The organism is Microtetraspora niveoalba, assembly GCF_001570405.1.
GTDB classification, from domain to species: Bacteria; Actinomycetota; Actinomycetes; order Streptosporangiales; family Streptosporangiaceae; genus Microtetraspora; species Microtetraspora niveoalba.
On the sequence record NZ_BBYM01000022.1, the window covers coordinates 1 to 57,671 of the forward strand.

Consider the following 57,671-nt stretch of genomic DNA (forward strand, 5'->3'; position numbering starts at 1 on the left):
GGCCGCAGCGTTCGTTCGGTGATCGGGACCGTGGTTTCCGTGATCGTGATGATCGTGGTCCGCGGCGTGAGGGCGGTGGTTTCGGTGGCCGGTACGGCTCCCGTGACCGCGATGCTGAATCGCGTCCGTCAGGGGAGCGTTTCCAGCGCGGCGACGACCGCGGTGGGCGCCCCTTCCGGGACCGCGACGGTGAAGGAGGCTTCCGCGACCGTCCGGGCCGCCCGGCGGGTGAGCGTGAGGACCGGGGCGGGGCCAGGCCGTTCAGCCGCGAGGGGTTCTCGGGCGGCAGCCGTACCCGGTATGAGCAGGAGAACGAGCCGAAGGAACGTGAGAAGCTGCCCGAGCTCGCGCCCGACATCACGCCGGACGAGCTGGACAGCGAGGCGCGCGACGAGCTGAGGTCGCTGCCGAACGACCTCGCCAACCTGGTGGCGAGCCACCTCGTGGCGGCCGCTCGCGCGTTGAGCGAGGAGGAGCCCGAGCGGGCGTACGAACACGCGAAGGTCGCCCGCCGGTTCGCCGGCAGGATCGGCGTCGTGCGGGAGGCCGCCGGGATCGCGGCGTACCACGCTGGCCAGTACGCGGAGGCGCTCGGCGATCTCCGTGCGGCGCGGCGGCTGACAGGCTCGGATGAGTACCTGCCGGTGATGGCCGACTGCGAGCGTGGGCTCGGTCGTCCCGAGCGGGCTCTGGACCTGGTCCGTTCCCGCGAGGCGGAACGGCTGGACCGGGGCGGGAAGATCGAGCTGGCGATCGTCGAGTCCGGCGCGCGCCGCGATCTCGGTCAGCACGACGCTGCGGTCATCACTCTTCAGCGGGTGCCAGAGCTGCGCGATCCGCAGCCGAAGCCGTGGTCGGCCCGGCTGGCGTTCGCGTACGCGGACGCGCTGGCGGACGCGGGCCACCAGGCCGCGGCGACCGACTGGTTCGCCAAGGCGATGGCCTTCGACGAGGAGGGCGAGACCGACGCCGCCGAGCGCTATGCCGAGCTGACCGGCGGCGTGATCGAGGACGCCGAGGAGGACTTCGACGAACTCGACGAGGCGGGGCAGGCCGCAGAGGAGGCCCTGGCCGGCGAGGGCGACGAGGTCGTCGCGGACCTGGCGACCGAGGGCGAGGGCGACTCGGCCGACGCCGACGCCGACGCCGAGCCGGCATCCGCCGCACCGGAGCCCTCCGCCGAACCGACCGTGGAGAAGGACGACGCCCCCTCGGACGCCGTCACTTCCGATGCCGTCACTTCCGATGCCGCCGATGACCAGGCGGGCAAGGGGGACGCGGGCGCTCTGGGGCCGGCCTTCATAGAGCCCGACTTCGGCGACGTCCTGGACGGGCCGGACGACCGGGACAAGCCGGCTTCCTGATCGATAGCCGCGAAGGGCGGCGCCACCAGATCTGGTGGCGCCGCCCTTTTCGTTCGTTCAGCGGGGCCCTGTGCGCTGCCGCCTCACCGGGGTGCCCCGGTCGGCTCCTTCAGTACGGCAGAGCGACCTCCGTACGGCGGGGCCTGCTAGCGGCGGCGGGGCGGGCCGAGGACGTCAGCCGGGGGTGCGGTCCAGCCAGTGCATGATGCCCGCGACATTGGACGGAGCGCCGCTGAGCAGTTCGAACTGCTCGGCGGTCGTCTCGTCTCCCTGAAGCGCGGCGTATCGCTCGCGTGTCCGGTCGCGGACCATCGCGACCGCGTGGTCCAGATCGAGTCCCTCCGAGCGGGCCTGCCGGGTGAGGTCCACCCAGATGCGCAGCTCTTCCGCCGACCTTTCCAGGGTCTCCGCCACGTTCGTGACCGGGCCGTAGTGGCTGAAGAGGAGCCGCTGTGGCCCGAGCGCGTCGAACAGGGCGATCGAGTCGAGAGCCACACCGAGGTCGAAGTCGGGCGGCGGCGTCGCGGGGCGGAGGTCGCCTGTCTCCGGAAGGTAGACGCCGGCGGCGTCACCCACGTACAGATCTCCACTGAGCGAGTCGAGCAGACCGACGTGATGCTTGGCATGGCCGGGTGAGTAGTGGCTCGACAGTGTTCGACCATTGCCCAGGTCGATGTTGCCGGTGTCGCCGAGCGCGCGGATCCTCGCGGCGTCCGTGGGGGCCAGGGCGCCGAACAGGACGTCGAGCTTGTCGCCCCACACCATCTTCGCGCTGGCCATGAGCCGGGAGGGATCGGCGAGGTGCCGGGCGCCCTTCTCGTGTACGACGATCTCGGCCGAGGGGTAGAAGCGCGCGATGTCCCCGACGCCGCCGGCGTGATCGAGATGGATGTGCGTCACGACGACGGTCGCCAGATCGTCGGGTCCGACGCCCAGCGATGTCAGCGCGTCCCTGACGATGGGCGCGGACGTGGAGGTTCCGGTCTCCACCAGGCAGGGCCGGTCACCCAGGATCAGATAGCCGGCTGTGATGCCGGAATAGCCCGCCATCCTCGTGTCGATCTCGTAGACGTCCGCGCCTAGCGCTGTCACGTTGTCCACAGCCACCCCACTATCCCCAGAATCCGGTTCGGGCAAAGCTCCTTCAGCCTAATGAAAGGACAGTGGTCTCCCGAGGAGAGGGGAGAGACACATGCATGTGAACTCGGTACTGCTGCGCGGGCGGCTGTCGATGGAGGCCGAGCACCGGGAGCTGCCCAGTGGGGTTGTCCTCACGCGGTGGCGGCTCGCGGTCCGGAGGCCCGATGACCACCCCGGTCATCAACGTGCGGACGCCATCGAGTGTGCCACGTTCGAGGACGACGTCCGCGAGACAGTGTCCGGTTGGATGCTCGACGACGTCGTCGAGGTCGAGGGGGCGGTGCGTCGCCGCTGGTGGCGCGGTGGCAGCCGATACGAGGTCGAGGTCCGTACGGCGCGGCTGGTCGAACGCGGCGGGTCTGTCCGGCGACCACGTCGGGCTGCGGATCAGCGAGGCCGCCCGGAGGTGAGCCAGGGTACGGGCGACGCGGTTGCGGCAGCACCGGGATCGCCTCCGGCGTTTGCCGCGTCGACGGCCGCGCCGGCGTCGCCCGCAGCGCGGGTTGTGCCGTCCCCCGGATCACCTCCTGAGGAGCCGCCAAGAGTGTCGCTCGCGATCCCGGAAACGCCGGGCGCCGCCGATTCTCCGCTCGCGCGCTCCGTGCCGTCCCCCACAGGCGAGGACGGGCGCATCGACATCGGTCCTGGCGAGTCAACCCCTGCGCACGTCAGTCGTGCGGAGGGCGCCCGTATGGGACCCGGGCGTGCGGATTCTGGGCGTGCGGAATCCGGGCGTGCGGAATCCGGGCATGGGGAGGACAAGCGTGCGAGGCCCAGGCGCGGGGTGTCCCTGTCGCTCGTGGAGGGAGGTCAGTCCGTTGCGAAGACGCGCATCACCAATCCCGTGCGGGGCTTGGGGCTGAACGAGGTGGACTTCCTGGGGACGCGCTCCCCCAGGGCGGCCACGGCCAGCGCGTCCTCGGTCGCGAGCGGGTTGAGCAGGACGGCGGTCCCCGACAGTTGCCGCGCGAGCCGTACGGCGGCATAGGGGTCGTGATGGACCACCAGGACCTGTCGCTCGTCGTCGGAGATGCCCCAGACCTTGGGCAGGAGGAACTCGCTGAGGATCGACGTGTCCATGGCGCGCCAGCGGGCGGAGCGATCGGCAGGCATGGCGTGTTCGACCTGCATCGGGTCGGGGTTGGTCAGCAGGTGCGACGGGCCGTCTCCGGCGAGCACGAACGCGGGCCCCGTCGCCGTGGCGAGCCCGGAAAGCGCGTCATCGAGGGAGACGAACTCGTGGACCTGCCACGCCCCCTTGGCCCGTGCCGCCGCCTCCGGCAGGGGCAGGCCGGGGATCACCCGGTGGATCGCCTTCAGGTCCGGAGGATAGGCACTGGAGTCCACCAGAAGCGCGAGCCCGTAGTCCCATGGGCCGGACTCCTCGTGATCCTCGCGCAGCTTCTGGTACGTGGCATAGCGGTGATGGCCGTCCGCGATCAACGCCTGCCGGTCCCGCAGGTCCTCGCCGATCGCCGCGATCTCCACCGGGTCGGTCACCGCCCACAGTCGGTGGCGGAATCCGTCGCCCGTCTGGATGTCGAGGATCGGGACACGCAGCGCGGCGACCTCGTCCACCAGGCGCGACGCGGTCCCCCCGCCCTCGTACAGCAGGAAGATCGGTTCGAGGTTGGCCTCCGTGGTCCGCATCAACGCCAGGCGGTCGGCGATCGGGCCGGGCATGACGTCCTCGTGCGGCAGCACTGAGGGGGAGCCGACACCCACTGCGCCGATCAGCCCGCGCTGCAGGATGCCGGGGCCGCTCTGCTCGTACACATAGAGCGCCGCCAAGGGGTCCACGGAGAGCGTCCCGGACGACAGCCACTCGTCCAGCTCCGCGCGGGCGTCCGTGTAATGGCTCACGCCGGGAAGGATCAGGCGCACCACGTTGTTGGGGTGGGAGTCCAGCAGATCCTGGACGTCGTCGGGGGAGACGAGGTCGTACGGCGGCGAGGTCACCGCAGCGAGATCGTCCACTGTGAAGCGCACGCCGCGGAACGGACGCAGCGTCAGGGCCGGCCGTTCAGAAGTCTCCATACCGGGCATGTTGCCATAAATGCCCGGTCTTCCCGAGGCTGCGGTGGCGGGTTGGTCAGGAAATCGCATTGCAGGAGGCCCCACAGAATGATCCAGGGACGACATGGACCATCGGATTACCAGCAGGACGGCCCGGCCGGGGGTGTTTACGAATGGTTCCAGCGCGGCGTCAAGCTCCTGGAAGAGGGTAGCCCCGCCGCCGCAGCGGCGCTCCTGGAACGCGCGGCCCACGCGGAACCCGAGTCCCGCAGCATTCGTGAGGCGCTGGCACGGGCACAGTTCAACTCCCGCAGGTACGCCGACGCGGTCGGAAGCTTCCGCTGGATCGTGGACGCCAACCCCACCGAGGACTACGCCTACTACGGTCTCGGCATGGCGTTGTGGCGCACCGGTGACATCGAGGGAGCCCAGGAGCCCCTGGCCGTCGCCGTGGCGATGCGCCCCGACCTGCGGCATTACGTCTCGGCGCTGACCCAGGTGCGTGCCACGCTGCGGGCGAGGAAGGCATGAGCCCCGACATGTCGCGCACGTCCCTGATCGACGCCTACGACACTCTCCTGCTCGACCTGGACGGCGTCGTCTACCTCGGCCGGCATGCCGTACGGAACGCTCCCGAGTCGCTGGCGGCGGCGCGGGAGCGTGGGGTCCGGCTTGCCTTCGTCACGAACAACGCCTCCCGCACCCCCGGCGCGATCGCGGCTCATCTCAGCGACATCGGCGTTCCGGCGGTCTCCGACGACGTGGTGACCTCCGCCCAGGCGGCCGCCCGGCTCGTGGCCGAGCGGTTCCCCGCGGGTTCCCCCGTCCTGGTCGTCGGTGGCATGGGCTTGCGCGGCGCCTTGCGGGCGTGCGGGCTGCGTCCTGTGACGACCGCCCTGGACGGGCCCGTCGCGGTCGTCCAGGGGATATGGGAAGGCATCTCGTACGGCCTGCTCTGTGAGGGAGCCTTGGCCGTGCGTGCGGGGGCCTGGTTCGTCGCGGCGAACGCGGACACGACGATGCCGACCAATCGGGGCGAGCTGCCGGGCAACGGTTCGATGACCAGGGTCATCGCCACCGCGACCGGTGTCGAGCCGGTCGTCGCGGGCAAACCGGAGCCGCCGTTGCACCGCGAGTCGATGATCCGTACGGGGGCGGAGCGGCCGCTGATCGTCGGTGACCGGCTGGACACCGACATCGAGGGCGCGACCAGGGCGGGAGTGGACAGCCTGCTGGTCCTGACCGGGGTCAGCGGTCCGCTGGACCTGCTCACCGCGTCCCCGTGGCACCGTCCCGCGCACGTGGCGATGGACCTGTCCGGGCTCCACGAGCCTCCTGCCCGAGTACTGCGCGGCCGCGACGGCTGGGAGTGCGCGGGCTGGACGGCTCGATGGGAGGGGGGTCGGCTGGGCCTGTCCGGCGACGGCGACCTGATCGACGGGCTCCGGGCGGCGTGCGCGGCGGCATGGGACGAGGCCGGCGACGGCCGGGTGGACGAGGACGCGGTGAAACCGGTTCTCCTGACCCTCGAGTCCCTGTCACGGTGACCGTGCCGTGGGGCCCCGCCACGCTGATCGTGAGTCCCCGGCCCGGGCTGCCGATGTCACCGTGATTGGTGGCCCCTTGGCCTGGGGTGATGATGTCACCGCGATTGTCGGCCCTTGGCCTGGGGTGGTGATGTCACGGCGACTGTGGGCCCTCGGCCCCGAGCAGAAGGTGCCGTAGGACCGGAGGGGCTGGGCTGGTGATGTCACGGTCGACTGCGGGGCCGCGGCCCGGGGGACGTTGTCGTCGTCGTGAGGCTGTGAGGCTGTGAGGCCCTCGGCCGGGGCCGACGATGTCAGGACGACCGTGGCCCTCGGACCCGGGCAGACAGCGTTCGTAGGGCCGTGGTCCTCGGCCCGGGCGGGCGGCCGCCGTCATGACGGTCGAAAGGAGTTCACATGCCCAGGCGAAGGGGATAGGGGGTGCCGTCTGAGAGGGCGTCAGAGGAGCTTGCGGAGCCGCAAGAGGTCACCGAGGCTGGCGTCGATCTTGACCCGGCCGCCGAAGAGCGCACGCGCCATGTCGAGCTCACCGTTGACCATGGAGATCAGGTCGGTGCTGGCGATCGTGATCTTGACCTCCGTGGGCCGGCCGTCCTGCGGAGGGGCGTCGGTGAACGGGTCGAGCCCCGATCGGTGGATCCGGCCGTAGAAGGTCATGCCGAGGTCGGAGATGTGGCAGGCCAGCCTGCGCTCGACGACGTGCCTGGCGCGGTCCTCCTCGCTGATCTCGTCGAACTGCTCGACGAGCTTCTCGAGCGCCGCCCGGCATTCCTCGACGGTCGCCATGCGTATGCCTCTCTTCCCACGGCCGGTCAGATGCCTCTGTACCTACGGACGGTAGCGTTCCTCATGAGCACTGCGCGAAATATGACACGTACCGCCGGATCAGCGACAAGGGGGGGCCGCATGATGGTCGAGGCCTTGCCAGGCTACGTCCGGCGGGCCCATGCCTTCACCACTACCGCCCAGATCGCACCGCCGGGCCGTGCCGCGCGCCGAGCACGTCGCCCCCTCCGGCTCGCGCTCGCCGCACCTACGGACCGTACCCGGCCGCCGGGGGCGTGGCGCACGGACAGCGTTTCGACATCGGCGTCGGCATCGCCGTGCCTGCCGAACCCGTGGAAAGGGACCGATTCCGCTACCGTCGGACCGGAGAGCATCACACGTCCGCCGCGGCACGGGGCCGTACGGCCGCGATGACGGACGGGGAACCAGCCAGGACGACCAGGATCCGCGCGACGGGCTCCGCGATGAGGACCCGCGACAGGATCCGGCACGACGAGGACCGGTGCGACCGGATCCATCGGAGGGACGCATGACCGAGACCGGCGCCGAGCCGTCGGCGGCGCGGCAGACACCGCGCGGGGGCGACGAGGCCGTCCAGGAGGCGCTGTCCGCGCTCCGGAAGCTGGGGGACCTGCCCGTCGCCGAGCACGTCGGCGTGTTCGAGGAGGCGCTGACCTGCCTGGAGAGCGCGCTCGCGTCCGTGGACGAGCCCATCGGAGAGCCGCACCGGTGAATCACCTGTCCGAAGGCATGGCACCGGCACCGAGTGCCCGGGTGTCTCTCTCTCGTCTCTTGTCGTTTGGTGCGCCGGTGTGGGCTTCCCGAGAGGCGAGAGTCCCCGTGACGGGTTTCATGCCGCGCGGTGTTCGAGGGGCGGGGGACGGGGTGTCCCTGCCTCGTCTCCTGTCCTGTGGTGCGTCGGTGTGGGCTCGTCGAGAGACGTGCTCTGGAGTGTCGGAGGCCGGTTCGATGTCGTCCCGTGTTCCAGGTGCCACAGCGCGGGTGACGACAGCTCGGATGGCGACAGCTCGGGTGGCGACAGCGTGGGTGACGACTCGGACGGGCGGGTGGGGCCGATGAAGCGGGTGCGTCTGGACAGCGAGCTGGTCCGCCGCGGGCTCGCCCGGTCCCGGGAGCAGGCGGCCCAGCTCATCGAAGCGGGCCGCGTGGCAGTGGGAGGGCGCACGGCGGCCAAGCCGGCGACCCAGGTGGACACCGCGGCGGCCATCGTGGTGGCCGAGGACGCGGCGGGGCCCGACTACGTCTCGCGGGGGGCGCACAAGCTGCTGGGAGCCCTGGCCGCCTTCGAGGGGCTCAAGGTCGAGGGCCGCCGCTGCCTGGACGCCGGCGCCTCCACCGGCGGGTTCACCGACGTGCTGCTGCGGCACGGCGCCGCCCACGTGCTGGCGGTCGACGTCGGGTACGGCCAGCTCGCCTGGTCGCTGCGCACCGACGAGCGCGTCACGGTGATGGAGCGGGTCAACGTCCGCGACCTCACCCCGGACATGGTCGGGGAGCCGCCGACGCTGGTCGTGGGCGACCTGTCGTTCATCTCGCTCCGTCTCGTCCTGCCCGCGCTCGCCGCCTGCGCCGCAGATGTGGCGGAGTTCGCGATGCTGGTCAAGCCGCAGTTCGAGGTGGGGAAGGACCGGGTCGGGGCGGGCGGCGTGGTCCGCGATCCCGCGCTGCGCGCCGGGGCCGTCCGGGAGGTCGCCGCGGCCGCGCTGGCGATGGGCCTGGTCGTGAAGGGCGTCACGGCGAGCCCCCTGCCCGGGCCGTCGGGGAACGTCGAGTACGTCCTGTGGCTCGGGAAGGGGCCGGGACACGAGCCGGTGGCCGACCTGGACGAGGCGATCGAGCGGGCAGTGGCGGAAGGGCCGCGGTGACGACACAGAAGCGACCCGCACGGACCGTCGTGGTCACGGCCCACACAGGCAGGGAGCCGGCGGTCGACAGCGCCAGGCTGGTGATCCACCGGCTGGTCGGCGCCGGCCTGCGCGTGCGCGTGTTCGATGTGGAGGCGGAGGAGATCGCCTGCCCCGGCGTCGAGGTCGTGCCGGCGGACCCCGCCTCGCTCCACGAGTCGGAGCTGATGATGGTGCTCGGGGGTGACGGGACGCTGCTGCGCGCGGCGGAGATGGCCCGTCCGGCCGGGGTGCCGCTGCTCGGGGTCAACCTCGGTCATGTCGGTTTCCTCGCCGAGGCGGAGGTGGCCGATCTCGGCGCCGCAGTCGACCGCGTGGCGGACGGCCGCTACGAGGTCGAGGAGCGGATGACGGTCGAGGTGGCCATCCGGCTGAACGGCTCGACGCTCGCCGAGACGTGGGCGCTGAACGAGGCCACGGTCGAGAAGGTCGACCGGATGCTGGAGCTCGTCGCCGAGATCGACGGCCGGCCGCTGTCCCGCTGGGGGTGCGACGGGGTGATCTGCGCGACGCCCACGGGTTCCACCGCGTACGCGTTCTCGGCCGGAGGGCCGGTGGTGTGGCCCGAGGTGGAGGCGCTGCTGATGGTGCCGATCAGCGCGCACGCCCTGTTCGCCCGGCCGATGGTGGTCTCCCCGCGCTCCACTCTCGCCGTGGAGATCGTGCCGGAGACCAGCGCGGGCGTGCTGTGGTGCGACGGCAGGCGCCGTTTCGACGTCCCTCCCGGGGCGAGGGTGGAGGTGCGCCGGGGGACCGTCCCCGTACGGCTGGCCCGGCTGCTGGGGGTGGAGACCACCGGGGCGCCGTTCACCGACCGCCTGGTGGCCAAGTTCGGCCTGCCGGTCGAGGGCTGGCGCGGGCGCGTCCGGTCCCCCTGACCCGCCCCGTCCTCGAAAATCTTGGCGATATATGCGTAGGATCTCTGGGCGAGATCTGTCGGCGAAACGGGAGGGGACCAGTGCGGCCACGGGTCGAGGAGGTCCGGATCCAGGGGCTCGGCGTGATCGACGAGGCCGTTCTGGAGTTGTCACCGGGGTTCACGGTGGTGACAGGTGAGACCGGTGCGGGCAAGACGATGGTCGTCACCGGGCTCGGCCTGCTGTTCGGCGGCCGGGCCGACCCCGCGCGGGTCCGCCCGGGCACGGACAGGGCGACGGTCGAGGGCACGCTGATCGTCGACCCCGGCGGCAAGGTGGCCCAGCAGGTGTCCGACCTCGGGGGCGAGGTCGAGGACGGCGAGCTGATCATCTCGCGTACCGTCTCCTCCGAGGGCCGCTCCCGCGCCTGGCTGGGCGGGCGCACCGTCCCGGTCGGCACGCTCACCTTCATCGCCGACGACCTGGTCGCCGTGCACGGGCAGATGGACCAGCAGCGCCTCCTCCAGCCGGGCCGCCAGCGCGCGGCGCTCGACCGGTACGCCGGGAACGAGCTGGTGAAGCCGCTGCGCGCGTACGAGCAGGCGTACCGGCGGCACCGGCAGGTCGCCGAGGAGCTCCAGGAGCTGACCGTCAGGGCCAGGGAGCGCGCGCAGGAGGCCGACGTGCTGCGCTTCGGTCTGGACGAGATCGAGAAGGCCGACCCCAAGGCGGGCGAGGACGCCGAGCTCAGGGAGGAGGCCGAGCGGCTGGCGCACGCCGACGCGCTGCGCACGGCCGCCACCACGGCGCACTCCGCCCTGCTCGGCGACCCGATGGCCGGTCCGCAGATCACACAGGACGCGGTGTCCCTGGTCGGGCAGGCCCGGTCGGCGGTCGAGGCGGTGCGCGACTTCGACCCGGCGCTCGCCGGGCTCGCCGAGCGTCTGGCCGAGGCCGGATACCTGATCTCGGACGTGGCGACGGAGCTGGCCGCCTACGCCGAGTCCGTCGAGGCCGACCCGGCCCGGCTCGCGGCCGTCCAGGAGCGCAGGTCGCTGCTGACCGGCCTGACCCGCAAGTACGGCGAGGACGCGGCCGCGGTGCTCGAATGGGCGCAGAACGCGGCGGCCCGGCTGGGCGAGCTCGACGGTGACGACGAGCGCATCGACGAGCTGGCCCGCGAGCAGGCCGAGCTGACCGGGCGGCTGGAGGAGCTGGCCGCCGAGCTGACGGCGATCCGGGAGGCGGCGGCGGAGCGTTTCGCGGCCGCCGTCACCGCCGAGCTGGCCGCGCTCGCGATGCCGCACGCCCGGGTGAGCGTCGCCCTGACGCGCGCCGACGGCTTCGGCCCGCACGGCGTCGACGAGGTGGAGCTGCGGATGGCCGCCCACCCGGCCGCGCCGCCTCTCCCGCTGAACAAGGGTGCGTCGGGCGGCGAGCTGAGCCGCGTCATGCTGGCGATCGAGGTCGTCTTCGCGGGGGCCGACCCGGTGCCGACGTTCGTGTTCGACGAAGTCGACGCGGGCGTGGGCGGCAAGGCCGCGGTGGAGATCGGCAGGAGGCTCGCCCGACTGGCCAGGACCGCCCAGGTCATCGTCGTCACCCACCTGCCGCAGGTGGCCGCCTTCGCGGACCAGCACCTGGTGGTGGAGAAGGCGAGCGACGGCAGCGTGGTGCGCAGCGGGGTGGTCGCCCTGACCCAGGAGGGCAGGGCCCGCGAGCTTTCCCGGATGCTCGCGGGACTGGAGGACTCCGAACTGGGTAGAGCGCACGCCGAGGAACTCCTCGCTATCGCGTTGGCTGACAAGACCGCACCCTGACAGGGTGTGACAAAACTGACACGCTCTGAGCTGCGGGACCATCTAGGTCGCCCACTCTGGCAGGATGGTCACGATGAAGGTCCCGAGCTTGAACGTTCCGGGCCTCCGCCGCAGGAAGGCAGACGACCTTCCCGGGGTGACGGCAGTGGCGAGAATCGACAGGCGGACCAAGAGGCTGACCAAGCGCCTCAAGGCCGGAGAGATCGCGATTATCGATCACGTTGACGTCGACCGAGTGAGCGCGGAGGCCCTTGTCGCGTGTGGCGCGGCCGCGGTGGTCAACGTGGCCGCGGGCATCAGCGGGCGCTACCCCAACCTCGGGCCGCAGATCCTCGTCGAGGCCGGCGTCGCGGTCGTCGACAACGCCACCCCGGAGCTGTTCGAGCGGATCAAGGACGGCGACGTCGTCCGCGTCCACGAGGGGCAGATCCACCTCGGCGACGAGCTGGTCGGCAAGGGCGAGGTGCAGACCGCCGAGACGGTCGAGGCCGCCATGACCGAGGCCAGGGCCGGCCTGTCGGTCCAGATCGAGGCGTTCGCCGCCAACACGATGGAGTACGTCCGGCGCGAGCGTGATCTGCTCATCGACGGCATCGGCGTCCCCGACGTCCGCACCGTCATGGAGGGCCGGCACGTCCTCATCGTCGTCAGGGGATACCACTACAAGGAAGACCTCGCGACGCTGCGGCCGTACATCCGGGAGTACCGTCCGGTGCTCATCGGGGTGGACGGCGGCGCGGACGCCCTGGTCGAGGCCGGCTACCTGCCCGACATGATCGTCGGGGACTTCGACTCGGTGTCGGAGAAGGCGCTGTGCTGCGGCGCCGAGCTGGTGGTGCACGCCTACCGGGACGGCCGCGCGCCGGGCCTGGAGCGCGTGCGGAAGCTCGGCCAGCAGGCGGTCGTGTTCCCCGCCACGGGCACCAGCGAGGACATCGCGATGCTGCTCGCCGACGACAAGGGCGCGTCGCTGATCGTCGCCGTCGGCACGCACTGGACGCTCGTCGAGTTCCTCGACAAGGGGCGCTCGGGCATGGCCAGCACGTTCCTCACCCGGCTCCGGCTGGGCAGCAAACTCGTCGACGCCAAGGGCGTCAGCCGGCTCTATCGCAGCCGCATCTCCACGCCGTCCCTGCTGCTCCTCGTCGCCACCACGCTGATCACGATCGGCGTGGTGCTCTCCGTATCGCCCGTCGGCCGCATCTGGCTGAACGGGCTGATCGAGGCGTGGAACGGCTTCACCTTCTGGCTGGTCGGACTCTTCTCGTGATCGATTTCCGTTATCACCTCGTCTCCATCGTGGCCATCTTCCTGGCGCTCACGGTCGGCATCGTGCTCGGCAGCACCGTCCTGGAGACGCCGTTCTACAGGACGGCAGAGGAGATCACCGGCCAGCTGCGCCAGGCGAACGCGGAGAACCGGGAGACGATCACCGCGTTGCAGGCGCGGGAGAAGGGCGCCGCCGCCTTCGTCACCGCGCACTCGGCCGCCCTGCTCCACGGTCAGCTCCCCGGCGAGCGGGTCGTGCTCGTCGAGGCTCCCGGGGCGCCCGCCGGCCTGCGCGACGACATCGTGAAGGTCCTCGCCGACGCCGGCGCCGTCTACACCGGCCGGGTCAGCCTGACGGAGAAGTTCCTCGAAACCGACCAGACCAACGTCGTCGACCAGCTCTCCGGCACCGTCGCCCCGGCCGGCACGCGGTTCCCCGACGGGGCCACGCCGTACGAGAAGGCGGCGGCGGTGCTGGCCGGGGCCCTCGTCACGGGCGACCGCGGCCAGGCGGGACGGGACGATCCGGCGGCGGTGAGCGTGCTGGAGGCGTTCCAGACCGGCGGCTTCCTGGCCATGGCGGGCTCCCCGGCGCAGCGGGCCACCTCCGCCATCGTGGTCTCACCGGCGCAGCCGTACGAGGGGGAGTCGGCCGAGGCGCAGACGGCGGCGGTCGTGTCCCTCGCGGCGGGTCTCGACTCGGCGGGCCTCGGCGCCGTCCTGGTCGGCACCACCACCGCCTCCGGCACGGGCGGCGCGATCTCGGCCCTGCACGACGCGGCCGAGGCGGCGTCGAACGTCTCCACCGTGGACACCGCCGATATGCCCGCGGGCCGGGTCACCGTCGTCTACGCTCTGCGGGAGCAACTCGCCGGTCGCTCCGGCGCATACGGTGTCGGGAGTGACACCACGGCGTTCTCGCCGCCCGTATTGCCCGGCGTCGGCCCCACCCCCAAGCCCGTGGCGTCGGGCGGCTGACGGAACGCGCCCCGGGCACGATCGAGGAAGATCCGAGGAAGAGGAGCCTGCTGTGGCCAGTCGTCTCTGGACCGGTCTGGCGGCGAGCACCCTGCTCCGCCCGTCGTCGGGAACGCGGCCCGGATCGGCGATCGGCGTCGTCGCCGCCGCCGTGGCCGGCGCGGCCGCCGGGGCCGTCGCGGCCCGCGCCGCGTACGCCGTGTTCCGGCGGCGTCCCCCGATCGGCGACGAGAAGACGTGGACCAGGACCAACCACAGGGGTGAGCCGATCACCCTGTTGGAGGGGCCGGCCCTCGTGGCCGGAGCCGGCGCGGCGGTGGCGCTCGCGCCGGGCGTGTCCCCGCGGCTGCGCGCGGCGGCGCTGCTCGCCGGTCTCGGCGGCGGCGGCCTCGGAGCGTACGACGACGTGCTCGGCACCACCGCGTCCAAGGGGTTCAAGGGCCACCTGTCCGCCCTCGCGCGCGGCGAGGTGACGAGCGGCGCCGTCAAGATCATCGGGATCGGCGCGACCGGTCTCGCCGCCGCGGTGCTCGCCCGCGACCCGGCGGCCCGCCCGTCCGGCGCCGCCCTGGCCGCGTTCGACACGCTGGTGGACGGTGCCGTGATCGCCGGGAGCGCCAACCTGGCGAACCTCTTCGACCTGCGGCCCGGACGTGCCATCAAGGTCGCGCTCCTGGCCGGGACGCCGCTGCTCGCGGCGTCCCTGGCGTCGTCCTCCCGCGAGTCCGGAGGATCCACGGCGGGCGCCGTGCTGACCGCGATCCCGCTCGGAGCGGCCGTGGCCCTGCTGCCGGAGGACCTGGGCGAGCGGGCGATGCTCGGCGACGCCGGGGCGAACGCGCTCGGCGCCCTGCTCGGCCTGGCCGCCACGGTGCGGCTGGGCCGCGCCGGCCGGCTGGTCCTGCTCGGCACGGTCGCCGCGCTCACCGCCGCGTCGGAGAAGGTCAGCTTCACCAAGGTGATCGCCGCCAACCCCGTGCTCGACCGCATCGACATGCTGGGCCGGCGTCCCGTGCCGCCCCCGCCCGTCGTCGTCTCCCCGACCCCGTGAGATGCGGCTCCGCATGACCCGCCGCCTGGGCGCGGGCGTCGCCGGCGCGGCGGTGCTCATCGGCGCGATCAGCATCCTCGCCCGGGCCACGGGCTTCGCCAAGCAACTGGTCTTCGCCCGCGCCGTCGGCACGAACTGCCTGTCCACCGCGTACGTCACCGCGAACAACGTGCCGAACATCGTGTTCGAGATCGTCGTCGGCGGGGCCCTCGCCGGCATGGTCGTGCCGGTCCTGGCCGGGGCCGCCGGACGCGGCGCCCCCGCCCCCGAGGCGGCCGCCGAGGAGGAGGCACGAGAGGAGGTCGGCCGGATCTCGTCGGCGCTGCTGACCTGGGTGATCGTGCTGCTGGTCCCGATCGGTCTGCTCACCGCGTTCCTGGCCGGGCCGCTCGTCGGCCTGGTCGCCTCGACCGTCCCCGGCTGTGACGCCGGGCAGGTGGCCGCGGTGGCGAGCCGGATGCTGGTCGTCTTCGCGCCGCAGATCCCCCTGTACGGCGTGGCCGTCGTGCTCTACGGCGTGCTCCAGGCCCACCGCCGCTTCTCCGCCCCCGCCGTCGCGCCGCTGGTGTCCAGCGTGGTCGTCATCGTCGCGTACCTGCTGTTCGTGCCGCTCGGGGGAGGCGGCGCCGATCCGGCCGCACTGCCGCGGCCGGCAGAGCTGGCCCTCTCCGTGGGCACCACGCTGGGGGTGCTCGCCCTGGTCGTCACCGTGATCGGGCCCGTCTCCCGGCTCGGCCTGCGCCTGCGGCCGACGCTGCGCTTCCCGCCCGGGATCGGCGCGCAGGTGCGCGGGCTCGCCCTGGCCGGGCTCGCCGCGCTGGTCGCGCAGCAGGTGGCGACGGCGGTCCTCATCCCCGTGGCCAACCGGATCGGCGGCGGCATGCTCCCCGCGTACGGCTACGCGTGGGCGATCTACCAGGTGCCGTACGCGGTGCTCGCGGTGCCCATCGCGACGAGCGCCTTCCCGGTGCTCTCGGCCCGGGCCGGAAGCGGTGACCGGGCGGGCTTCGCCGCACTGTCGGCCCGCACGACGCGGGCCGTGGTGCTGGCCTCCGGCCTCGCCGCCGGAGCGCTCGCCGCCGTCGCCGCCCCCGCCGCCGAGGTCTTCCTGTCCCAGGCGGACACCCGTATCGACCCGGCCGAGTTCGCCCGCGCGATCGCGCTTTTCGCCCCGGGACTGGTCGGCTACGGCCTGACCGCCCATCTGAGCCGGGTGCTGTACGCGGACGGCCGGGGCAGGGCGGCCGCGCGCGGCATGGTCGCCGGATGGCTGGTCGTCATCGTCGCGCAGGTCGCCTTCGCGGCCGTCCTGCCCGCAGGGTGGAAGCTCGCCGGGCTCGCGCTCGGCCAGGCCGTCGGCATGACCGCCGGGGGAGCCCTCCTGCTCGTCTCGGTGTTCCGCGCCCGTGGCGGCGAGGCGCTGAGCGGGTTCGCCCGGGCCGCCGCCGCCGCGCTGCTCGGCGGGGGCGCGGGCTGGCTGGCCGGGGCGGGAGCCGTACGGCTCGTGGGCGGCACCGGGCCGTGGGCCGGAGCGGGCACCGCGATCCTCGCCGGGCTCGCCGCCGCGGTCGCGGGCGTCCTCGTCGCGGCGGCCGTCGACCGAGAGGACCTGCGGGCCGTCAGGCGCCGCCGGGAAGTGGGGGAAGGTGTCTGATCACGAGGTGCGCCGGATCGCGCTGGTGCTGGGGACCAGCGCGGGAGGCGTGGGCCGGCACGTGCGGATGCTCGCCGAGCGGCTCGCCGGGGACGGCCGCCAGGTGGTGGTGGCGGGGCCGCGTGCCACGGAGGACGCCTTCGGCTTCACCGGGGCGGGCGCGCGGTTCGCGGAGGTGCCGATCGCGGACCGGCCGCGTCCCTTCGCCGACCTCCGGGCCGTCCGCCGCCTGGGGAGCGCCGTGAGAGGCGCCGACGTCGTGCACGCGCACGGGCTGCGGGCGGGCGCCTTCGCCGCGCTCGCGCTGGCGGGGAGGCGGAGCGGTCCGCGCCTCGTGGTCACCCTGCACAACGCCGTGACGGCCGGTGGGGCGATCGGCGCGATCTATGGCGTGCTGGAGCGGATCGTGGCGCGCCGGGCCGACCGGATCCTGGTGGTGTCGCCCGATCTCGGGGAGCGGATGCGGGCGAGAGGCGCGCGGCGCGTCGACGCCGCCGTCGTGCCCGCGCCTCCCCTGGCGCCGCCCACCCGCTCTCCCGAGGACGTGCGGGGCGAGCTGGCCGAGCGGGCCGCGGGGACCGCGGGGTTCGCCGCGGACCGGCCCGTCGTGCTCACGATCGCCAGGCTGGCCCAGCAGAAGGGGCTGGAGACGCTGCTCGACGCGGCCGCCGGGCCGTACGAGACGAGGCCGTTCTTCGTGGTCGCCGGGGACGGCCCGCTGCGGCCGGAGATGCAGGAGCGGATCGACGCCGAGCGGCTGCCCGTCCTCCTGTACGGCTGGGCCGACCCGGCGGACCTGCTCCAGGTGGCGGACGTGATGCTGGTGCCGAGCCGCTGGGAGGGGCAGCCGCTGAGCGTGCAGGAGGCGCTCAGGGCGGGCACGCCGATCGTGGCCACCCGGGTCGGCGGCATTCCGGCGCTCGTCGGCGACGCCGCCGTGCTGGTCCCGGAGGGGGACGCGGCCGCGACGCGGGCGGAGATCGACCGGCTCTTCGGGGACCCCCGCCTGCTCACGGCGCTCGCGGAGCGCTCCGCCCGGCGCGGCCGGGAGCTGCCGGACGAGGCGGAGGCGCTGGCCTCGGCGCTGCGGGCCTACGCGGACGACAGGGAGATTCGTCGCTGACCTGGCGATACGGTCTTCTTGAACCTCGGATTAGGTCCGGCACACCCTGATCCCTATACTGAGCGCGTTGGGGGGAGTATCCCTTCGCGGCGGTTCCGTCATCACGGTGTCAGCACCCGGGGCCGTCGGTCCGGCGTGCGCGCCTGGCGGGAGAGACTCCGGCAGTGTGTTTCGCGCGCGTGCCGGAGGTTTTCGATCATGACTGTTCCCGTTTGGGTCTGGGCCGCTGTAATCATCGGGCTCCTTCTCGTCCTGGCCTTCGACCTGTGGATCGTCGACCGAGGTGAGCCGCGCGAGTTCTCCATGCGGCAGGCGACGTTCTGGGTCGGGTTCTACGTGGCGGTGGCGGTCCTCTTCGGAGTGGGCCTGCTCGTGTTGCGCAGTCCAGAGGCGGCGGGAGAGTTCTTCGCCGGATACATCACCGAGTACAGCCTGAGCGTCGACAACCTGTTCATCTTCTTCATCATCATGTCGCGGTTCTCGGTGCCGCGGTTCTACCAGCACAAGGTGCTGCTGGTCGGGATCCTGCTCGCCCTGGTCATGCGGGGAGCGTTCATCGCCGTCGGAGCGGCGGCGCTGGCGCAGTTCAGCTGGCTCTTCTACATCTTCGGCCTCTTCCTCATCTACACGGCGTACACGCTGGTGCGCGACCACAACAAGCAGGAGGACGAGTTCGCCGAGAACTTCCTGCTGCGCACCGCCCGCAGGGTCTTCCGCACCACTCCCGACTACGTCGGCTCCCGCGTGACGGTGAAGGTGAACGGCAAGCGGCTGTTCACCCCGATGCTCATCGTGATGATCGCCATCGGCACCACCGACCTGCTGTTCGCGCTCGACTCCATTCCGGCGATCTTCGGGCTCACCCAGGACCCATTCATCGTCTTCACCGCGAACGCGTTCGCCCTGATGGGGCTGCGTCAGCTCTACTTCCTGCTGGGCGGTCTGCTGCAGCGCCTGGTGTACCTCAGCTACGGCCTCGCGTTCGTGCTCGGGTTCATCGGGGTTAAACTCGTGCTCGAGGCGCTGCATGAGAGTCATGTCTCTTGGGCGCCGCAGATCCCGATCTGGGTGTCTCTGGCAGTAATCGGCGTCACGATGACCGTGACGACCGTCGTGAGCTTGATCAAGGCTCGTCGGGATGAGGTCGTCACTTCCGGTTGAGGCCCCACAGGGCTGGCGCGACGGGAATTGACACGGTTTGCTTGTCTCGTTGTGCCGTACAAATGACCACGGGATCGGTAATATCGATCGTTAAGGCGCATATCGGTCCCCAGTCGCAAAGAGTACAAAGGTTCCCTGTGTCCAACGATTCCGAAAATCCCCGCGGCCGGGTCCGGCTCGCGCGCGGGGTGTCGCCCTGGCTGGCTCCGACCGCCGCGGCGGCGGTCGTCACCACCGCCCTCGTCCGCAAGTCCCCCCGATGGGCCGTGGCGGCGGTCCCGCTCACGGCGCTCACCGGCGCGATGCTCTGGTTCTTCCGTGACCCGGAGCGCGTCCCAGGCGAGGGTCGGATCGTCTCGCCGGCCGACGGCGTGGTGCAGAGCATCGACCCGTGGCCCGACGGCCGCACCCGGGTGGCCATCTTCATGAGCCCCCTGAACGTGCACGTCAACCGGGCCCCGGCCGCCGGCACGGTGACCTCGGTCGAACACGTGCCCGGCGGCTTCGTCCCGGCCTTCAACAAGGACAGCGACAAGAACGAGCGCGTCGTGTGGCACTTCGACACCGCGCTCGGCGACATCGAGATGGTGCAGATCGCGGGCGCGGTCGCGCGCCGCATCGTGCCGTACGTGTCCGCGGGTGTGAAGGTGGCGCAGACCGAGCGGATCGGCCTGATCCGGTTCGGCTCGCGGGTGGACGTCTACCTCCCCGAGGGCATCGCTCCGGCGGTGAGCGTCGGCCAGAAGACCACGGCGGGGGTGACTCGCATTGACCACGCCTGAGCTGGGCGCCGAGAGCTGGCAGGTGAGCGAGCTCGAGGAGGAGCCGCGCGGCCCGGTGGGCAAGGCGTTCCGCCTGTCCGCCGCCGACTCCCTCTCGCTCGGCAACGCGCTCAGCGGCTTCCTCGCCGTGTGCGTGCTCGCCTGGTCGGCCATCTCCGACCTCCAGCAGTCCGGCGGCAAGTTCGAGCCCGACCCCCGCTTCTTCGGCACCGCCGTGGTGCTGCTGCTCATCGGCGCGACCTGCGACCTGTTCGACGGTCTGGTGGCCCGCAGGTTCCGCGCGTCCGCGATGGGCGCGGAGCTGGACAACCTCGCCGACGTGATCAGCTTCGGCTTCGCGCCCGCCTTCATGGTCGTGATCTGGGCCGGGTTCTCCGGCCGGCTCCCACTGTGGCTGGTGCTCTGCGCGGCGGCCTCCGTCCTGATCGCCGGCGTCGTACGGCTGGCGCGCTTCGCCTGCGTCAAGACCAAGAGCGGCGACTTCATGGGCCTGCCCATCCCCATGGGCGCGATGACGGTCGTGTCCATCGTGCTGCTCTTCCAGCCCAACTACGTGACGATCGCCGGCATCTTCGCGGTCGCCTGGCTCATGGTGAGCCGCATCGAGTACCCCAAGCCCAAGGGCAACGTCGCGGCGGTCGTCCTCGCCTGGATGATGATCAACGTCGCCTGCCTGAGCATCTGGGCGTCCGGCCTGGCCGGAGGCGACCAGCTCATCACCGTGGGCGCGGTCATGCAGATCGCCATCGTGGCGGCCATCCCGCTGCGCGTGCTGATGTTCAAGTGGGAGCGCCGCCGGGCGCGCCGCTCCGAGCACACCGGCTGACCCGCGACGCGAACGCGCGCCGCGCGAGGGGCCCGGATTCGCATCCGGGCCCCTTCGCTTTCGTGTCCGGCTTCCGGGCCGGGCGATCACTTTGTTTAATGAGACATGACCGCTACCCCGCCTCGTGAGCACACCCGGACGTACTTCCTCGGCAAGCTGGCCGAGGTGCTGGAGAGCAGGGGACTCGACGTCGCGCTCCGGTCCAGTCCCCCCTCGCTGAGGGCGTCCGATCCGGACGCGACGATGCTCAGCGAGACCGTCGACTGCGTCGCCACGCCGGACGGATGGTTCTACCGGTGGTCCTGGGGCGAGATCGTGGAGAGCGCGGACGACCCGGAGGCCGCGGCCGACCGCATCCTGAAGGTCTTCGCCGGCCGGTCGGCGGGCGGGCCCGCCTGACGCCGCCTCCCATGTCCGACCTCGCCTGACTCCGTCCGTCCCCGTATCGAGCGGGGCCCGGGGCCCTCCCCGGCCCCGGGCGCCCGTCACCAGCCGCGGGCGCGCCACTCCGGCAGCGAGGGCCGCTCCGCGCCGAGTGTCGTGTCCCTGCCGTGTCCCGGATAGACCCAGGTCTCGTCCGGCAGCCGGTCGAAGATCCGCTCGACCACGTCGGTGTAGAGCTGGTCGAACCTCTTCGGGTCCTTCTGCGTGTTGCCGACGCCGCCGGGGAACAGCGAGTCGCCGGTGAAGAGGTGGCCGCCCGCCCCCTCGTAGAACAGTGCGATCGACCCCGGCGTGTGCCCGCGCAGGTGGATGACCTCCAGCGGGATCCGCCCCACCGTGATCCGGTCGCCGTGCTCGACCGTACGGCCGACGGGGACGGGCAGCTCCGGCGCGTCGAGGGGGTGGGCCACCACCGGGGCCCCCGTCGCCGCCGCCACCTCCTCCAGGGCCATCCAGTGGTCCCCGTGCCGGTGGGTGGTCACGATCGTGCCGATCGGGCGGTCCCCGATCAGGTCGAGGAGGCGGCGGGGCTCGGCCGCGGCGTCGATGAGGAGTCCGTCGCCGGTCTCCACGCAGCGCAGGAGATAGGCGTTGTTGCCGAAGTCGCCGACCTCGATCTTGTGGATCGTCAGGCCGGGCAGCTCGCGCACGTCGGCGGGGCCGCCCTTGGTCACGTCACCCGTGTAGCTCATGCCACTCCTTCATCGTCGGTTCCGGGGCGTAGGTCATCATCGCCGACTCGGGGGACGTACGGTCGCATGAGCCCATACCCTGGACTGACAGGGGACACGACCCTCGGGACGGGTACGCGGACCCGGCGGCGGATTCGGAGGCAGTTCCGGCTCCCGCGAAATTGTCGGTGCCTCTGGATAACCTCCCCGTGCACCTCTGTTGACTCCAACGACCTTTCGGGACCGCTGTGGCTGACCGCCTGATCGTGCGTGGCGCACGTGAGCACAATTTGAAGGATGTCTCGCTCGACCTCCCGCGAGACGCTCTGATCGTCTTCACCGGGCTTTCTGGCTCGGGCAAGTCCAGCCTGGCCTTCGACACCATCTTCGCCGAGGGCCAGCGGCGCTATGTCGAGTCGCTGTCCTCCTACGCCCGGCAGTTCCTCGGGCAGATGGACAAGCCCGACGTCGACTTCATCGAGGGCCTGTCCCCGGCCGTCTCCATCGACCAGAAGTCGACCAGCCGCAACCCGCGCTCCACCGTGGGCACCATCACGGAGGTCTACGACTACCTTCGCCTGCTCTGGGCGCGCATCGGCAAGCCGCACTGCCCGGCCTGCGCACGCCCGATCGCCAAGCAGACCCCGCAGCAGATCGTGGACCGGGTGATGGAGCTGGAGGAGGGCACCCGGTTCCAGGTGCTCGCCCCCGTCGTCCGGGGCCGCAAGGGCGAGTACGCCGAGCTGTTCCGCGAGCTGCAGACCAAGGGCTTCGCCCGGGCCAGGGTGGACGGCACCATCGTGCGGCTGGAGGAGCCGCCCACGCTCAAGAAGTACGAGAAGCACGACATCGAGGTGATCGTCGACCGCCTCTCCGTCAAGGGGAGCGCGCGCCGGAGGATGAACGACTCGATCGAGACGGCCCTCCAGCTCTCCGGCGGCACGATCACGCTCGACTTCGTCGACCTGCCCGAGGGCGACCCGGGCCGCGAGCGCTTCTACTCCGAGCACCTGTACTGCCCGTACGACGACCTGTCGTTCGAGGAGCTGGAGCCGCGGTCGTTCTCGTTCAACTCGCCCTTCGGCGCGTGCCCGGAGTGCACGGGCCTCGGCACCCGCATGGAGGTCGACCCGGAGCTCGTCGTGCCCGACCCGGAGCGCACCCTCGGGGACAACGCGATCAGCCCGTGGTCCGGCGGCCACACCAGCGACTACTTCATCCGGCTGCTCGAGGCGCTCGGCCACGCCATCGGCTTCGACCTCGACACACCCTGGGAGCGGCTGCCCAAGAAGGCGCAGAAGGCGATCCTGCACGGCCACGACGAGCAGGTCCGCATCCGCTACAGCAACCGGTACGGCCGGCAGCGCGACTACTACACCACCTTCGAGGGCGTCATCCCGTGGGTGCAGCGCAGGCACGCCGAGTCCGAGAGCGACGCCATGCGCGAGCGGTTCGAGGGTTTCATGCGGGAGATCCCCTGCCCCGCCTGCAAGGGCTTCCGGCTCAAGCCGGTCTCCCTCGCCGTGACCGTCGGCGACGCGTCGATCGCCAAGGTCTCGGGCATGTCGATCGCCGACTGCTCCGCCTTCCTGGCCTCGCTGGACCTCTCCGAGCGCGACATGCACATCGCCGAGCGGGTGGTCAAGGAGATCAACGCGCGGCTCGGCTTCCTCCTCGACGTCGGCCTCGACTACCTCACCCTCGACCGGGCCGCGGGCACCCTCGCGGGCGGCGAGGCACAGCGCATCCGGCTGGCCACCCAGATCGGTTCCGGCCTCGTCGGCGTGCTGTACGTGCTGGACGAGCCGTCGATCGGCCTGCACCAGCGGGACAACCAGCGGCTGCTGGAGACCCTGATCAGGCTGCGCGACATGGGCAACACGCTCATCGTCGTCGAGCACGACGAGGACACGATCGCGGCGGCCGACTGGGTCGTCGACATCGGCCCGGGCGCGGGCGAGCACGGCGGCCAGGTCGTCGTGTCCGGCACCGTGCAGGAGCTCCTCGACAGCCGGGAGTCGCTCACCGGGGCCTACCTGTCCGGCCGCAGGGCGATCGAGCTGCCGCCCGAGCGGCGCAAGCGGGACAGGAAGCGCCAGCTCGTCGTCAAGGGGGCACGCCAGCACAACCTGAAGGGCGTCGACGTGGAGTTCCCGCTCGGGGTCTTCACGGCGGTCACCGGCGTGTCGGGGTCGGGCAAGTCCACCCTGGTCAACGACATCCTCTACAGCGCGCTCGCCAAGGAGCTCAACGGCGCCCGCACGGTCCCCGGCCGGCACTCCCGGGTGACCGGCACCGACCTGCTGGACAAGGTCGTGCACGTGGACCAGTCGCCGATCGGGCGCACACCCCGGTCCAACCCCGCCACGTACACGGGTGTCTTCGACCACGTGCGCAAGCTGTTCGCGGCGACCACCGAGGCGAAGATCCGCGGCTACCTGCCCGGCCGGTTCAGCTTCAACGTCAAGGGCGGCCGGTGCGAGGCCTGCGCCGGCGACGGCACGATCAAGATCGAGATGAACTTCCTGCCAGACGTCTACGTCCCCTGCGAGGTCTGCCACGGCGCGCGGTACAACCGCGAGACCCTGGAGGTCCACTACAAGGGCAAGACGATCGCCGAGGTCCTGGACATGCCGATCGAGGAGGCGCTGGAGTTCTTCGACGCCATCCCCGCCATCCGGCGCCACCTGCAGACGCTCAACGACGTCGGCCTCGGTTACGTACGGCTCGGCCAGCCGGCGACCACGCTGTCCGGCGGCGAGGCCCAGCGCGTGAAGCTCGCCTCCGAGCTGCAGCGCCGGTCCACCGGCCGGACGGCCTACGTCCTGGACGAGCCGACCACGGGCCTGCACTTCGAGGACATCCGCCGGCTGCTCGGCGTCCTGAACCGGCTCGTGGACAACGGCAACACGGTCATCGTCATCGAGCACAACCTCGATGTGATCAAGACGGCGGACTGGATCATCGACATGGGCCCGGAGGGCGGTTCCCGGGGCGGCACGCTCGTCGCCACCGGCACCCCGGAGGAGGTCGCCCGCGTCGAGGGCAGCCACACCGGCGTGTTCCTGCGCAAGATCCTCGGCGTCTGACGGGACCCCGTCCCGGCCCGTCGCCGCTTCCGGCGCCGCCTCGTCGTGGGCGCCGGGAGCGGGCCGGCCACGTCCGCCCCCCGCGGAGCGGGCCGGTCCCCGGCGCTCGGCCGGGCCGGACGCGGGGGCGGAGGGTCCCGTCCCTAGGCTGGGGTCACACCCCGATCCCGAGAAGGAATCCCACCATGACCACCAACTCCCCTTCCATGCCCACGCGCCGCCAGGTGCTCGGGACGGCGGGCGTCGCCGCGTGCGGCGTCGCGCTCGCCGGGTGCGGCCTGGGCGTCCCGACGGAGCCGGTCGTGCCCCCCGGGATCAAGGGGAAGGTCATCGCCAAGGTGGCCGACGTCCCCGTGGGCGGCGGCACCCTGATCAAGGACTGGAAGATCCTGCTCACGCAGCCGTCGGAGGGCGTGTTCAAGGCGTTCACCGCCACCTGCCCGCACAAGGGCTGCGTGGTCGGGCGGTTCGCGGACAAGGCCGTCGAGTGTCCCTGCCACGGGAGCGCGTTCGCCCTCGACACCGGCGCCTGCCTGCGCGGCCCGGCCGAGACGCCGCTCAAGGAGTTCCCGCTCCGCGTGGACGGCGACGGCATCGTCATCCTCTGACCGCCGGCCCCCGCGTCCAAGTCGGGCCGTCCGACGGCGCCCGGGTCCGCCCGGGCCCTCCGGACCCCTTCGCGCCGGGTCCTGTTCGTGCCCGGTCCTGTTCGTGCCCGGTCCCGTTCGCGCCCGGTCCCGTTCGCGCCCGGTCCCGTTCGCGCCGGGTTCCGTTGGCGCCCGGTCCGGGCCAGCAGGTACAGGCCGGTCCGGGCCCGGACCGGCCCGCCGCGATCGCGATCTGTTTTGTCGGCCCGTGACAGTAGGCTTGCTTTTGTGGCGGATCCGGCAACTTATCGACCAGCGCCCGGCGCGATCCCCGAGGCCCCGGGTGTCTACCGCTTCCGCGACCCCGGCGGCCGGGTGATCTACGTCGGCAAGGCCAAGAGCCTGCGCCAGCGGCTCAATTCGTACTTCGCGGATTTCGCGAGCCTGCACCCGCGGACCCAGACGATGCTCACCACCGCGTCCGGCGTCGACTGGACCGTGGTGGGCACCGAGGTCGAGGCGCTCCAGCTCGAATACTCCTGGATCAAGGAGTTCGACCCCCGCTTCAACGTGAAGTACCGGGACGACAAGTCCTATCCGTACCTCGCGGTCACCATGGGCGAGGAGTTCCCCCGCGTGCAGGTGCTGCGCGGCGCCAAGCGCAAGGGCACCCGCTACTTCGGGCCCTACTCCCACGCCTGGGCGATCAGGGAGACCGTCGACCTGCTGCTGCGCGTGTTCCCCGTACGCACCTGCTCGGCCGGGGTGTTCCGGCGGGCCGGCCAGATCGGGCGGCCGTGCCTGCTCGGATACATCGACAAGTGCTCCGCGCCCTGCGTGGGCCGGGTCACCCCCGAGGAGCACCGCGCCCTGGCCGAGGACTTCTGCGACTTCATGGCCGGCAACACGGGCCGGTTCATCAAGCGGCTGGAGCGGGCCATGCGCGAGGCCGCCGCCGTGGAGGAGTACGAGAGGGCCGCCAGGCTGCGCGACGACATCCAGGCGTTGCAGCGGGCCCTGGAGAAGCAGACCGTGGTGCTCGGCGACGACACCGACTGCGACGTGATCGCCCTGGCCGAGGACGCGCTGGAGGCCGCCGTCCAGGTCTTCTACGTGCGCGGGGGCCGCATCCGGGGCCAGCGCGGCTGGGTGGTCGACAAGGTCGAGGACGCCACCCCGGGCGACCTCGTGGAGCACTTCCTGCTCCAGATGTACGGCGAGGCCGCGATCCCGCGCGAGATCCTGGTCGCCGCCGCGCCGCCGGACGCCGACGCCCTGGCCGAGCTGCTGTCCGAGCAGCGGGGCGCCAAGGTGGACCTGCGGGTGCCGCAGCGCGGCGACAAGAAGAGCCTGATGGAAACCGTCGAGCGCAACGCGAAGGAGTCCCTGGCCCAGCACAAGCTGCGGCGCGCGAGCGACCTCACCACGCGCAGCCGCGCGCTGCAGGAGATCGCCGACGCCCTCGGGCTGGACCAGGCGCCGCTGCGCGTCGAGTGCTACGACGTCTCGCACACGCAGGGCACCGACGTGGTGGCCTCCATGGTGGTGTTCGAGGACGGTCTGGCCCGCAAGAGCGAGTACCGCCGGTTCTCGATCAAGAACGCCGAGGGCGACGTCGCGTCCATCCACGAGGTCATCTCGCGCAGGTTCAAGCGCTATCTGGAGGAGCGGTCGGCGACCGGCGAGCTGGGCGCCGAGACCGCCCCCGAGCCGGCGGAGGCCGACGGCGGCGACGGCGGACCGGGCGCGGCGGGCGGAGCCGTGGAGGGCGCGGGCGCCGACCCGCGCACCGGCCTGCCGATCGACCCGGACACCGGACGGCCCCGCAAGTTCGCCTACCCGCCCAACCTGGTCGTGGTCGACGGCGGGCCCGCGCAGGCCGCGGCCGCCCAGCGCGCCCTCGACGAGCTCGGCGTGGACGACGTCGCGGTCTGCGGCCTCGCCAAGCGGCTCGAAGAGGTGTGGCTCCCCGGTGACGACCAGCCGGTGATCCTCCCGCGGTCGAGCGAGGGCCTTTACCTCCTGCAGCGCGTTCGCGACGAGGCGCACCGGTTCGCCATCGCCTACCATCGTTCGAAGCGGTCCAGGGCCGTCAAGGAAAGCGCGCTGGACGAAGTTCCCGGCCTCGGGCCCGCCCGAAGGCAGGCGCTTCTGCGGCACTTCGGATCGCTGAAGCGGCTGCGCGAGGCCGGCGCCGACGAGATCCGCGAGGTTCCCGGCATCGGCCCCGCGACCGCCGAGGCCATCGTGGCGGCGCTGAGCGGCGCGGGGGACGCCGGCCGGAAACGCGACGCCGACCGAGAGAAAGCGGTGAGCGACTGATGTGCGCTGCGAGAGAACCGGCGTTCGTGATCGTCACGGGCATGTCGGGGGCGGGGCGCAGCACCGCCGCCAAGGCCCTTGAGGATCTGGGCTGGTTCGTGATCGACAACCTGCCGCCAGGCCTGCTGTTCTCGCTGGCCGAGGAGGCCGGCCGGGTCAAGCTGGCCGCCGACAAGGTCGCGGCGGTCGTCGACGTGCGCAGCCTCGCCTTCACCTCCGACCTCAACGCGGCGATCGGCGAGCTGGACGGCCGCGGCGTCGGGTTCCGGGTGGTCTTCCTGGAGGCGAGCGACGAGGAGCTGGTGCGCCGGTTCGAGAACGTGCGGCGCCCCCACCCGTTGCAGGGCGACGGACGGCTCGTCGACGGCATCGCCCGCGAGCGCGGCATCCTGCGCGAGGTCAGGGCCAACGCCGACCTCATAATCGACACCTCCTCGCTCAACGTCCACGAGCTGCGCAACAAGATCGTCTCCTTCTTCGGCGGCGAGGACCGGCCCGGCCTCAAGGTCAACGTGGTCTCCTTCGGATACAAGTACGGCCTGCCGGTCGACGCCGACCTCGTGGTGGACTGCCGCTTCCTGCCCAATCCGCACTGGGTTCCCGAGCTGCGCCCGATGAGCGGTCTGGACGCCTCCGTCCGCGAGTACGTCCTCGGCCAGATCGGTGCCAAGGAGTTCCTCGACGCGTACGAGGAGGTCTTCGGGGTGGTGGCCGCCGGATACGCGCGCGAGGGCAAGAGCTACGCCACGCTCGCCGTCGGCTGCACCGGCGGCAAGCACCGCAGCGTGGCCATGGCGGAGCAGCTCGGGGCGCGGCTGCGCGACCGGGGCATGGAGGTCCAGGTCAGCCACCGCGATGTGGGGCGCGAGTGACGCCGGCGGGCGCGCAGGACGAGGGGGGCGAGGACGGCGGTCCGTCCGGCCCGAAAGTGGTCGCCCTCGGCGGAGGACACGGCCTGTACGCCTCCCTGTCCGCGCTGAGGACGGTGACGCACGACCTCACGGCCGTGGTGACCGTGGCCGACGACGGGGGCTCCAGCGGCCGTCTCAGGCGTGAGCTGGGCGTGATCCCTCCCGGTGACCTGCGGATGGCCCTCGCGGCGTTGTGCGGCGACGACGAGTGGGGCCAGACCTGGAGCCGCGTCGTCCAGCACCGCTTCCGCAGCGAGGGCGAGCTGCACGGGCACGCCGTCGGCAACCTGCTGATCGTGGCGCTGTGGGAGCTGCTCGACGACCCGGTCAAGGGTCTCGACTGGGTGGGGCGGCTGCTCGGCGCCCACGGCCGGGTGCTGCCCATGGCGTCGGTCCCGCTGGACATCCAGGCGGAGGTCGAGCTGGACGGCGAGGTCACGACCGTACGCGGCCAGGTGGCGTGCGCGCTGACGCCCGGCAGGGTCCGGGCGATCTCGCTGCTCCCGCCGGACCCGCCCGCCTGCCCCCAGGCGGTGGAGGCCATCCACGAGGCCGACTGGGTGGTGTTCGGGCCGGGGTCCTGGTTCACCAGCGTCCTGCCGCACCTGAAGGTCCCCGAGCTGGCGCGCGCGCTGCACACGACGAGCGCGCGGCGGCTGGTGATCCTCAACCTCGCCCCGCAGCCGGGTGAGACGGACGGCTTCTCCCCGGAGAAGCACCTGGAGGTGCTCCGCGAGCACGCGCCGTCGTTGTCGGTGGACATGGTGCTCGCCGATCACGGCGTGGTCGACGAGCCGCGCGAGCTGGAGAAGGCCGCGGTGTCCCTGGGGGCGCGTCTCGTATTGGCCGATGTGGGCGCCTGTGACGGATCTCCCAGGCACGACGGACCTCGTCTTGCCAGGGTCCTGGACGAGATTTTCCGTGAGAAGCGGTGAGACCGGGCCTCCGGGGTGCGAGAGACTGGCTCCCAAAGTCTGTTTGGGGGAGGACACGCGCAGATGGCCATGACGGGTGTGGTGAAAGACGAGCTGAGCCGCCTTTCGGTGCTGAAGCCCTGCTGCCGGAAGGCCGAGGTCTCGACGCTGTTGCGGTTCGCGAGCGGCCTGCACCTGGTCGGCGGGCGGATCGTGATCGAGGCGGAGCTCGACACCAATGTCACCGCCCGCCGCCTGATCAGGGACATCGGCGAGGTGTTCGGCCACAAGGCCGAGGTGCTGGTACTGGCCCCCGCCGGCCTGCGCAAGGGCTCCCGATACGTGGTGCGGGTCTACCGCGACGGTGAGGCCCTGGCCAGGCAGACCGGTCTGATCGACAACCACGGCCGCCCGGTGCGCGGACTGCCCCGTCAGGTGGTCTCGGGCGCTACGTGCGACGCGGAGGCGGCCTGGCGCGGCGCGTTCCTGGCGCACGGCTCGCTGACCGAGCCCGGCAGGTCCATGTCCCTCGAGGTGACCTGCCCGGGGCCCGAGGCGGCGCTGGCCCTGGTCGGCTCGGCCCGGCGGCTGAAGATCCACGCGAAGGCGCGTGAGGTGCGCGGCGTGGACCGGGTCGTGGTCCGCGACGGCGACGCGATCAGCGCCCTGCTCACCCGGCTCGGCGCGCACGACAGCGTGCTGGCCTGGGAGGAGCGGCGGATGCGCCGCGAGGTCCGGGCCACGGCGAACCGGCTGGCCAACTTCGACGACGCCAACCTCCGCAGGTCGGCCAGGGCCGCCGTCGCGGCCGGCGCACGGGTGCAGCGGGCCCTGGAGATCCTGGGGGACGAGGCGCCCGAGCACCTGGTGGTCGCCGGCCGGCTCCGGGTCGAGCACAAGCAGGCGTCCCTCGAGGAACTCGGCCAGATCGCCGACCCGCCGCTGACCAAGGACGCCATCGCCGGACGCATCCGGCGGCTGCTGGCGATGGCCGACAAGCGCGCCCAGGATCTCGGCATCGCCAACACCGAGGCCAACCTGACCGCCGAGATGCTGGCCCCCTGACCCCGGCGCCGCCGGCACCGGGCCCGGCCCGGCGGCCGAGACGGCGCCCCCTCACCTGGGCCTTCCCCCGCTCCGCTCATGGCGGCCGGTTTGCGTGCGCGAACCGGCCGCTTTGTCGTGCGCGCCCCTTTCTGGCACGTGCTTTGCCGTTTCCGATCAGCGGTGGGGCGCGTTGGTCTAAACCAATTTGAGTCGGATAAGGTCTGTGACTGAGGTTTCAAAGCCAGCCCTGTCGCCGGGCAGCCGGCGCACGACGTACGAGGAGACCGATTCCGTGAGCATCCGCGTAGGCGTCAACGGCTTCGGCCGTATCGGCCGCAATTTCTGGCGCGCTGTGGCAGCCAGCGGTAAGGACATCGAGATCGTCGCGGTCAACGACCTGACCGACAATGCCACTCTTGCCCACCTGCTGAAGTACGACAGCATCCTTGGCCGCCTGCCGTACGAGGTGAAGGCCTCGGCGGACGAGATCACGGTGGACGGCAAGGCCATCAAGGCGTTCGCCGAGCGTGACCCCGCCAAGCTGCCGTGGGGTGACCTGGGCATCGACGTGGTCGTCGAGTCGACGGGCCTGTTCACCGACGCCACCAAGGCCAAGGTGCACGCCGACAACGGCGCCAAGAAGGTCATCATCTCCGCTCCGGCGAAGAACGAGGACGTGACGATCGTCATGGGCGTCAACCACGACACCTATGACCCGGCCGCGCACACGATCATCTCCAACGCGTCGTGCACGACCAACTGCCTGGCCCCCATGGCCAAGGTCATCAACGACACCTTCGGCATCCAGAAGGGCCTGATGACCACGATCCACGCGTACACGCAGGACCAGAACCTGCAGGACGGCCCGCACAAGGACCTGCGCCGGGCCCGCGCCGCCGCGCTGAACATCGTCCCGACCTCCACCGGCGCCGCCAAGGCCATCGGCCTGGTCCTGCCCGAGCTCAAGGGCAAGCTCGACGGCTACGCGCTGCGGGTGCCGATCCCCACGGGTTCGGCCACCGACCTGACCGTCGAGGTCGGCCGCGAGACCTCGGTCGAGGAGGTCAACGCCGCGCTGAAGGCCGCCGCCGAGGGCCCGCTGAAGGGCATCCTCAGCTACACCGAGGACGAGATCGTCTCCGCCGACATCGTCACCGACCCGGCCTCCTGCATCTTCGACGCCGGCCTCACCAAGGTGATCGGCAACCAGATCAAGGCCGTCGGCTGGTACGACAACGAGTGGGGCTACTCCAACCGCCTCGCCGACCTGATCGAGTTCGTGGGCGCCTCGCTCTGATGCGGACCATCGACTCGCTCGACGTGAAGGGCCGGCGCGTGCTCGTGCGCGCCGACCTCAACGTCCCTCTCGACGGGGAGACGATCACCGACGACGGGCGGATCCGGGCGTCGCTGCCGACGATCAGGACGCTGCTGGACAACGGCGCCAAGGTGATCGTCTGCGCCCACCTGGGCCGCCCCAAGGGTTCGCCCACCCCGAAGTACTCCCTGGCGCCCGTCGCCCGCCGGCTGTCGGAGCTGCTCGGCGAGCAGGTCGCGTTCGCCTCCGACGTGGTCGGCGAGTCCGCGCAGGCCGTCGTGGCGGCGCTGCAGGACGGCCAGGTCGCGCTCCTGGAGAACCTGCGCTTCGAGCCGGGTGAGGAGTCCAAGGACGACGCGGTCCGCGGCGCGTTCGCCGACCGGCTGGCCGCGCTGGCCGAGCTGTACGTCGGCGACGGCTTCGGCGCCGTGCACCGCAAGCACGCCAGCGTCTACGACGTGCCCCAGCGGCTGCCGCACGCCGCCGGCGGGCTGATCGTGGCCGAGGTCGAGGTGCTCAAGAAGCTCACCGAGGACCCGGCCAGGCCGTACGTCGTGGTGCTGGGCGGCGCGAAGGTCTCCGACAAGCTGGGCGTCATCGCCAACCTGCTGTCCAAGGTCGACCGGCTGCTGATCGGCGGCGGCATGGCCTACACCTTCCTCGCGGCCCAGGGCCACGAGGTCGGCGGCTCGCTGCTGCAGGAGGACCAGATCGACCGGGTGCGCGGCTTCCTCGCCGAGGCGGAGGACCGCGGCGTCGATTTGGTGCTGCCGGTGGACGTGCTCGCCGCGACCGAGTTCGGGCCGGACGCGCCGCACGAGGTGGTGGACGCGTCCGCGATCCCGGCCGACCGGCAGGGCCTCGACATCGGCCCGCGCACCCGCGAGCTGTTCGCGTCCAAGCTGGCCGACGCCCGGACGGTGTTCTGGAACGGCCCGATGGGCGTGTTCGAGTTCGACGCGTTCGCGGGCGGGACCCGGGCCGTGGCCGAGGCGCTGATCGCGTCCGAGGCGTTCACCGTCGTGGGCGGCGGCGACTCGGCGGCCGCGGTGCGTCGTCTGGGACTGCCGGAGGACGGCTTCTCGCACATCTCGACCGGTGGCGGGGCGAGCCTCGAATACCTCGAGGGCAAGACCCTGCCCGGACTCGCCGCTCTGGAGGACTCGTGAGCCGCACGCCGCTGATCGCCGGCAACTGGAAGATGAACCTCAACCACCTCGAGGCCATCAATCTGGTGCAGAAGCTGGCGTTCTCCCTCACCGCCAAGGACTTCGACGCGGTCGAGGTCGCGGTGCTCCCGCCGTTCACCGACCTGCGCAGCGTGCAGACCCTGGTCGACGGGGACAAGCTGCAGATCGCGTACGGCGGTCAGGACCTGTCCCGGCACGACGCGGGGGCCTACACCGGCGAGATCTCGGGCGCGATGCTCGCGAAGCTCGGCTGCACCTACGTACTGGTCGGCCACTCGGAGCGGCGGCAGTACCACGGCGAGGACGAGGCCGTCTGCAACGCCAAGGTGAAGGCGGCCTACCGGCACGGGATCACCCCGATCCTCTGCGTCGGCGAGGGACTGCCGGTCCGCCAGGCCGGCGAGCAGGTGCCTCACACCCTTGCCCAGCTCGACGGCGCCCTCGACGGGGTGCCCGCCGACCAGGCGAAGTCCGTCGTGGTGGCGTACGAGCCGGTCTGGGCGATCGGGACCGGCGAGGTCGCGACCCCGGAGGACGCGCAGGAGGTCTGCGGGGCGATCCGGACGCGACTCGCCGAGCTGTACGACGGCGAGGTGGCCGCGGCCGTCCGTATCCTTTACGGAGGATCGGTCAAGTCCGACAACATCGCCGGGATCATGGCGCAGCCCGACGTGGACGGCGCCCTCGTCGGAGGGGCCAGCCTCGACCCGGGCGAGTTCGTGAAGATTTCCCGCTTTGGCGAGATGTCCGCGGGCTGAGCCGTTTGGAGGGTGCGACTTGACAACAGGTCGTACCCTCATAGGGCAAGATTGAATCGTCACACCGCTGGTGTCGCGCACCCGCGCGGGTCATAGGAACAGGTCAACGGTGATTATCGGAATCTCCATCGCCCTCATTCTGTCGAGCGCCCTGATGGTGCTGCTCGTGCTGCTGCACAAGGGCAAGGGTGGTGGTCTCACAGACATGTTCGGCGGCGGATTCTCGTCGTCGTTCGGCGGGTCGGCGGTGGTCGAGCGCAACCTCGACCGTCTCACGATCATCACGGGCGTGGTGTGGTTCGTCTGCATCATCGCGCTGGGCCTGCTGCTCAAGCCGTAACGGCCGGAAGGCCGAAACCGGTCAGGCTGTAAAAAATCGGGCAGAAATGGCTTATCTGCGGCGACACGTGACATAGATTCATCTTTCCCCCGTGTCCCGCGGGGCGTGAGAGCGAGGAGTTCATTCGTGGGTAGTGGCAACGCGATCCGTGGCAGCCGAGTCGGTGCGGGCCCCATGGGGGAAGCCGAACGCGGCGAGGCGGCCCCCCGAGTGCGGGTCTCGTTCTGGTGCGCGAACATGCATGAGACGCGTCCCAGCTTCGCCAGCGACGCGGCCATCCCTGAGCACTGGGACTGCCCCCGGTGCGGGCTTCCGGCCGGTCAGGACGAGGCGAACCCGCCCGCTCCGCCGCGAAACGAGCCGTACAAGACGCACCTCGCGTACGTGAAGGAGCGTCGCAGCGACAAGGACGGCGCGCAGATCCTGGCCGAGGCCCTGGAGCGGCTGCGGTCCTCCTCGCGCCCGATCTACTAGGTCGATCCGCTGGTCGGATCCGACCCAGGCCCGTCTCACGGCACGCACGACAGGCCCCCGTTCCCTGGCGGAACGGGGGCCTCGCCGTGTCCACGGGGCGGCGATCCACCGAGCCGGAACGCGCATCCGGCCCGGGGGAGGTCAACCGCACCGGATGGTGACGAGGCGCTCGTTGACCAGGGCGAGGCGGCGTTCGATCTCGGGGAGGAAGACCGGGTCGAGCAGGTCCCGGTGCGCGGCGACGCGGTCCGACGCCTCGCGGGTCGCGTCCTCCACCAGGCGCAGCACATCGTCCCGGCCGGCGGCGACGGCGAGGATGGGCGAACCGAGGTCCAGCGGGGGAACGGCGGGCCGCCCGTCGGAGGGCAGGACCACGCGCCGCCCGGCCACCCGCAGGATCTGCTCCCCGCCCAGCGGCGCCGCCCGCGCCACCGTCACCTCGGCCCGGCCGGTGAGGCGCAGCGCGTCCAGGGCGGCGCCGAGCGCGGCCACCTGCGGGGGGAGACAACAGCAGGCCCGCGTCCGGCGCGGCCAGGTCGCGGACGAAGGCCGTGCGGCGTACACCGGCTACGGGTACGTCGCGGACGTGTGGCTCGACACCGAGGGCGACATCACCAAGCAGGCCGAGCTCTGCCAGAGCAGGACGACCGCCGGGTGACTCCGGACGCACCGGGCCCGACCGTCAGCCGGCCGTGTTGTCCGCGACGCACTCGCCGTCGACGAAGGTCATCCGCACGCCGGTCGTCCAGATGTCCTCGGGGGCGAGCGTGAACGGGTCGCGGTCGAGCACGACCAGGTCGGCCGGGCGGCCCTCCTCGATCGCCCCGGCGGGCGAGCGGTTCAGCCAGGCCGACCCGGCGGTGTACGCGGTGAGCACGGTGCGCAGGTCGATGCTCTGGCCGGGCAGGAACGGCGTCCCCGCGGTCGGGTAGGACGCGTGGACCGAGCCGCCCGGTTCGGTCCGGTTGACGGCCACGTGTACGGCCTGCAGCGGGTCGGCGGACGTCACCGGCCAGTCCGACCCGGCCGCCAGCCGGGTGCCGTGCCGTACGAGGTCGGCGAAGGGGTACTGCCAGGTCGAGCGCTCCTCGCCGAGGTAGGGGATGCACAGCTCGTCCATCTGGGCGTGGTGCGTGGCCCACAGCGGCTGCAGGTTCGCGGCGACGCCGAGCGCCGCGAAGCGCGGCACGTCCTGCGGCGTGACGATCTGCAGGTGGGCGATGTGGTGCCGGTTCTCCGGGGACGTGCCGGTCAGGGCGTCCAGCGCCTCCCGTACGGCGCGCTCGCCGATGGCGTGGAAGTGGACCTGGAACCCGTGGGCGTCGAGCTCCTTGACGTACCCCTTGAGCAGCTCGGGGTCCACGTAGGACAGGCCGGTCCCGCCGCAGCGGCAGTAGGGCTGGATGACGGCGGCGGTGAAGTTCTCCGCGATGCCGTCCTGCATGATCTTGACGGAGGTGGCGCGGAACCGCTCCAGCCCCTCGGCGCGGGCGCGTCGCTCCAGCAGCTCGGGGATCTGCTCGGCCCCGCGCGCGCGGTCCCACCACAGGGCGCCCACCACGCGGGCCTTGAGCCGGCCGTCCGAGGCGGTGGACAGGTACGCGGGGAGCTGGTCGTCCGATCCCGCGTAGGAGCCCACGATGGCGTCCTGCCAGCCGGTGATGCCGAGTGTGAACAGGTACTGCTGCGCCTCCAGCAGGGCGGCCTCGACGTCGGCGGGGGTCGGGCGGGGCGTGAGCAGGCCGACGAGATCCATCGCCCCCTCGTGCAGGACGCCGCTCGGGGTGCCGTCGGCGTCGCGCTCGATCCGGCCGTCGACGGGGTCGGGCGTGTCCTTGGTGATCCCCGCGATTTCGAGCGCGCGGGTGTTCACCCACGCCGCGTGGTGGTCGCGCTGGATCAGGTACGCGGGCCGGTCGAGGAAGTCGAGCTGCGAGCGGTGGGGGAGCCCTCCGGGGAAGGCCGCCATGTCCCAGCCGCCGCCGCTGATCCACGTCTTCTCGGGATGCGCCGCGGCGAACGCGGAGACGCGCGCCAGATAGTCGTCGAGTCCGTAGATCTCCGCCAGGTCGCAGGCGGCCCGCTCCAGCCCGGCCTGCACCGGGTGGATGTGGGCGTCGACGAAGCCCGGCGTCAGCAGCCCGCCGCGCAGGTCCACGGGCTCGGCGGCGGGCGCGAGCCGTACGAGGTCGGCCTCGGCTCCGACGGCGGCGATGACGCCGTCACGCACGAGCACGGCCTCGGCGAATCCGCCGGGCGTGAGGACCCGGCCGCCGCGGAACAGGATGGGGGAGCTCACGATGCCAGCCTCTTTCTTGGTGTCGTCGGTTTCCACGTCATCCGCCGACGTGGTGGCGAGAACGGCGCCCGCGCGCGGGCGAGGTCCGGTGGGGCGTCTCCGGACCCCGGTCCGGGCGAACCTGGCCCGTCAGGGCACTAGTGGCCGGTGATCCGGTCGGCGACGCGGGCCAGCACGGACGTCCTGCTCATGCCCTGCGCCTCGCGCGCGTCCGCCATGCGGTACAGGCGGTACATGGAGTGGACCCCGAGCCAGCGCAGCGGCTCGGGCTCCCAGGAGCGGACCCGGCGGCCCACCCACGGCAGGCCGGTCAGCGGCGTCTCCCGCCCGAGCACCAGGTCGCGCAGCGTCCGCCCGGCCACGTTGGTCGTGGTCACGCCGTGTCCGGTGTACCCGCCCGCCCAGCCGATCCCGGTGGCCGGGTCGAGGCCCACCGTCGCGCACCAGTCGCGCGGCACGCCGAGCACGCCCGACCAGGCGTGCGCCACCCGCGAGGACGCGACGGCGGGGAAGAACGACGTCACCAGCCCCCACAGCGCGTCCACGGTCCAGTCGTGCGTGTGCCCGCGGTCGTCCACCCGCGAGCCGTACAGGTAGGGGCGGCCGCGGCCGCCGAACGCGATGCGGTCGTCCGCGGTGCGCTGCGCGTACATGTAGTAGTGGGCCATGTCCCCGAGCAGCTCGCGGCCCTCCCAGCCGATCGCCTCCCAAACCTCCGGGGGCAGCGGCTCGGTGACGATCATCGAGCTGTTCATCGGGAGCCAGTCGCGGTGGTGGCCCGGGACGGTCGCGGTGAACCCCTCCGTGCAGCGCAGCACGTGGTGCGCCCGCACGGCGCCATACGGCGTCACCGCCCGGCCGGGCTCGATCGCCGTCACCGGCGTGCCCTCGAAGAGGTCCACGCCCAGGCCGCGTACGGCGTCCGCCAGACCCCGGGCGAGCTTGGCGGGCTGGATCCTGGCGCAGTGCGGGCTCCAGGTGGCGGAGACCGCGCCGGACACGCGCATCCGCCCGTCCATCTCGGCGGGCGTGAGCAGCCGGACGTCCTCCTCGGTCCAGCCCCACTCGCGCTGCGCGGCCAGCTCGGCGCGCAGCCGGGCGTCCTGGGCGGGGCCGCGGGCGACGTTGAACAGCCCTCCCTTGACGATGTCCGCGTCGATGCCCTCGTCGGCGCAGACCGCGATGACCTCGTCGATCGCGGCGAACATCTCCCGCTGCAGCCGCCGGGTGGCGTCCGGGCCGTGGGTCTTCGCGTAGCGCTCGGGCGAGCCGGCGAGCGCCCCGGTCAGCCAGCCGCCGTTGCGGCCGGACGCGCCGAAGCCGGCGAACTCCTTCTCCAGGACCGCCACCCGCAGCGAGGGATCGGCCTTCTTCAGGTAGTAGGCGGTCCACAGGCCGGTGTAGCCGCCTCCGACGATCGCGACGTCCGCGTCCCTGTCGCCGTCGAGACGGACGCCGGGGGCGGGGATCCCGAGGGATCGGTACCAGAAGGACACATCGCCGTTGACGAAATCTGGGGACAGCGGAGCGTTCATGAGGCATATCCTGCTATATCCGTACCGGTTGGAGAACCTCGCCGCGAAAGTCGTCGCGAAACGGTGGCTGACATGCCGATAACGTCCGTCATCCCAGGATTAGCCGCGGCGAAACGGTCGGCACACCTCCATGTAGCAATCGCGTAACAGATCTACGACATGATTGCCTCATCACGGAGGGAGCGGTATCGATGGGGTTTCTGCGGATCAGGACGACGGTGGACGAACGGCCCGGCCGGCTCGCCTCGCTGGCTACGGTGCTGGCCGGCAAGGGCGGGAACATCCTCGGCCTGTCCGTCCAGCCGGACAGCGACGGCACCGTGGACGAGTTCGTCGCCGACATCCCCGCCTCCCCCGAGACCGTACGCGCGGCCCTGGAGGCCGTCGGCGGTCGCCGTGTCCAGGTCGTGGCCGCGACCGCCCACGACCTCACCGACGAGCCCACCCGCGCGCTGCTGCTCGCCGCACGGCTGCGCGCCGCGCCCTGGCGGCTTCCGGAGATCCTGCGCGAGCTGATGCGGGCCGACGACGCCCGCTGGGTCTACGGCGCCGATCTCTCCGACCTGCCCGACCCGACCCTGCTCACCGTGCCCGTCGCGCCCAGGCGGGCGATCCGGCTGCGCCGGTCGGGGCTGCCGTTCACGCTCACGGAGGCGGCCCGCGCCGCCGCGCTCGTACGGCTCGCGCAGCCGCCCGCCGAGGCGCAGGGGGCCGAGCGCCCGGTGCGGCTCGCCGACGGCGCCGAGGCCGTGGTCAGGCCGCTGACGCCGCTCTATCGCGAGGCCGTCCGGGACCTGCACGAGCGCTGCTCGCCGGAGTCCCGCAGGTTCCGGTACTTCACCTCCATGCCGTCGCTGCCGCCACGGGTGTTCGAGCGGCTCTGCGACCGCGACCACGGCCACTCCCTGGTGGCCGGGCACGACGGCCAGGTCGTCGCCCTGGCCAACCTGCTGTTCACCCCGGACCCCGGCATCGCCGAGATGGCCCTCCTCGTCGAGGACCGCTGGCAGGGGCGCGGTCTCGGCCGCGTCCTCGCCCGGATGCTCATGGAGGCGGCGCGCGACCTCGGGTTCGCCGAGGTCAGGGCGTCCTTCCTCTCCGACAACGCGCGGATGCGCGGGCTCCTGCTCTCCCTCGGCGCCACGCTCGCCTACACCGAGGACCCCGGTGTGGTCGAGGCGCGGATCGCCGCGGGTGTGACGGTGACGGCCTCCCCGAGCTGAACCCGTCACGGCTCGTCCCGGCGCGCGGCGGCTCAGGGGGCCGCGCGCCGGGCCGACCGCGTCACGATCCCGGCCGGGCCGGCCGGGGCTCCTCCGGTGTCACGGCGGCGACGGCGTCGCGGAAGGCGCGGACCCGGGCCGTCTCGGCGTCACGGTGCCACACCAGGCCGAGCGCGGAGCCGGGAAGGCCGCGCACCGGGACGAACACGACGTCGCGACGGGTGTGGTACCCGGCGGTGGGCCGGCACAGCAACATCGCGCCGCGTCCCGCCGCGACCAGCGCGATCCCCTCCTGCAGAGTGGTCACCGCCGCGCCGCGCGGGATCGCACCCCCTCCGGGCGTCGTCTCCGGCGCCTGCGCCGAGCGCCAGTACGCGGGCGCCGGGCCGGCCGGGGAGATGAGCGGGCAGGCGATGAGATCCTCGGCGGAGAGCGACGCCCGTCCGGCGAGTTCGTGGCGTACGGAGACGGCGAGCGTCTGCTCCTGCTCCGGGAAGACGGGGCCGAGCACCAGGTCGGGCTCCCGGACCGGCAGCAGGACGATGGCCGCGTCCACCTCGCCCCGCCGTACGGCGCCGAACGGGTCGGACAGCGCGAGCTCGGCGATCTCGGTGACGCGGCCGGGCCGGGCGGCCTCGAAGGCGGCGACGGCCTTCATGAAACGGCCGTCGGCGGCTCCCTGGAATCCCAGCCGCAGCACCCCCTCTGTGCCGCGCGCCGCGTCCCGCGCGTCGTCGACGGTCCTCCTGAGCGCGTCGTACGCGGGGCGCAACTCGCAGAGGAAACGCGCGCCGAACGGGGTGAGCCGGACCCGGCGGCTCGTGCGGTCGACGAGGCGGGCGCCGATCCGGCTTTCCAGCGACCGCAGGAGCTGGCTGACGCGACTCTGCGAGACGTACAGGCGTTCGCCCGCCCGGCCGAAGTGCAGCTCCTCGGCGAGGACGATGAAGCACTCCAGCTCTCTGATCTCCAGCCCGCTCAACGCCGTCCCCGTTCCCGCCCGAATCCATGAGCCACGCTCATTGAAGGATGAGGGCTTCGCCGTTGTTCCGCGATGCGCCGCTGACCAGGCTGGCGGCATGACGACGATCGAACATCCACCGGCGCGTTCGCGGATGAGCGGCCGGCTCGCCGTGGTCGCGGTCGCGGTCGCGACGTTCTCGGTGGTGACCACGGAGATGCTGCCCGTCGGGCTGCTCACCGGGATCGGGACCGGGTTGGAGGTCTCCGACGGCACGGCGGGACTGACCATGACCGTTCCGGGCCTGGTGGCGGCGGTGGCGGCGCCCTCCGTCACGCTCGCCCTGGGACGGACGGACCGCCGACGGGCACTGGTCGGGCTCGCGGGGCTGCTCGCGGCGGCGAACCTGCTGTCGGCCGTCGCACCGAGCTTCCCCGTCCTGGTCGCGGCGCGGGTGCTGGTGGGAGTGTGCATAGGAGGGGTGTGGGCCATCGCGGCCGGGCTCGCCGTACGGCTGGTGCCGGCGCGATCAGCGGGGCGCGCCACCATGCTGATCTTCAGCGGCATCGCGGTGGCGTCCGTGCTCGGAGTCCCGGTGGGCACCCTGGCCGGAGACCTGTGGGGGTGGCGGGCGGCCTTCGCCGTGATGGGCCTGGTGGCGCTGGCGGCGACCGGCGCGCTGGCCGCGCTGCTGCCACCGCTCCCCGTGGAGCGGGCGGCGCGGGTCTCCGACGTGCCGGGGCTGCTACGCGCCGGGCGGGTGCGGCTCGGCCTCCTGACCGTCCTGCTGCTGGTCACCGGGCATTTCGCCGCCTACACCTACGTGCGGCCACTGCTGGAGCGGATCCCCGGCTTCGACGCGGGCGCCGTGAGCGCGACCCTTCTGCTGTACGGGGTCGCGGGCGTGGCCGGGAACTTCCTCGCCGGCACGCTGTCGCGCGACCCGCGCCGCCCGCTCCTGGTGATCTGCGGGTCGCTCGCGGCGGTGACGGCGGCGATGCCGCTCGTCGCAGGAGGCGCCGCGGGCGCGACCGTGCTGCTCGCGCTGTGGGGCCTCGCGTACGGAGGCGTGTCGGTCAGCACGCAGAAGTGGCTGCTCACGGTCGCCCCGCACGCTCCCGAGGGGGTGTCGGCGCTCTTCGTCGCGGCGTTCAACGTGGCGATCTCGCTGGGCGCGCTCCTGGGCGGCCGGGTCGTCGACGCCGCGTCGCCGCTCGCGGTGATGCCGCTGGGAGGGCTGCTCGCGCTCGGCGCGCTGGCCGCTACCGCCGCCGGCGGCCGAAGGCGTAGGCGAAATTGACCGCGACGATGCCGACCCAGACGACCGCCAGCCCGGGCAACCCCGCGGAGAACGAGGCCGCGCCGGTCAGCGGGATGGCGATGCCGAGCGAGCCGAGGGCCAGTCCGAGACCGCGTTTGCGCTCCTGCTGCTCCTCCCACACCGTGTGCCGGGGGTCGGGGAGACGGCTGTCGGCCTCGGCCTTCACCCGCTGGGCGATGGTGGCCTCGATGCGGTCGAGGAAGGCCTCCGTCAGCGCGCTCTCGTATTCGGGACCCAGATCGCGGCGCGCGTCGAGGGTCGCGCGCAGCTCGTCTCGGGGCGAGGGGGTGTCGGACATACGTCTAATCTGCCAGATTCGCCGCCGCCGCGCGCCCACCCGGGACGCGCATCGCGGGTAGAGATCGGAGGTGGACCTCAACGCCGCCGCCGACCGGCTGTACGGCCTGCCCCCCGAGGAGTTCACCGCCGCGCGCGACGCCCTGGCCAAGGAGATCAAAGCCGGGGGAGACGCCCGCCTGGCCCGGGAGGTGGGCAGGCTGCGCCGCCCCACGATCGCGGCCTGGGCGGTCAACCAGGCGGTCCGGCGCCACCCGGAGGAGGTCGGCGAGCTGCTCGACCTCGGGGAGCGGCTGCGGCGCGAGGCGGAGGAGGCCGACCGCGCCGCCGCCGAGGCCGAGGAGAGCCACGCCGAGTGGGCCGCCGAGCGGGAGGCGTCCGTACGAGAACGCGACCGGCTGGCGGCCGAGGCCGCCGATCTGGAGGAGAGGACCCGTCGCGATGGCTCAGGGGGTCGAGTCCGTCGACCAGGGCGACCCCGTGCCTCGGCGCGATCGGGGCCCCGGGATCAGGGGGAGGCGATGCGGCCCAGACCGGCCGGGATCTTGGCCGCGGCGGCCCGGTCGAGCAGGAACAGCGTCCGGGCGGCGCCCCGGGCCCCGGCCGCCGGGACCTGGATCGGTCCCGCGCCGGACAGGGCCAGATGGACGGCCTGCGCCTTCTCCGCGCCCGCGGCGACGATCCACACCTCGCGCGCGGCCCTGATCGCCGGGAGGGTGAGCGACAGGCGCGTGGGCGGCGGCTTCGGCGAGCCGTGCACCGCGACCACGGTGCGCTCCTCCTCGTAAAGCGCCGGCTGCCCGGGGAACAGCGACGCCACGTGGCTGTCCGGGCCCATCCCGAGCAGCAGCACGTCGAACGACGGCACCGGTCCGTGGTCCTCGGGCCGGGCGGCCTTCTCCAGTTCGGCGGCGTAGACCTCGGCCGCCTCCTCGGCGGTCAGGCCCGAGTCCGCCGCCGGCATGACGTGGACCCGGGCCGGGTCCAGGTCCACGTGGTCGAGCAGGGCCGCCCGCGCCCCGGTCTCGTTGCGCTCCGGATCCCCGGCGGGCAGGAAACGCTCGTCGCCCCACCACACGTCGAGGGCGCGCCAGTCGATCGCGTCGCGCGCCGCCGTTCCGGCGACCGCCGCGAGCGTCGCGATGCCGACGCTGCCGCCGGTCAGCACGAGATGGGCCGACCCGCGGGCCGCCTGGATGTCGGCCAGGCGGGTGATCAGACGGGCCGCCACGGCCTGGGCGAGCACGTCCGCGTCGCGGTGGACGATGACGTTGGGGACACTCACGGCTGTTCCTTCTCCATCAGAAGACATGGGACACGTCACGACATTTCACGGCATGTCGCGACCTCAGGCCGGGGCGTGCGCGCCGGGTCGCCCCCGGAGCCCGTCCCGGACGCGGCCGGGCGGCGGCGCCCGCCGAAACCCGGCGGATCGAGCCTCGGAACACCTGTCTCGCGCCGCCCGGTGTCAGGACACCCGGGACCTCGTCAGCCACTGGATCGCCGCCCCGTAGATGTCGTCCGGGTCCAGGCGGCGCAGCTCCTCGGCCAGCAGCTCGCTGGTCGGCCGCCGCGCCAGGGCGACCCGCCGGTCCGGCTGGCCCGGCCGGCTCAGCGTCGCCAGCCGGGCGTCCGTCCTGGAGATCGCCAGCTCGCCCTCCCCGGCGAGCGTGAGCCGTACGTCGGTGATGCCCGGCCCCGCGCTCTCGTTCGTCTCCATCATGACGCCGAGCCGCTCCGCGAGCCACGCCGCCAGCAGCGGCACGCTCGGGTTGCCCGCCGCGCCGGTCACCACGCCGGACAGGACCCGCGGCGTGGGCCGGTCGAACGCGGCGGCGAGGAGGCTGCGCCACATCGTCAGCCGCGTCCACGAGAGATCGGTGTCGCCCGGCAGATAGCCGACGTGGCGGCCGGCGATCGCCTCCATGGGGTCGGCCGCCGCCCGGGCGTCGGTGATCCTGCGGGTGGCGAGCCGGCCGACGGAGTCCTGCGACGGCACCGGGGGCGCGTCACCCGGCCACCACGCCACCACCGGCGTGTCGGTCAGCAGCAGCGGGCTGATCACCGAGTCGGCGTGCTCGGTGAGCCGGCCGTACAGGCGCAGCAGGACGACCTCGCCCGGGGACGACTCGCCCATCCGCACCTCGGCGTCGAGCCGGTCGGGCTCGTACGGGTCGCGCTTGATGACCGTCAGCACCCGGGACGGATGCTCACGCGCCGCCTCGGTGGCCGCGCGCACCGCGTCGTACTGCCCGGCCTCGTCGGACACCACGACCAGCGTGAGGACCATGCCCACCGCCGGCGCCCCCATCTGGTGGCGGAGCTGGGTGAGCGTCGCGGAGATCTTCGAGGCCGTCGTGTCGGTCAGGTTGAAGGTGGTCACGGCGCCTTCCGTTCACTCACAGCCGCCGCCACACGCGCCCGTCACGCGTGATCATGGCGTCGGCGGACGGCGGGCCCCACGTGCCCGCGGGATAGCCCTCGGGACGGCCGGAGGCCGCCCAGTGCTCCTCGATCGGGTCGAGGATCTTCCAGGATAGCTCGACCTCGGCCTGGTGCGGGAACAGGGGCGGGTCCCCGATGAGGACGTCGAGCAGCAGCCGCTCGTACGCCTCGGGCGAGGACTCCATGAACGACTCGCCGTAGGCGAAGTCCATGCTGACGTCCCTGACCTCCATGGCCGTGCCCGGCACCTTGGAGCCGAAGCGCACGGTGATCCCCTCGTCCGGCTGGACGCGGATGACCAGGGCGTTCTGCCCGAGGATCTCGGTGTCGGTCGTGCTGAACGGCAGGTGCGGCGCCCGCTGGAACACCACCGCCACCTCGGTGACCCTGCGGCCGAGCCGCTTGCCCGCCCGCAGGTAGAAGGGGACGCCCGCCCAGCGGCGGTTCGCCACCTCCAGCCGGATGGCAGCGTACGTGTCGGTGATGGAGTCCGGCGGGATGCCCTCCTCCTCCAGGTAGCCGACGACCGGCTCGCCGCCCTGCCAGCCCGCGGTGTACTGCCCGCGCGCGGTGCCGAGCGACAGGTCGGACGGCAGCCGCACCGACCGGAGCACCTTCTCCTTCTCCCGGCGCAGTGAGTCGGCGTCGAAGGACGTCGGGTCCTCCATCGCGACCAGGGCGAGGAGCTGCAGGAGGTGGTTCTGGATCACATCGCGGGCGGCGCCGATGCCGTCGTAGTACCCGGCCCGGCCGCCGATGCCGATGTCCTCGGCCATCGTGATCTGCACGTGGTCCACGTAGCTGCGGTTCCAGATCGGCTCGTACAGCGTGTTCGCGAACCGCAGGGCCAGGATGTTCTGGACGGTCTCCTTGCCGAGGTAGTGGTCGATGCGGAAGACCGACTCCTCGGGGAACACCGCGCTGGTGATCGCGTTGAGCTCGCGGGCGCTCTTCAGGTCGTGGCCGAACGGCTTCTCGATGACCACCCGCCGCCAGGCGCCCTCGGGGGCGTTGGCCAGGTTGGTCCGCTTGAGCTGCTCGACGACCACGGGGAAGAACTTCGGCGGGACCGACAGGTAGAACGCGTAGTTCCCGCCCGTGCCGCGTGTCTCGTCGATCTCCTTGAGCATCATCGCGAGCACGTCGAAGGCGCCGTCGTCGTTGAACTCGCCGGGGCAGAAGTGGATGCCCTCGGCGATCTGCCGCCAGACCTCCTCGCGGAACGGCGTCCGCGCGTGCTCCTTCACCGCCTCGTACGTGACCTGGGCGAAGTCCTCGTGCGCCCAGTCGCGGCGGGCGAAGCCGACCAGGGAGAACCCCGGCGGCAGCAGCCCCCGGTTGCCCAGGTCGTAGATCGCGGGGAGCAGTTTCTTCTTCGCGAGGTCGCCGGTCACGCCGAACAGGACGAGCACGCACGGCCCGGCCACGCGGGGCAGCCGCTTGTCGCGCGGGTCCCGCAGCGGGTTCACCGGGCCCTCCTCGTCGGCGGCCGGGCCGAGCGCGGCCGCGAGTCCACGTTCCCCGGACGTCTCGGCCGCGCGCGCCGCCCGCCCGCCGCGCCGTGTCTTCGCCGCGTCGGACGGTCCGGCCGCCGCCGGGACGTCAGGCGTCCCGGCGGCGGCTCGCGCCGTCTCGGCGGGGCGGTCGTTCCGCTCACCCATCGGATCTCCTCGCCCTCCGGCTCGTCGCCAGTGGCGTGCTCATCGAGGTCAGAGCTCCTCCGCCACCGACAGCAGGTGCTTGACGCCCGCCACCCGGTCGGTGAGGTGCAGGCGCACCGCCGGACGTCCCCGCGACGCCAGCGCGCCGAGGTCGCCCAGGGCCTGGGCGAGCTGGAGCCGGCCCAGGGTGTACGGCTTGCCCGGCACCTCGATGTCCTCGGTGACGGCGCCGGTGATCTGCAGGAACACGCCCGCCTCCGGGCCGCCCTTGTGGAACTGGCCGGTGGAGTGCAGGAAGCGCGGCCCCCAGCCGAACGTCACCGCGTGGTCGGTCCGGTAGTCCAGCAGCGCCCGAAGCGTCGCCGGGTCGGCCGCCGCCCACGCCTCCGTCAGCTCCTCGAACGAGGCGTCCCCGACCCGCGCGGCGTCGAACGCCGCCTCCCGGTCCAGGTACGCCATGATCGCCAGATAGCCGCGCTCCGGGATCGCCCGCAGCAACCACGTCAGCACGTCCGCCAGGTTCTTCGGGTCGCCCGGCACGTCGCCGTAGACCTCGACCGGGCCGTCCCGGAGGATCGGCGTGCCGGTCGGCAGCGGCCCGTCGCCCGCCTCCTGAAGGATGCGGGTGGTGTTCTCCTTGGACTCGGCGACGTTCGGCTGGTTGAACGGGTCGATCCCGAGCACCCGACCGGCGATCGCCGTGGCGTACTCCCAGACGAGGAACTGCGCGCCCAGCGGGCCGTCGACCGACGTCCCGCCATCCGGGCCGATGTGGACCAGGAACTGGTCGCCGGCCTCGGCCGCCTCGGCGCCGACCACGGGAAGGATGCCCTTGCCCGACTTGCCGGTCGACTCGGCGATGAGCTGCTCGATCCAGTCGGGGAGCCCGTTGATGTCGGTCATGCTGTCGCGCAGGACCATCTTGTCGCGCCCGGCGAGCGCCTCGGCGCCGAGCAGCACGCCCAGGTCGAGGCCCGGGTTGCCGTCGTCGTGGGCGAGCCGCGGGGCGACGGCGGCCGCGTCGTCGAGCAGCCGCACGACGTCGGCGCCGGCCAGGGCGCTCGGCACCAGCCCGAACGCGCTCAGCGCGCTGTAGCGGCCGCCGACGTTCGGGTCGGCCAGGACGACCTGGTACCCGGCCTCGATCGCCGTCTGCTCCAGAGGGGAGCCGGGATCGGTGACCACGACGATGCGGTCGGCCGGGTCGATCCCCGCGTCGCGGAACGCCTTCTCGTAGATCCGCCGGTGGCTGTCGGTCTCGACCGTGCCGCCGCTCTTGCTGGCGACGACCACCAGGGTGCGCTCCAGGCGGTCGTTCAACGCCCGCCGGACCTGCCCGGGGTCGGTGGTGTCGAGAACGGTCAGCGGCACGTCCTCGGTGGCGCAGATCACCTCGGGCGCCAGCGACGAGCCGCCCATCCCGGCCAGGACGACGTGGTCGAGGCCCTCCGCGCGCGCCATCTCGACGAGCTTGGTGATCTCGGGCAGCAGCTCCCTGCTGGTCAGGGGGAGCTTCAGCCAGCCGAGGCGGACGGCCGCCTCGTCCCTGGCCTCCGGCCCCCACAGGCCGGGGTCGCCGGCGGCCAGCGCCGCCGGCACCCCCTCCGCGACCAGCTTCTCCCGGATGGCGCGCACGGCCTCCGGCTCCCGGCCGAGGGTCACCTCGATGGTCATCTCAGGCCTTCCCGAGCTCGGCGGTCACGGTCTCCAGGAGCTCCTTCCAGGAGACCTCGAACTTGTCCACGCCCTCGTCCTCCAGGACCCGCACCACGTCGTCGTAGTCGATGCCGGCCTCCTTGAGCGCGGCCATCGTGTTCCACGCCTGCTCGTAGAACGGGCGCACCGTGTCGCCCGAGATCTTGCCGTGGTCGGCGACCGCGTCGAGCGTCTTCTCCGGCATCGTGTTGACCGTGCCCGCCGTGACGAGCTGGTCGACGTACAGCGTGTCGGGGTAGTCGGGGTTCTTCACGCCGGTCGAGGCCCACAGCGGGCGCTGCGGCCGGGCGCCCGCCGCGCGCAGCGCCTGCCAGCGCGGGCTCGCCATGACCTCCTCGAACGCCGCGAACGCGAGCCGCGCGTTGGCCACCGCCGCCCGGCCCTTCAGCGCGGACGCCTCCGGGGTGCCGACGCTGTCGAGGCGGGCGTCGATCTCGGTGTCGACCCGGCTCACGAAGAACGACGCGACGGACTCGACGGCGGCGAGGTTCACGCCGTTCGCCTTGGCCTTCTCCAGTCCCTCCAGCCAGGCGTCCATGACCGCGCGGTAGCGCTCGAGGGAGAAGATCAGCGTGACGTTGACGCTGATGCCCTCCGCGACGCACTGCGTGATCGCGGGCAGGACCTCGACCGTCGCCGGGATCTTGATGAACAGGTTGGGCCGGTCGACCAGCCACCACAGCGCGCGCGCCTCGGCGACGGTCCTCTCCGTGTCCCGCGCCAGGCGCGGGTCGACCTCGATGGAGACCCGGCCGTCCACGCCGTTCGTCGCGTTGAAGACCGGGCGCAGCACGTCGGCGGCCCAGCGGATGTCGAAGGTCGTGATCGACCGGACGGCCTCCTCGACCGAGACGCCCCGCACCCGCAGGTCGTGGAGCTGCGCGTCGTACGCGTCGCCCTTGCTCAGGGCCGCCGCGAAGATCGTGGGATTGGACGTGACGCCCACGACCTGCTTGTCCCGGATCAGGGCGGCCAGATTGCCGGTGCGCAGACGATCACGGCTGATGTCGTCCAGCCAGATCGACACGCCGGCCCCGGTGAGGCGCTTCAGGTTCTCGCTCATGATCTCCTCAGTTTCCGGTCGTCTCGCCCTTGTCGGCCCCCGTCTTGGCGAGGCTCGCCTTGGCGGCGGCCACCACGCGGTCGGCGGTCAGGCCGAACTGCTCGAAGATGGTCCTGTACGGCGCGGAGGCGCCGAAGTGCTCAAGGCTCAGCACTTCCCCGTCATCACCGACGAACTCGCGCCAGCCCAGGGAGATTCCCGCCTCGACCGCGACCCGGGCGCGAACCGCCGGGGGCAGCACCGACTGCCGGTACGCGGCGTCCTGGGCGCGGAACCACTCCACGCACGGCATCGACACGACCCGGGTCGGGACGCCCTGCTCCTCGAGGATGCGGCGGGCGCCGACCGCCAGCTCGACCTCGCTGCCCGTACCGATGATCACGACGGCGGGCTGGCCGTTGGACGCCTCCTGCAGGATGTAGCCGCCGCGCGCGACATGCTGGTAGACCGTGTCCGCGTCGCCCGTGCCCTCGTACACCGGCAGGTTCTGCCGGGTCAGCGCGAGCGCCGCCGGGCGGTCGGTGTGCTCCAGGATCGCCCTCCACGCCGCGGCCGTCTCGTTCGCGTCGGCCGGGCGCACCACGTCGAGGCCGGGGATCGCGCGCAGCGACCACAGGTGCTCGATCGGCTGGTGGGTCGGGCCGTCCTCGCCGAGGCCGATCGAGTCGTGCGTCCACACGTAGGTCACCGGCAGCTTCATCAGCGCGGCGAGCCGCACCGCCGGGCGCATGTAGTCGCTGAAGACGAGGAAGGTGCCGCCGTACGGGCGGGTGCCGTTGTGCAGGGCGATGCCGTTGAGGATGGCGCCCATGCCGTGCTCGCGGATGCCGAAGTGCAGGGTGCGGCCGTACCGGTTGCCCGGGAACTCGTGCGTCTGGTACTCGTCCGGGATGAAGGACGGCTCGCCCTTCATCGTCGTGTTGTTGGACTCGGCGAGGTCGGCGGAGCCGCCCCACAGCTCCGGCAGCACCGGCGCGAGGGCGCTCAGCACCTCGCCGGACGCCTTGCGGGTGGCGATGGAGGCGCCGGCCTCGAAGGAGGGCAGTGCCTTGTACCAGCCGTTCGGCAGGCGGCGGGCCGAGATCCGGTCGAACAGCTCGGCGCGCTCGGGGTTGTCCGCCCGCCAGCTCTGGTAGCCCTTCTCCCACTCGGCGCGCAGCTCGCGGCCGCGCTTGACGACCTCCCTGGAGTGGTCGAGGACGTCCCCCGGGACCTGGAAGGTCTGCTCGGGGTCGAGGCCGAGCACCCGCTTGGTGGCGGCGACCTCCGCGTCGCCCAGCGCCGCACCGTGGATCTTGCCGGTGTTCTGCTTGCCGGGCGAGGGCCAGCCGATGATGGTGCGCAGCTTGATGAACGTCGGCCGATCGGTCTCCGCGCGGGCCGCCTCGAGGGCGTCGTACAGCGCCTGCACGTCCTCCTTGTACTCGCCGGTGGCGGTCCAGTCGACCTCCAGCACCTGCCAGCCGTACGCCTCGTACCGCTTGGAGATGTCCTCCGACAGCGCGATCTGGGTGTCGTCCTCGATCGAGATGTGGTTGGAGTCGAAGACGACGGCGAGGTTGCCCAGCTTCTGGTGGCCGGCGAGCGCGCTGACCTCGTGGCTGATGCCCTCCTCGATGTCGCCCTCGGAGGCGAAGCACCAGATCATGTGGTCGAACGGCGACGTCCCGGGGGCCGCGTCCGGGTCGAACAGGCCGCGCTCGCGGCGGGCCGCCATGGCCATGCCGACCGCGTTGCCGATGCCCTGGCCGAGCGGGCCGGTCGTGGTCTCCACGCCGACGGTGTGGCCGTACTCCGGGTGGCCCGGGGTGAGGCTGCCCCACTGCCGCAGCGCCTTGAGGTCCTCCAGGCGCAGGCCGTAGCCCGAGAGGTAGAGCTGGATGTAAAGGGTCAGGCTGCTGTGACCGCAGGAAAGGACGAACCGGTCGCGGCCCACCCACTTGGCGTCGGACGGGTCGTGCCGGAGGACCCGCTGGAAAAGGAGATAGGCCGCGGGAGCCAGGCTCATCGCAGTTCCGGGGTGACCCGAGCCCGCCTTCTCGACCGCGTCCATCGCCAGTGCTCGCACCACGTCGACTGCTCGCCGGTCGAGGTCGGTCCACTCAAGGCTTGCGCTGCTCAACTGCTCGATTCCCCTCTAGTTTCATTGCGCCGGTTTTGGCATTTCCCGCCCACACGGGACCCTAACGGGTCGGGGGTCCTACCGTTCGGTAGACCACCGCCGTACGGGCCGCACGGCGCCGTGAGCGGGGGCGTTCCGGCCGGGCCGCGCGGGCGTCCCTTCCGGCCCCAGTTCAGGGACCACCGGTTCTCCCGACTACAGTGAGTCCACAAGTGCCTGGCTGCTGCCCGGAGATCCGCTCAATTCAGAGGTTACGCGTTGACCCCGCACACGCTGGAAGCGCCTTGACGGTGCTGACGAAGATGGAATCGGTGCCCCCGCTCGGAACGGCGGTGGCGACCGCGCCGCGCTCCCTGGGCGCGCTTGTGCGGGCGTACGTCGCGCTCACCAAGCCGCGGATCATCGAGCTGCTGCTGATCACGACCCTCCCCGTCATGTTCCTCGCCGCGCGCGGCCTGCCGCCGCTGTGGACGGCCATCGCGACGATGGTCTTCGGCACGCTGTCCGCCGGCAGCGCCAACGTGCTGAACTGCTACATCGACCGGGACATCGACAAGACGATGCGGCGCACCCGCCGCCGTCCCCTGGCCAAGTCCGAGGTCTCCCCGACGGGCGCGCTGGTCTTCGGCGTGATCCTCGGCGTCATCTCCACCGTCGGCCTCGGCCTGGCCGTGAACTGGCTCGCCGCCGCGCTGTCGCTGGGCGCGATCCTGTTCTACGTCCTCGTCTACTCGATGGTGCTCAAGCGGCGCACCGTGCAGAACATCGTCTGGGGCGGCATCGCCGGCTGCATGCCGGTGCTGATCGGCTGGGCCGGCATCACCGGCAGCCTCTCGTGGGCCCCCGTCGTGCTGTTCGGCGTCGTGTTCTTCTGGACGCCGCCGCACACCTGGACGCTGGCCATGCGCTACCGCGAGGACTACGCCTCGGTGGACGTGCCGATGCTGCCGGTCGTCGCGACCGAGCGCCGCGTCGTGCGCGAGGTGATCGCCTACACCTGGGCGACCGTGCTGTGCTCGCTGCTGCTGTGGCCGGTCGCCGGGACGTCGCTCCTGTACCCGGTCGTCGCCGCCGTCCTCGGAGCCGCCTGCCTGTGGGAGGTCTACCGCCTGCTCGGCCGCCTGAACGCGGGCAAGACCGGGGTCGACCTGCGCCCGATGCGCTTCTTCCACTGGTCGAACGTCTACCTCGCGCTGCTGTTCCTCACCGTCGCGGTCGACTCGCTGTTCGTCTGAGCCGCCGGCCCGAGCCGCCGGCCTGAGCCGCCGACCAGGCGGCCGGGCCGCGCCGCCGTCACGTGTAGAACGCGTGGACGTTGTCGCGCGGGACGGCCCGGTGGTCGCCCGCCGGGCCCCGCGAGAAGGCGCGCAACAGGTTCGACGTCGTCCGCGTGACGAACCGGCGGGTCCTCGCGTCCATGTCGTGGGCCCGCGGGCCTCCGGGGAGACCGGCCCGCAGCCCCTCCACCCACCGCATCGTGCCCGTCGCGAAGACCCCCGCGCCGCTCGGCGTCGTGTAGTACGCCGAGTCGGCGAAACTCGGCCGGTTCCCGCACATCAGCGGCGAGTGCGCGATGATCTCGATCGGCCGCGGCGTCGGCACGCTCGGCGTCACCCGGTCGTACTCCACGCCGACCAGGTGCGGGAACGCGTCGCCGCGCCGCACCCCGGTCCCCTCGAACAGCCAGTGGTGCGGCGCCGCCACCACGTAGGGGGCGTCGGCGGGGAACCCGTCGTAGTAGACGCCCGTGAGCGAGGACTCCGGGTCCGGCGCGGGCGCCGACCTGAAGTCCGCCGTCACCTCGGGGGGCCGCCGCCCGTACATCGGGTCGCGGGCGTACTGGTCCTTGTAGCAGACGACCAGCCGGCCCTCGTTCTCCACCCGGATGCGGCGGTAGCAGGTGTTGGCCCCCAGGAAGGCGATGTTGGACCCGGCGTCCCTGGCCCGGGTGACCTGCCTGCGCATCTGCGGCGTCCAGTACTCGTCGTGGCCGAGGAAGACGATCGACGCCGCGCCCTTCATCAGCTCGGGCGTCAGGTCCAGGCCCGTCGTGTACGCCAGGGGGACGCCGAGGCGTTCGGCGAGCACCACCAGCGCGCGCTCGTAGACGAGGAACTTCTCCGCGCCGTTCTTGTCGTAGGGCCGGTCGAAGCTCACCGCGAGGGAGCGGGCGCCGTAGCTGCCGTCCCGCCCGTAGTAGAGGCTGTAGCCGCCCCACTGGTTGTACGCCTGCCAGGTGGCCGTGGCGTGCACCAGCAGCGTGCGGCCGGTGGCCTCCGCGGACCGCAGGATGAGCGGCACGTACCGCTGGTGCCCCTTCGCCGAGTCGAGCCGCAGCAGGTAGGCACCCTCGGGCCAGCCCGCCGTCGGCACCGTGAGGGACCGCCGCCAGTTCGCGTGCACCGTGCGGGTCGCCCCGTCGAGGTCGCCGCGCCCCTGCCTGCGGCCGGGCAGCCACTCCGACCGCCACACCCGGCGCGCCTCCGCCCCGCCGTACCAGCCCATGCGGTACGCGGTGACCCGGAAGCGGTCGGCGGTGGTCGAGACGCGCAGCTCGACCGGATGGCCGGGGAGCACGCTCGCCCGGTCGCAGTAGCCCTCGATCGCGTCGGCCGGGCCGTACGAGCGGGCCCGCCAGGCGGGGTCGCCGGGCCGGAGCCGCTCGTAGCGGGCCGGCTGCGGCGAGGCCGCCGCGTCGGGGGACGGGCTCGCGGACGGGAGCAGGAGCGGCCCCGAGGCGGGCGTTCCCCCCGCCCGCGCCGCCGCGCCGTCGTGCCCGCCGGCCCCGCAGGCCGTGGCGCCCGCCGTGGCCGCGGCCACGACGCCGAGGAAGGTCCTGCGGCTCAGCCTGCCGCCGTCGGTCTCGTCCATCCGCTCCGCCCCCCGTGACGAACGGCCAACAAGAAGATCGCTCCGCAGAACGCTACCCCCGGCGGGGAAAGGCAGGGTCGAGCGTACGGTCAGGCGGTGGTCCGCATTCGGGAAAGGCGCGGAACGCCGGACGGCCGGGGGGATCTTCGGGGGCGGGGCGGACAGCGGGTCTCCGGTCGGTTACATTCGCGGAATGGCGAGCCTGGATCCGCGTACCGTGCTGAAGGAACGCCCGTCGGTCGGCCTGATCATCGGTCTGATCCTGGCAGGCATCTGCGCCCTCGTGACACTGTCGTTCGACATCTTCGACGGTGACCCCGTCCAGTTCTTCATCGCCCTCGTGCTCGCGGTCGCCCCCGTCCCGCTGCTGCTCGCCGGAGTGCTCGCCCTCGACCGCATGGAACCCGAGCCGCGGGCCAACCTCGCCTTCGCCTTCGCGTGGGGGGCGGGCGTCGCCGTGCTCTTCGCCGGCCTGCTCAACTCGCTCAACCTGATCTACATCGAGCACCAGATCGGCAGCGCCGCGAACGCCCGCAACCTCGTCGCGACGTTCGGCGCTCCGCTGGTGGAGGAGACCATGAAGGGCCTGGTGCTGCTCGGTCTGCTCCGCTTCCGCCGCCAGGAGCTCGACGGCCCCACCGACGGCATCATCTACGCCAGCATGGTCGGCCTCGGGTTCGCCATGTCCGAGAACGTCAGCTACTACCTGGCCGCGCTGTCCGAGCACGGGCCCGAGGGGCTCGCCGCCACGGTCGTGCTCAGGGGCGTGCTGTCGCCGTTCGCGCATCCGCTGTTCACCTCCCTGATCGGCATCTCCGTGGCGTACGCGGCCCAGCGGCGCGGCGCGAACTGGGTCGTCCTGGCGGGCTGGGCGGGCGCGATGGTGCTGCACGGCCTGTGGAACGGCCTCGCCTCGTTCGGCGGCTTCCCCGGGCTGGTCGTCGCGTACCTGGTGCTGATGGTCCTGCTCTTCGTCGAGCTGGGCGTCATCTTCCGCGACCGCAAGCGGATCGTCGGGCTGATCCACCGCTACCTGCCGCCGTATGAGCGGAACGGGCTGATCAACGAGGCGGACATCTTCATGCTGTCGTCGCTGAAGGGACGGCGGCAGGCCCGCCAGTGGGCCAAGGCCCACGGGGGCAAGGCGGGAGTGCGGGCGATGAGCGACTACCAGCTCGCCGCCACCGAGCTGGGGCTGCTGCACGAGCGGGCGTCCCGCGGCGGCACCGACGAGAGATCGTTCCGCGAGCGGCAGCGGGCGCTCGCCGACCTCATGGCGCACGCGCGCATGTCGTTCCCGCTGCCGGGGCGGCACCAGCAGGCGGCGGCCAAAGGGGTGCCGCCGCCCGGATACGCGCCGGGTGCCCCGCCGCCCGGCACGCCACCGCCGGGGTACGGGCCCGGCACTCCCGGGAGTGGTCCGACGGGGTACGGGCCTGACGCTCCCGGGAGTGGTCCGTCGCCGGGGTACCGGGCCGGCGCGTACGGCCCGCCGCCGGGGTACGGGGAGCCGGGACCCCCTCCCGGGGCCACGCCCCCCGGTCCTGGGGCTCCTCCGGGAACTCCGCCGCCGGGATACGGGCCGGGGGTCCCTCCGGGGCAGGGATCGGGGGCTCCGCCCGAGCAGGGGCATCCGCCGCCCCCTGACCACCCCTCTCCGCCGTTTCCGGGACCTCCCCGCTGGAATCCGCCGCCCAGGACGTAAGGGCGATTTCCCGGCGAAGTTCTCTTTCCGGGGAGGCGGTCGCGTGCTTGAATCGGGATGCGCGATGGCCCTGATGGGTGGGCTCTGCAGGGTGTGCGGTGCGCCGTACGCCGCTCTTTCACCGGCAACGCCGTTCCGGCGTGCCCGGCGCGCCTCCCCGAGATGGGCGGGCGCGTGCCGCGGCGCGCCCGCCCATCACGAGGAGAACCCCCTGTGAGATCCAGGCGCCAACTCGCCGTCCTCGCCACACTCACGGTCGCGATCGCCACGGTCGCCGTCGCCCTGTTCCAGGGAGCCGCCGACGCGCACGGCGCGCTCCAGGCCCCCGCCAGCCGCACCTACGCCTGCTATGTGGACGGGCTGTCCGGCGGCGAGATCAAACCCGTCAACCCCGCCTGCAGGCAGGCCGTCGCGGACGGCGGCACCCAGCCGCTGTACGACTGGTACGGCGTGCTCCGTTCCGACGGCGCCGGCCGCACCCGGGGCTTCATCCCGGACGGCCAGTTGTGCAGCGGCGGGTTCGGCAAATACGCCGCCTACGACGCCCCTCGGGCGGACTGGCCGGTCACGACCCTCAAAGCCGGCTCGACGTACAACTTCGTCTACGGCGCCTGGGTGCCCCACCCGGGCGGCTTCAAGCTCTATGCGACGAAGGACGGCTACGACCCCACCAAGCCGCTCACCTGGGCGGACATGGAGGAGGAGCCGTTCCTGACCGTCGATCCGGAGCCGCCGGTGAGCGACGGCGCGTACCGGTTCTCGGGGCGGCTGCCGGACAAGAGCGGGAGGCACGTGATCTACGCGGTGTGGTACCGGTCGGACAGCCAGGAGACCTTCTACGGCTGCTCGGACGTGATGTTCATCCGGGACACGCCGTCCGCCTCGCCGTCGCCGTCGCCCAGCCCGCCACCCAGTCCGTCCCCCCGCCGGGGCCTCCTGCACGGCCACGGTGCGGCTGACGAACTCCTGGCCGGGCGGCTTCCAGGGTGAGGTCACGATCGAGAACACCGGGTCGTCCGTGCTCAACGGGTGGTACGTCCAGTGGACGCTCCCCTCGGGAGCCAAGATCACGCAGGCGTGGAACGGCACGTCCATGCAGAGCGGGCCGACGGCGATGATCCACGCCGAGTCGTGGAACTCGGCTCTGGCGGCGGGGGCGACGGCCACCGCCGGATTCCTCGGCACGTCCGCCTCGACGCCGACGTTCACCGACGTGAGCTGCGGCTGACGCCTCCCCGTCGGGAGCCCCGGCGGATGATCTCCGTACGGGCCGGGCCCACGGGCGCACCGCACGGGCCGATGGACGGGGACCGGGCGGGCTCATCCGACGGGGACCGAGAGGAGGGGGCGTGGAACGGGTCCGGGGAGAGTGCCGGTGGGCGCTCTCCCCGGATCCGCGATGGGTGGGCGAAGCGGGATCCGCCCTTCATGTACGCGATGCGATGGCCTCGTCCGTACGGCCTCACCTCCCCGATAGGCGTGGAAGCGCTCCGGGTGAAAGGACGTCCGGACCCTACGCCGCCGCGGTGAGACCGGGCCAGGACGGCCGTCCGGCTGATCGGGCAACGGCAGCTCAGGGCGGGTTTCCGGGATGAAAGTTTCGCCTCGGCGGCGTCTCCCGCCCCGGCCACGCCGACATGGGGCCGGGGCCGTGGGCAGGAGGGGCGGGAAGCCGAGGCTGAGGGGCGGGCGGCGAACGCCCGCCGGGCGACGACAGGGGGGAGGGGCGGCGCCGGCGAGGGGTGACGGAGTCAGGAGGCGAGCGCCTGGTCGAGCGTGCGCTCGCGGGGGCCGAGCAGCGGGTCCGCGCGGAGGATCCCGGCCTCCAGGAGCGCCTTCGCCGAGGCGAAGAACTCGCGGGTCGCGTACACGTAGGTCTGGAGCGGCCAGTCCCGGGTGGAGTCGTCGCCGACGCCGAAGGTGTCCAGCCCCGCTGTACGGCACAGCGTGACGGCGCGCGGGAGGTGGAAGTTCTGGGTCACCACGACCGCCCGGGACGCCCCGAAGATCTTCCTGGCGCGTACGCAGGAGGCCCAGGTGTCGAATCCGGCGTAGTCGAGGACGACCTTCTCCCGAGGGACGCCGTGG

Annotated in this window: 50 protein-coding genes (1 of these 50 running past the window's edge); 33 read left to right on the forward strand and 17 right to left on the reverse strand. The window is 72.3% G+C overall.

The window, feature by feature from the left end:
* On the forward strand, positions 1-1,364 hold a 1,364-nt coding region (locus AWQ70_RS39935), incomplete at its 5' end, for a tetratricopeptide repeat protein (RefSeq protein ID WP_245647095.1).
* A 174-nt stretch (positions 1,365-1,538) separates the two neighbouring features.
* Here AWQ70_RS39935 and AWQ70_RS22200 read toward each other — a convergent pair.
* Complete coding sequence (locus tag AWQ70_RS22200; RefSeq protein WP_084517612.1) at positions 1,539-2,465, reverse strand: MBL fold metallo-hydrolase; 927 nt, start codon at positions 2,463-2,465, stop codon at positions 1,539-1,541.
* Between the two features lie 849 nt (positions 2,466-3,314).
* Positions 3,315-4,541 (reverse strand): DUF1015 family protein, encoded by a 1,227-nt coding sequence (locus tag AWQ70_RS22205; protein ID WP_245647096.1) that lies wholly within the window; start codon positions 4,539-4,541, stop codon positions 3,315-3,317.
* Between the two features lie 87 nt (positions 4,542-4,628).
* Here AWQ70_RS22205 and AWQ70_RS22210 point away from each other — a divergent pair, with 87 nt between their 5' ends.
* A complete protein-coding gene (locus AWQ70_RS22210) occupies positions 4,629-5,051 on the forward strand; it encodes a tetratricopeptide repeat protein (RefSeq protein ID WP_067179165.1) in 423 nt (140 codons plus the stop codon).
* A gap of 8 nt (positions 5,052-5,059) precedes the next feature.
* Entirely contained in the window at positions 5,060-6,067 is a 1,008-nt protein-coding gene (locus tag AWQ70_RS22215) for an HAD-IIA family hydrolase (protein ID WP_174552409.1), read from the forward strand.
* 438 nt (positions 6,068-6,505) lie between these two features.
* On the opposite strand, the gene AWQ70_RS22220 is transcribed toward AWQ70_RS22215, so the two are convergent.
* Positions 6,506-6,853 carry an SCP2 sterol-binding domain-containing protein gene (locus AWQ70_RS22220; protein ID WP_067179169.1) on the reverse strand — a complete coding sequence of 116 codons (348 nt, stop codon included), beginning with the start codon at positions 6,851-6,853 and terminating at the stop codon, positions 6,506-6,508.
* A gap of 529 nt (positions 6,854-7,382) precedes the next feature.
* Here AWQ70_RS22220 and AWQ70_RS22230 point away from each other — a divergent pair.
* The 13 genes from AWQ70_RS22230 (at position 7,383) to AWQ70_RS22290 (ending at position 20,698) form a co-directional block, all read left to right on the forward strand.
* Positions 7,383-7,586, forward strand: coding sequence for a hypothetical protein (locus AWQ70_RS22230; protein ID WP_067179172.1), 204 nt, complete (start codon positions 7,383-7,385; stop codon positions 7,584-7,586).
* A 343-nt stretch (positions 7,587-7,929) separates the two neighbouring features.
* Positions 7,930-8,739 carry a TlyA family RNA methyltransferase gene (locus AWQ70_RS22235; protein ID WP_067179372.1) on the forward strand — a complete coding sequence of 270 codons (810 nt, stop codon included), beginning with the start codon at positions 7,930-7,932 and terminating at the stop codon, positions 8,737-8,739.
* Positions 8,736-9,656, forward strand: a complete 921-nt coding sequence (locus tag AWQ70_RS22240) for an NAD kinase (protein ID WP_067179174.1) — start codon at positions 8,736-8,738, stop codon at positions 9,654-9,656. Before AWQ70_RS22235 ends, AWQ70_RS22240 begins: the two co-directional genes overlap by 4 nt.
* Before the next feature lie 80 nt (positions 9,657-9,736).
* Complete coding sequence (recN, locus tag AWQ70_RS22245; protein ID WP_067179176.1) at positions 9,737-11,455, forward strand: DNA repair protein RecN; 1,719 nt, start codon at positions 9,737-9,739, stop codon at positions 11,453-11,455.
* A 73-nt stretch (positions 11,456-11,528) separates the two neighbouring features.
* Positions 11,529-12,725, forward strand: coding sequence for a putative cytokinetic ring protein SteA (gene steA / locus AWQ70_RS22250; RefSeq protein ID WP_067179178.1), 1,197 nt, complete (start codon positions 11,529-11,531; stop codon positions 12,723-12,725).
* Positions 12,722-13,702 (forward strand): copper transporter, encoded by a 981-nt coding sequence (locus AWQ70_RS22255; protein WP_067179180.1) that lies wholly within the window; start codon positions 12,722-12,724, stop codon positions 13,700-13,702. Before steA ends, AWQ70_RS22255 begins: the two co-directional genes overlap by 4 nt.
* Before the next feature lie 130 nt (positions 13,703-13,832).
* Complete coding sequence (locus AWQ70_RS22260) at positions 13,833-14,753, forward strand: hypothetical protein (protein WP_169808722.1); 921 nt, start codon at positions 13,833-13,835, stop codon at positions 14,751-14,753.
* A 13-nt stretch (positions 14,754-14,766) separates the two neighbouring features.
* Positions 14,767-16,407, forward strand: coding sequence for a murein biosynthesis integral membrane protein MurJ (murJ, locus tag AWQ70_RS22265; protein ID WP_067179182.1), 1,641 nt, complete (start codon positions 14,767-14,769; stop codon positions 16,405-16,407).
* Positions 16,400-17,530, forward strand: coding sequence for a glycosyltransferase family 4 protein (locus AWQ70_RS22270; RefSeq protein WP_067179184.1), 1,131 nt, complete (start codon positions 16,400-16,402; stop codon positions 17,528-17,530). The genes murJ and AWQ70_RS22270 overlap by 8 nt, the downstream gene beginning before the upstream one ends.
* Positions 17,531-17,728: 198 nt before the next feature.
* Positions 17,729-18,691, forward strand: a complete 963-nt coding sequence (locus tag AWQ70_RS22275) for a TerC family protein (RefSeq protein ID WP_067179186.1) — start codon at positions 17,729-17,731, stop codon at positions 18,689-18,691.
* A 137-nt stretch (positions 18,692-18,828) separates the two neighbouring features.
* Positions 18,829-19,473: a phosphatidylserine decarboxylase gene (locus AWQ70_RS22280; RefSeq protein WP_067179188.1), complete on the forward strand. Its 645-nt coding sequence runs from the start codon at positions 18,829-18,831 to the stop codon at positions 19,471-19,473.
* On the forward strand, positions 19,460-20,299 hold the full coding sequence (gene pssA, locus AWQ70_RS22285; protein ID WP_067179190.1) for a CDP-diacylglycerol--serine O-phosphatidyltransferase: 840 nt from the start codon (positions 19,460-19,462) through the stop codon (positions 20,297-20,299). The genes AWQ70_RS22280 and pssA overlap by 14 nt, the downstream gene beginning before the upstream one ends.
* 105 nt (positions 20,300-20,404) lie before the next feature.
* The gene (locus AWQ70_RS22290; RefSeq protein ID WP_067179192.1) at positions 20,405-20,698 is read left to right on the forward strand and encodes a hypothetical protein; all 294 of its coding nucleotides are present in this window, start codon (positions 20,405-20,407) and stop codon (positions 20,696-20,698) included.
* Between the two features lie 86 nt (positions 20,699-20,784).
* Here the strand turns inward: AWQ70_RS22290 and AWQ70_RS22295 are convergent, their stop codons facing one another.
* Positions 20,785-21,435, reverse strand: a complete 651-nt coding sequence (locus AWQ70_RS22295) for an MBL fold metallo-hydrolase (RefSeq protein WP_067179194.1) — start codon at positions 21,433-21,435, stop codon at positions 20,785-20,787.
* A gap of 227 nt (positions 21,436-21,662) precedes the next feature.
* On the opposite strand from AWQ70_RS22295, the gene uvrA reads away from it, so the two are divergent.
* The 11 genes from uvrA to AWQ70_RS22350 all read left to right on the forward strand — a co-directional run bounded on the left by uvrA (position 21,663) and on the right by AWQ70_RS22350 (position 34,364).
* A complete protein-coding gene (gene uvrA, locus AWQ70_RS22300; RefSeq protein WP_067179196.1) occupies positions 21,663-24,503 on the forward strand; it encodes an excinuclease ABC subunit UvrA in 2,841 nt (946 codons plus the stop codon).
* A 185-nt stretch (positions 24,504-24,688) separates the two neighbouring features.
* Positions 24,689-25,111, forward strand: a complete 423-nt coding sequence (locus AWQ70_RS22305) for a Rieske (2Fe-2S) protein (protein ID WP_067179198.1) — start codon at positions 24,689-24,691, stop codon at positions 25,109-25,111.
* 267 nt (positions 25,112-25,378) lie between these two features.
* Positions 25,379-27,412: an excinuclease ABC subunit UvrC gene (gene uvrC, locus AWQ70_RS22310; RefSeq protein ID WP_067179200.1), complete on the forward strand. Its 2,034-nt coding sequence runs from the start codon at positions 25,379-25,381 to the stop codon at positions 27,410-27,412.
* The gene (gene rapZ, locus AWQ70_RS22315; protein ID WP_067179201.1) at positions 27,412-28,284 is read left to right on the forward strand and encodes an RNase adapter RapZ; all 873 of its coding nucleotides are present in this window, start codon (positions 27,412-27,414) and stop codon (positions 28,282-28,284) included. Before uvrC ends, rapZ begins: the two co-directional genes overlap by 1 nt.
* 56 nt (positions 28,285-28,340) lie before the next feature.
* The gene (locus tag AWQ70_RS22320; RefSeq protein WP_067179376.1) at positions 28,341-29,258 is read left to right on the forward strand and encodes a gluconeogenesis factor YvcK family protein; all 918 of its coding nucleotides are present in this window, start codon (positions 28,341-28,343) and stop codon (positions 29,256-29,258) included.
* 63 nt (positions 29,259-29,321) lie between these two features.
* Positions 29,322-30,302 carry a DNA-binding protein WhiA gene (gene whiA, locus AWQ70_RS22325; protein ID WP_067179203.1) on the forward strand — a complete coding sequence of 327 codons (981 nt, stop codon included), beginning with the start codon at positions 29,322-29,324 and terminating at the stop codon, positions 30,300-30,302.
* A 274-nt stretch (positions 30,303-30,576) separates the two neighbouring features.
* Positions 30,577-31,581 carry a type I glyceraldehyde-3-phosphate dehydrogenase gene (gap, locus tag AWQ70_RS22330; RefSeq protein ID WP_067179205.1) on the forward strand — a complete coding sequence of 335 codons (1,005 nt, stop codon included), beginning with the start codon at positions 30,577-30,579 and terminating at the stop codon, positions 31,579-31,581.
* On the forward strand, positions 31,581-32,771 hold the full coding sequence (locus AWQ70_RS22335) for a phosphoglycerate kinase (protein WP_067179207.1): 1,191 nt from the start codon (positions 31,581-31,583) through the stop codon (positions 32,769-32,771). The genes gap and AWQ70_RS22335 overlap by 1 nt, the downstream gene beginning before the upstream one ends.
* Positions 32,768-33,550 (forward strand): triose-phosphate isomerase, encoded by a 783-nt coding sequence (gene tpiA, locus AWQ70_RS22340; protein WP_084517616.1) that lies wholly within the window; start codon positions 32,768-32,770, stop codon positions 33,548-33,550. The genes AWQ70_RS22335 and tpiA overlap by 4 nt, the downstream gene beginning before the upstream one ends.
* 109 nt (positions 33,551-33,659) lie before the next feature.
* Positions 33,660-33,890 (forward strand): preprotein translocase subunit SecG, encoded by a 231-nt coding sequence (secG, locus tag AWQ70_RS22345; protein ID WP_061255550.1) that lies wholly within the window; start codon positions 33,660-33,662, stop codon positions 33,888-33,890.
* A gap of 126 nt (positions 33,891-34,016) precedes the next feature.
* Positions 34,017-34,364, forward strand: coding sequence for an RNA polymerase-binding protein RbpA (locus tag AWQ70_RS22350; RefSeq protein WP_082776862.1), 348 nt, complete (start codon positions 34,017-34,019; stop codon positions 34,362-34,364).
* Between the two features lie 141 nt (positions 34,365-34,505).
* Here AWQ70_RS22350 and AWQ70_RS22355 read toward each other — a convergent pair whose 3' ends face one another.
* The 3 genes from AWQ70_RS22355 to AWQ70_RS22370 form a co-directional block, all read right to left on the reverse strand.
* Positions 34,506-34,928: a hypothetical protein gene (locus AWQ70_RS22355; protein WP_218004613.1), complete on the reverse strand. Its 423-nt coding sequence runs from the start codon at positions 34,926-34,928 to the stop codon at positions 34,506-34,508.
* A 118-nt stretch (positions 34,929-35,046) separates the two neighbouring features.
* Entirely contained in the window at positions 35,047-36,663 is a 1,617-nt protein-coding gene (locus AWQ70_RS22365; protein WP_067179380.1) for an amidohydrolase, read from the reverse strand.
* 137 nt (positions 36,664-36,800) lie between these two features.
* Positions 36,801-38,198, reverse strand: coding sequence for an NAD(P)/FAD-dependent oxidoreductase (locus AWQ70_RS22370; RefSeq protein ID WP_067179213.1), 1,398 nt, complete (start codon positions 38,196-38,198; stop codon positions 36,801-36,803).
* A 191-nt stretch (positions 38,199-38,389) separates the two neighbouring features.
* On the opposite strand from AWQ70_RS22370, the gene AWQ70_RS22375 reads away from it, so the two are divergent.
* Positions 38,390-39,421 carry a GNAT family N-acetyltransferase gene (locus AWQ70_RS22375; RefSeq protein WP_067179215.1) on the forward strand — a complete coding sequence of 344 codons (1,032 nt, stop codon included), beginning with the start codon at positions 38,390-38,392 and terminating at the stop codon, positions 39,419-39,421.
* A 61-nt stretch (positions 39,422-39,482) separates the two neighbouring features.
* Here the strand turns inward: AWQ70_RS22375 and AWQ70_RS22380 are convergent, their stop codons facing one another.
* Entirely contained in the window at positions 39,483-40,403 is a 921-nt protein-coding gene (locus AWQ70_RS22380) for a LysR family transcriptional regulator (protein WP_067179217.1), read from the reverse strand.
* Positions 40,404-40,500: 97 nt separating this feature from the next.
* Here AWQ70_RS22380 and AWQ70_RS22385 point away from each other — a divergent pair, with 97 nt between their 5' ends.
* Positions 40,501-41,682 (forward strand): MFS transporter, encoded by a 1,182-nt coding sequence (locus tag AWQ70_RS22385; protein ID WP_067179219.1) that lies wholly within the window; start codon positions 40,501-40,503, stop codon positions 41,680-41,682.
* On the opposite strand, the gene AWQ70_RS22390 is transcribed toward AWQ70_RS22385, so the two are convergent.
* The 7 genes from AWQ70_RS22390 to tkt all read right to left on the reverse strand — a co-directional run bounded on the left by AWQ70_RS22390 (position 41,645) and on the right by tkt (position 50,938).
* Entirely contained in the window at positions 41,645-42,001 is a 357-nt protein-coding gene (locus tag AWQ70_RS22390) for a hypothetical protein (RefSeq protein WP_067179221.1), read from the reverse strand. The two genes, AWQ70_RS22385 and AWQ70_RS22390, sit on opposite strands and share 38 nt — an antisense overlap.
* Positions 42,002-42,508: 507 nt before the next feature.
* Complete coding sequence (gene pgl / locus AWQ70_RS22400; protein ID WP_067179225.1) at positions 42,509-43,285, reverse strand: 6-phosphogluconolactonase; 777 nt, start codon at positions 43,283-43,285, stop codon at positions 42,509-42,511.
* Positions 43,286-43,468: 183 nt separating this feature from the next.
* Positions 43,469-44,383 carry a glucose-6-phosphate dehydrogenase assembly protein OpcA gene (opcA, locus tag AWQ70_RS22405; protein WP_067179227.1) on the reverse strand — a complete coding sequence of 305 codons (915 nt, stop codon included), beginning with the start codon at positions 44,381-44,383 and terminating at the stop codon, positions 43,469-43,471.
* A 16-nt stretch (positions 44,384-44,399) separates the two neighbouring features.
* Positions 44,400-46,106 (reverse strand): glucose-6-phosphate dehydrogenase, encoded by a 1,707-nt coding sequence (zwf, locus tag AWQ70_RS22410; protein WP_245647097.1) that lies wholly within the window; start codon positions 46,104-46,106, stop codon positions 44,400-44,402.
* 48 nt (positions 46,107-46,154) lie between these two features.
* The gene (locus AWQ70_RS22415; RefSeq protein ID WP_067179229.1) at positions 46,155-47,780 is read right to left on the reverse strand and encodes a phosphoglucose isomerase-related protein; all 1,626 of its coding nucleotides are present in this window, start codon (positions 47,778-47,780) and stop codon (positions 46,155-46,157) included.
* A 1-nt stretch (position 47,781) separates the two neighbouring features.
* Positions 47,782-48,885, reverse strand: a complete 1,104-nt coding sequence (gene tal, locus AWQ70_RS22420; RefSeq protein ID WP_067179231.1) for a transaldolase — start codon at positions 48,883-48,885, stop codon at positions 47,782-47,784.
* Positions 48,886-48,892: 7 nt separating this feature from the next.
* A complete protein-coding gene (gene tkt / locus AWQ70_RS22425) occupies positions 48,893-50,938 on the reverse strand; it encodes a transketolase (protein WP_373282359.1) in 2,046 nt (681 codons plus the stop codon).
* A 353-nt stretch (positions 50,939-51,291) separates the two neighbouring features.
* Between tkt and AWQ70_RS22430 the strand changes: the two genes are divergently transcribed.
* Positions 51,292-52,242, forward strand: a complete 951-nt coding sequence (locus tag AWQ70_RS22430; protein ID WP_067179235.1) for a heme o synthase — start codon at positions 51,292-51,294, stop codon at positions 52,240-52,242.
* A gap of 58 nt (positions 52,243-52,300) precedes the next feature.
* On the opposite strand, the gene AWQ70_RS22435 is transcribed toward AWQ70_RS22430, so the two are convergent.
* Positions 52,301-53,878 (reverse strand): N,N-dimethylformamidase beta subunit family domain-containing protein, encoded by a 1,578-nt coding sequence (locus AWQ70_RS22435; RefSeq protein ID WP_157530245.1) that lies wholly within the window; start codon positions 53,876-53,878, stop codon positions 52,301-52,303.
* Between the two features lie 193 nt (positions 53,879-54,071).
* Here AWQ70_RS22435 and AWQ70_RS22440 point away from each other — a divergent pair, with 193 nt between their 5' ends.
* The 3 genes from AWQ70_RS22440 (at position 54,072) to AWQ70_RS40600 (ending at position 56,811) form a co-directional block, all read left to right on the forward strand.
* Entirely contained in the window at positions 54,072-55,583 is a 1,512-nt protein-coding gene (locus AWQ70_RS22440; protein WP_084517620.1) for a PrsW family intramembrane metalloprotease, read from the forward strand.
* Positions 55,584-55,796: 213 nt separating this feature from the next.
* Complete coding sequence (locus AWQ70_RS22445; protein WP_245647098.1) at positions 55,797-56,573, forward strand: lytic polysaccharide monooxygenase auxiliary activity family 9 protein; 777 nt, start codon at positions 55,797-55,799, stop codon at positions 56,571-56,573.
* A complete protein-coding gene (locus AWQ70_RS40600; RefSeq protein WP_245647099.1) occupies positions 56,533-56,811 on the forward strand; it encodes a cellulose binding domain-containing protein in 279 nt (92 codons plus the stop codon). The genes AWQ70_RS22445 and AWQ70_RS40600 overlap by 41 nt, the downstream gene beginning before the upstream one ends.
* 523 nt (positions 56,812-57,334) lie before the next feature.
* Here AWQ70_RS40600 and AWQ70_RS22450 read toward each other — a convergent pair.
* On the reverse strand, positions 57,335-57,671 hold the 3' portion of the coding sequence (locus AWQ70_RS22450; RefSeq protein ID WP_067179237.1) for a SanA/YdcF family protein. Its footprint extends 386 nt past the window's final position; the window shows 337 of its 723 coding nt (coding positions 387-723); the start codon falls outside the window, past its right edge — the gene reads right to left on this strand; its stop codon occupies positions 57,335-57,337.

Coding starts and splice junctions, on each gene's coding strand:
- AWQ70_RS22205 (WP_245647096.1), bottom strand. CDS start 4,541: ATGGAGACTTCTGAACGGCCGGCCCTGACGCTGCGTCCGTTCCGCGGC.
- AWQ70_RS22210 (WP_067179165.1), top strand. CDS start 4,629: ATGATCCAGGGACGACATGGACCATCGGATTACCAGCAGGACGGCCCG.
- AWQ70_RS22215 (WP_174552409.1), top strand. CDS start 5,060: ATGTCGCGCACGTCCCTGATCGACGCCTACGACACTCTCCTGCTCGAC.
- AWQ70_RS22220 (WP_067179169.1), bottom strand. CDS start 6,853: ATGGCGACCGTCGAGGAATGCCGGGCGGCGCTCGAGAAGCTCGTCGAG.
- AWQ70_RS22230 (WP_067179172.1), top strand. CDS start 7,383: ATGACCGAGACCGGCGCCGAGCCGTCGGCGGCGCGGCAGACACCGCGC.
- AWQ70_RS22235 (WP_067179372.1), top strand. CDS start 7,930: ATGAAGCGGGTGCGTCTGGACAGCGAGCTGGTCCGCCGCGGGCTCGCC.
- steA (WP_067179178.1), top strand. CDS start 11,529: ATGAAGGTCCCGAGCTTGAACGTTCCGGGCCTCCGCCGCAGGAAGGCA.
- murJ (WP_067179182.1), top strand. CDS start 14,767: ATGACCCGCCGCCTGGGCGCGGGCGTCGCCGGCGCGGCGGTGCTCATC.
- AWQ70_RS22275 (WP_067179186.1), top strand. CDS start 17,729: ATGACTGTTCCCGTTTGGGTCTGGGCCGCTGTAATCATCGGGCTCCTT.
- AWQ70_RS22290 (WP_067179192.1), top strand. CDS start 20,405: ATGACCGCTACCCCGCCTCGTGAGCACACCCGGACGTACTTCCTCGGC.
- AWQ70_RS22295 (WP_067179194.1), bottom strand. CDS start 21,435: ATGAGCTACACGGGTGACGTGACCAAGGGCGGCCCCGCCGACGTGCGC.
- AWQ70_RS22305 (WP_067179198.1), top strand. CDS start 24,689: ATGACCACCAACTCCCCTTCCATGCCCACGCGCCGCCAGGTGCTCGGG.
- rapZ (WP_067179201.1), top strand. CDS start 27,412: ATGTGCGCTGCGAGAGAACCGGCGTTCGTGATCGTCACGGGCATGTCG.
- whiA (WP_067179203.1), top strand. CDS start 29,322: ATGGCCATGACGGGTGTGGTGAAAGACGAGCTGAGCCGCCTTTCGGTG.
- AWQ70_RS22335 (WP_067179207.1), top strand. CDS start 31,581: ATGCGGACCATCGACTCGCTCGACGTGAAGGGCCGGCGCGTGCTCGTG.
- AWQ70_RS22370 (WP_067179213.1), bottom strand. CDS start 38,198: ATGAACGCTCCGCTGTCCCCAGATTTCGTCAACGGCGATGTGTCCTTC.
- AWQ70_RS22375 (WP_067179215.1), top strand. CDS start 38,390: ATGGGGTTTCTGCGGATCAGGACGACGGTGGACGAACGGCCCGGCCGG.
- AWQ70_RS22385 (WP_067179219.1), top strand. CDS start 40,501: ATGACGACGATCGAACATCCACCGGCGCGTTCGCGGATGAGCGGCCGG.
- AWQ70_RS22390 (WP_067179221.1), bottom strand. CDS start 42,001: ATGTCCGACACCCCCTCGCCCCGAGACGAGCTGCGCGCGACCCTCGAC.
- zwf (WP_245647097.1), bottom strand. CDS start 46,106: ATGGGTGAGCGGAACGACCGCCCCGCCGAGACGGCGCGAGCCGCCGCC.
- AWQ70_RS22415 (WP_067179229.1), bottom strand. CDS start 47,780: ATGACCATCGAGGTGACCCTCGGCCGGGAGCCGGAGGCCGTGCGCGCC.
- tal (WP_067179231.1), bottom strand. CDS start 48,885: ATGAGCGAGAACCTGAAGCGCCTCACCGGGGCCGGCGTGTCGATCTGG.
- tkt (WP_373282359.1), bottom strand. CDS start 50,938: ATGGACGCGGTCGAGAAGGCGGGCTCGGGTCACCCCGGAACTGCGATG.
- AWQ70_RS22435 (WP_157530245.1), bottom strand. CDS start 53,878: ATGGACGAGACCGACGGCGGCAGGCTGAGCCGCAGGACCTTCCTCGGC.
- AWQ70_RS22440 (WP_084517620.1), top strand. CDS start 54,072: ATGGCGAGCCTGGATCCGCGTACCGTGCTGAAGGAACGCCCGTCGGTC.